The sequence below is a fragment of the Bifidobacterium sp. M3-N-101 genome (assembly GCF_023656805.1).
GTDB lineage: Bacteria > Actinomycetota > Actinomycetes > Actinomycetales > Bifidobacteriaceae > Bifidobacterium > Bifidobacterium breve.
In genome coordinates this window covers 113,357-171,027 of sequence record NZ_JAMOKQ010000006.1, presented here as the reverse complement: position 1 = coordinate 171,027, position 57,671 = coordinate 113,357, and the positions used below count along the sequence as shown (strand labels likewise).

Here is a 57,671-nt window from a genome sequence, read left to right as displayed (position 1 = left end):
TCGGTCGAGATGAGCGACCTGCCCCGCCGCGAGCACGTGAGCCACTCCGGACAGTCCGTCCAGCGCCGTCAGCGCGCCTTCGGCTACACCGAAGAGGATCTGAAGCTGCTGCTCACCCCGATGGCCAACACCGGTAAGGAACCGCTCGGCTCCATGGGTAACGACACCCCGATGCCGGCCTTGTCCAGCCGCAGCCGCATGCTGTTCGACTACTTCACCCAGAAGTTCGCGCAGGTCACCAACCCGCCGCTGGATTGGGAGCGTGAGGAAATCGTCACCTCGCTTGAATCCGCCATCGGCCCTGAACCGAACCTGCTGTCCGATTCCGAACTGCACGCCAAGAAGATTCTGATTCCGCTGCCCGTGGTCAACTCTGATGAGATGGCCCAGCTCAAGCGACTTGACAAGGCCCGTATCCTCGGCGGCTACTACCGTCCGTACGTGGTCAAGGGCCTGTACCAGGTCGCCGGCGGGGGCAAGGCCCTCCAGGAGCGTCTTGACGAGATCTTCGCCGAAATCGACGAGGCCATTGATAACGGCAAGAACTTCATCGTCCTGTCCGATCGTGAATCCAACCACACCTGGGGCCCGATTCCGTCCCTGCTGCTGACCTCCGCCGTGCAGCACCACCTGTTGCGCCGCCACACCCGTACGCAGATCTCTATGGCCGTCGAGGCCGGCGACGTGCGCGAGATTCACCATGTCGCGCTGCTCATCGCCTACGGTGCCGCCTGCGTGAACCCGTACCTGGCATTCGAATCCGTGGAAGACCTGGCCCGCAACGGCTACCTCAAGGTCGACGCGGACACCGCCGTCAAGAACCTCACCAAGGCCCTGTCCACCGGCGTGCTCAAGATCATGTCCAAGATGGGCGTCTCCACCATCATGAGCTACCGTGGCGCACAGCTGTTCGAAGCCGTGGGCCTGAGCAAGGAAGTCATCGACGAATACTTCACCGGCACCACCTCCCGTGTGGGTGGCGTGGGCCTTGACGAGATCGCCGAAGAAGTGGCCATTCGTCACCGCGTGGCCTACCCGAACCAGTGGAGCGCATCCCCGCACCGCAACCTGCGCACTGGCGGCGACTACAAGTGGCGTCGTACCGGCGAGGACCACCTGAACGATCCCGAGGCCATCTTCCTGCTCCAGCAGTCGACCCACCGTGGCGACTACCAGATGTTCAAGAAGTATTCGCACCACATCAACGACACGTCGAACCGACTCATGACCCTGCGTGGCCTGATGAAGTTCAACAACAACCGCAAGCCCATCGACATCTCCGAAGTCGAGCCGGCCACCGAAATCGTCAAGCGCTTCTCCACCGGTGCCATGAGCTACGGTTCCATCTCGCAGGAAGCCCACGAGACGCTCGCCATCGCCATGAACTCGATTGGCGCACGCTCCAACTCCGGCGAGGGCGGCGAATCCGACGACCGTATCAACGATCCGCAGCGTTACAGCCGCATCAAGCAGATCGCATCCGCACGTTTCGGCGTCACCTCTGATTACCTGGTACACGCCACCGATTTGCAGATCAAGCTCGCCCAGGGCGCCAAGCCTGGTGAGGGCGGCCACCTACCCGGAGCCAAGGTTCCGCCGTGGATTGCCAAGGTTCGCCACGCCACCCCGGGCGTGGAACTCATCTCCCCGCCGCCGCACCACGACATCTACTCCATCGAGGATCTGAAGCAGCTGATCAACGATGCGAAGATGGCCAACCCGAAGGCACGTATCCACGTCAAGCTCGTTTCCGAGTTCGGCGTCGGCACCATCGCCGCAGGTGTGGCCAAGTGCCATGCCGACGTGGTGCTTATCTCCGGCTATGACGGCGGTACGGGTGCAGCCCCGCTCAACGCCATCAAGCACGCCGGCACCCCGTGGGAGATCGGCCTGTCCGAAACCCAGCAGACGCTGATCCTGAACGGCCTGCGCTCCCGCATCGTCGTCCAGTGCGATGGCGAGCTCAAGACCGGTCGTGACGTGGTCATCGCCGCCCTGCTTGGTGCCGAGGAATTCGGCTTCGCTACCGCAGCCCTGATCGTGGAAGGCTGCGTCATGATGCGCGCCTGCCAGAAGAACACCTGCCCGCAGGGCATTGCCACCCAGGATCCTGAGCTGCGCGCTCGTTTCCGTGGCAAGCCTGAGCATGTGGTCAACTTCTTCATGTTCATCGCTGAGGAAGTGCGCGAGATTCTCGCCCAGCTCGGCTTCAGGACTCTTGAGGAGGCCATCGGCCACGTTGAATGCCTCGATCAGAACGAAGCCATCAAGCGTTGGAAGTCTGACGGCATCGATCTGAGCAACGTGCTGAAGCAGGCAGGTCCGGTTCCGGGCACCATCCTGCACCAGACCATCGAGCAGAATCACGAGCTCGAGAAGGCTCTCGACAATGAGCTCATCAAGCTCGCCGAGCCGGCGCTTGAGCGCAAGGAGCCCGTGCGCATCGAAATGCCGATTCGCAACGTCAACCGTACTGTCGGCACCATGGTCGGCTACGAGATCACCCGCCGCTACGGCGAGGAAGGTCTGCCGGACGACACCATCGACATGACCCTGCACGGTTCCGGAGGCCAGTCCATCGGTGCCTTCATTCCGCGTGGCGAGACCTTGCGCATCTACGGCGAAGTCAACGACTACGCCGGCAAGGGCCTGTCCGGCGGTCGCATGATCGTGCGTTCCGAGGAAGGCGTCACCTTCGACAAGCACGAGAACGTCATCGCCGGCAACGTCACCGGTTTCGGTGCCACCTCCGGCCAGATGTTCGTGGCAGGTCGTGCAGGCGAACGCTTCGCCGTGCGTAACTCCGGTGCCACATTCGTGGTGGAAGGCGTGGGCGACCACGGCTGCGAATACATGACTGGCGGCACTGTAGTAGTGCTCGGCCCAACCGGCCGCAACTTCGGCGCAGGCTTCTCCGGTGGCAACACCTACGTGCTTGACCTCGACATGAAGAAGGTCAACCCGGGCGCCATCAAATCCGGCAGCCTCCTGTTCAAATCGCTGAACGCCGAAACCGCCAAGCTGGTACACGATCTCGTCAAGCAGCACGCAGAAGAGACCGGCTCCCAGTTCGCAGCAGCCCTGCTTGAGGACTGGAATGAAACGGTCAAGCGCTTCACTCATGTGGTGCCGAAGCAGTACTTGGCCATGACCAAGGCTATGGAAGAAGCCAAGGCCAACAACATCGATTTCAATTCGCCCGGAGCCTGGGAAGAGGTTTACGAGCACGTCACGGAAGGAGTGCGCTGACATGGGCGACCCAAGAGGATTCCTGAAAGTCCGTACCCGCCGCGAGCTGGCTGAACGCCCCATCGAGGAACGTATCAAGGACTGGTTCGACGTGCACGCCGAATCCGGTCTGCAGCCGTGGACTCGCGAACAGGCCGCACGTTGCATGGATTGCGGCACCCCGTTCTGTATGACCGGCTGCCCGCTCGGCAATGTGATTCCTGAATGGAATGATCTGGTCCGCCAGGGCAAGTGGGAGGACGCTTACAACCGTCTTTCTCAGACCTCCAACTTCCCGGAGTTCACCGGCCGTATCTGCCCGGCACTGTGTGAGCAGGCTTGCGTGCTTGGCATTCACCAGCCGCCGACCATGATTAAGAATGATGAGGTCACCATCATCGATCAGGCATGGGGGCTCGGCTATGTCAAGCCTCTACCGCCGCAGCGCCTGACCGATCAGACCGTGGCCGTAGTCGGCTCCGGCCCTGCGGGTCTTGCTGTGGCACAGCAGCTGACCCGCGCCGGCCACACCGTGGTTGTCTACGAAAAGGATGATGCTCTCGGTGGCCTGATGCGTTACGGCATTCCGAACTTTAAGCTCGAAAAGGGTCTGATTGACCGCCGTATCGAGCAGATGGAAGCCGAAGGCACCCGCTTCCGCACCAATGTGGAAATCGGCCAGGACATCTCTTGGGATGAGCTGCGCGATCGTTACGATGCTGTGGTTGTGGCTATTGGCTCCCGCGTGCCTCGCGATATGAAGATTCCGGGCCGCGAGCTCGATGGCATCCACTTTGCTCTCGACTTCCTGCCAGATGCTACTCGCCGCGTCTTCGGCGTCAAGCCCGTCAACGACATCACCGCAAAGGACAAGCATGTGGTGGTCATCGGCGGTGGCGACACAGGCTCCGACTGCCTTGGTACTTCCATCCGTCAGGGTGCCAAGTCCGTCACCGTGCTGCAGATCATGCCGAAGGAACCGACCTCCCGTCCGGATAATCAGCCGTGGCCTACCTTCGCTCGTCTCTACCAGAAGACCACGTCGATGGCCGAAGGCGGCGAATATCTGTACAACACCGATTCCGTGAACTTCGTCGGTTCTGAAGAGGAACAGTCCAAGGTCACCATTGAGGACTCCGCTACTGCGGAAGGCTTCGTGGCTGATGAGCGTGGCCATGTGACCGGCTTGAAGATTGTGAACGTGGCTCCCGGCGAGAACGGACCGTTCACCCGCCAGCCCGGCACCGAGCGCGTGATTCCGGCCGATCTGGTGCTTATCTCTGTGGGCTTCCTGCACCCGGATACCACCACGCTGGTCGACCAGCTGCCGGTCGAGCTCGACAAGCGCGGCAACATCGCCCGCAACGATAACTTCGCCACTTCTCAGGATGGCGTGTTCGTTTGCGGTGATGCCGGCCGTGGCCAGAGCCTCGTGGTCTGGGCCATTGCGGAAGGCCGCTCCTGCGCCTCCGCTGTGGACGAGTACCTCATCAAGGAAAAGAGCGAGCTGCCGGCCCCCATCAAGGCCAGCCAGCGCCCTATGATGCTGCCTCGCTGAATACTTTCCTAACAAAAGTATGAAAATCCCCTCTTTGGAGGGGATTTTCGCGTTTCTGGGATTCAATATTGCCTTAATTCTTAAGTAATGTCTATATTTCGAGAATATTGCATACATGGTTAATATGAAGCTCCTATGGTGGCTTTCGTCGCTACAACGCGATAACAACACTGTGGGAGAGAATTATGAAAACACGCCACATCACCTCATTGGTTGCGGCCGGAGCGGCTATCGTCATGCTGCTCAGCGGTTGCGGATCGACTGGTTCATTCAGCAATGCCAGCAGCACGTCAGGCTCCAATATCATTTCCGTCTACGGCAGCGAACCGGCACACCCGCTGTTCCCAGGCGCTGTGACCGAGGCAGGCGGCGGCAAGGTCGTCGATCAGCTGTTTGCAGGCTTGGTTACTTATGATGTCAAGGGCGGCATTCACAACGAGGTGGCTGAGAGCATCACCTCCAGCGACAATGCCACGCATTATGTCATCAAGATTAAGAAGGGATGGAAGTTCACCGACGGCACGCCGGTCACCGCTCATTCATTCGTTGATGCCTGGAACTACACCGCCAACAGTGCCAACAAGCAGGGTAGCGCCAGCTTCTTCAGCACCATTCAGGGTTATGACGATTTGCAGAAGTCGGATGTTGACCCGAGCGCAACGCTCTCCGGTCTGAAGGTTGTGGACGATTACACCATCGATGTGAAGCTCAACCAGCCTGATTCCGCATTCCCGGTCAAGTCCGGCAGCCACGCGTACATGCCGCTTCCGGAATCCGCGTTCAAGGATCCGAAGAAGTTCGGTGAGAACCCTGTTGGCAACGGCCCGTACAAGTTTGTTTCCTGGAGCCATAACCGCAGCATCAAGATGGTCAAGAACCCTGACTACAAGGGCAATCGCGTGGCCAAGAATGATGGCCTTGACTTCATGATTTACACATCTCCGGACTCCGCCTACGCTGATTTGCGCGGCGGCAACCTGGACTTCACTCACGCCATCCCATCCACCGCACTGAAGACCTTCCAGTCCGATAAGTCAATCAAGGCTTACAATCAGCCCGGTGGCAACACCCTCACCTTCACCATTCCGGAATGGCTTGACCACTTTGGCCAGAATGAGGAAGGCAATCTGCGTCGTCAGGCCATTTCCATGTCCATCGATCGCAAAACCATCGCCGAGAAGATCTTCAACAACACGTCCACGCCGGCCGTTGACTTCATTGCAGCGCCAATCAGCGCCTACTCCAAGAACCTTAAGGGCAATGAAGTGCTGAAGTACAACCCGAAGAAGGCTAAGGAACTGTGGGCCAAAGCCAACGCCATCTCCCCGTGGAGCGGTGAGTTCGGCATTGCATACAATGCTGATGGCACTGCGAAGAACTGGGTTGAGGCAATCTGCAACTACATCAAGAACACGCTGGATATCGATGCCAAGAGCATCCCGATGTCCACTTCCGACGAATTCCTGTCCAATGTGGATTCGGGCAAGATGACCTCCGCATACCGCAGTGGTTGGGGCCCTGATTATCCATCCGCGGACAACTATCTGGTACAGCTGTACGATTCCAGTTCGGCCGACGGCAAGGGCGGCAACAGCGGCAACTACAAGAACCCCGAGTTCGATGCCATGATGGACAAGGCTCTTTCCGCCCCGTCCACCGAGGAAGCCGACAAGTATTATCAGCAAGGTGAGGAGATTCTGCTGCAGGACCTTCCGGCTATCCCGTTGTGGAACCAGAATGCCACCGCAGCCAGCACCTCCGCGGTCTCCGGCGTTGAATTCGATTACGGTGGCGGCCCAGTGTTCACCGCACTGACCAAGAAGTAGTAAGTAATAAACAGACAGCGCTAGCCCCCCGCTGGCGGGGGCTGTCGGCAAAGCCGACTGGGGTGGTCTCAAAACAGCAGACCACCCCTAATCTTGTTATATGGGCGCGCTCCCGTAAGCGGGAGCAATCGAGAACATACAGGAGCACTTTAACTATGGAATTCACCGTATCCGGCACTACCGTGCGATTCGATGAACGAACGATGCAGTTCGCTTTTACGCGCGACGGTGCCGAATGGAATACCTGCGCTGATTTCAAGCCGACCCTGCAATGCACGCAAGGCACCTTCGCGTTCGCCGATGCCACTTCCATCACCCACGAACAACGCGAAACCGGCACGGGAACCGGCATTCGCAGCATCTTCACCGGCTTTGGGCACAGCGCATACTCCTTTGAAACCTATGTATGGGTGGAGCGCGCCTCCGGCGATGTGCTCTTCGAATGGATTCCGCTCAATGAGCAAGGGCTGACCGTCACCGGTGTGACGTGGCCTGCGGCAATCGCCTTCGACCGTGACGACTCCCACGACGTGACGCTTATTACCCACGAACAGGGCGTGATGATTCCCAACACATGGCCTACCGCCGTGAGCACCAAAGATATCACCTTCGACGGCCGCTTCGAAACGGCTGGCGGTTACATGCCGTGGTTCGCGCAGCTTCGCGCAGACGGACACGGGTATATCGCCATCTGCGAAACTCCATGGAATGCCGGTTACGGCATCGACCATCCCAGCAATGGCCCGTACACCCATATCAATACTTGGTTTGAGCCAAGCCTCGGCACAATGAATTATCGCCGCGTGGTACGCTACCAGTTCCTCGACCACGCCGACCACACGGCGGTATGCAAATCCTACCGCTCGTATGTCAATGAACGCGGCCGCCTGCGTACGCTCGCCGAAAAGGCGGCGCGCAATCCCTCCGTGCGCGACCTGATTGGTCGTTCATGGGTGCACGTCGGCATCAAAACCAAAGTGCAGCCCGACTCGTTCTACTATGACAAGGACCACCCCGAAAAGAACGATTCATTGGTCACCTTTGCGCAGCGCGAAAAGCAAATGCGAACATTGCACAGCATGGGTGCAGGCCGACTGTACATGCACTTGGATGGTTGGGCACAGCCCGGATACGACAACGCACACCCCGACTATTTGCCGGCTTGTCAGGAGGCAGGCGGCTGGGAAGGCATGAAGTCGCTGGTCGACGCCTGCCATGAGCAAGGCGATATTTTCGGCACGCATGACCAGTACCGCGATTACTACTTCACCGCGCAAACCTTTGATGCCAACAATGCGATTCGGCTGGCAGACGGTACGATGCCCGAACACGCACGCTGGGCGGGCGGCCACCAGACCTACCTGTGCGCCGAGCTCGCACCGGACTACGTACGCCGCAATTTCACCCAGATTGCCGCGCATGGCATCAAGCTCGACTGTGCATACTTGGATGTTTTCACCTGCAACGAAGGCGACGAATGCTCGAACCCCGAACACCGCATGACCCGCCGCGAATGCTTTGACCGCCGCACCGAATGCTTCGAATATCTGCTCTCGCACGGCATCCTCTCCTCGTCCGAAGAGGTATCGGACTGGGCAGTGCCAAGCCTGATATTCTGCCATTACGCGCCATACGACTTCCAGATGCGCTCACCCAACGAGCCGCGCCAAGGTGTGCCGGTGCCGCTGTATAACCTCGTCTACCATGATTGCGTTATCGAACCATGGATGATGGAGCGTGTGGTGAACGGCGACGATTACATGCTGTACGCCTTGCTCAACGGCGGAGCTCCATACCTGATTCGCGATGCCGCATACATCGGCGTTGACGGCGACATGGACGACGAACAGCGCGCTCGCACGGAAAACGACATCGAACGCTGCCATACGGTCGCTGCATTCCATGAGCGGGTCGGCATGCAGGAACTGGTTCGTCACGAGTTCGTGGATGATGATCCGCTGGTGCAGCGTTCGGTATTCGCGGACGGCACTGCGGTCACTTGCGACTTCCATACGCAAACCTATCGCATCACCGATTGACCGCATCACTGACTGAAAAAACAATGACACCCAGTGGGTTCCGATGGACTGGTGGCAAATTGCCGCCGATAAGCGGGTAATATAGCCAACAGTGTCACCGTCGAAACAGGAGTAGTGAAATGCCGAATCGTGCAGAACGCCGTGCCCAAGCCAAAGCAGGCCGCAGGGGAGTGCCGTCGCAGTATGACCAGACCCGTGGCCGTGGCCGTTCGGGAATGATTGACGAATATCAGCTGCAGCAGAAGTCCCAGCGTCTGCAGGACGGCACCGACGGCACCGAATGGAAGCCCAGCGGCGGTACGATTGCGGACACCGAAACCCTGCTGACCACTAACCCGAACTACACGAATCCGAAGATGTTCAAGGCACCGCATTCGCTGCGTCAGTGGTTCCGCGTGGGCAGCTGGACGCTGATCGCCATCGCGATTATCGCGTTCTTCGTGGTTATGTGGCTGCCAAGCCATCCGATGTGGCTGATCATCACCGTTTCCGCGGTGTTCATTGTGGGTGTGCTGAGCCTGTTCTTTACGGCTGGCGATTCCAAGCATAATCCGAATTTGGATCAGAACGGCACGGCCGTCTGATCTTTTGCCTGGTAAATCCGGCTTGAGAAGCAAAACGCACGACGGAAGTTGTGCGTTTTCTTGTATGCGGTGCCCTAAAGTAAGAAGTGCTTGAGTTTCTTTCTGACGCACGAAGGAGAGGCAGTCCGATGAAAGTTGATATTCTAACCCGCGAATACCCGCCGCATGTGTATGGCGGTGCCGGCGTACACGCCGAGGAGCTGTCCAAGGTTTTGGCCGAGCGCATTGACGTGACCGTGCGTGCGTTTGATGGCAAGCGCACCGAGGCTGATATCCCCGCGATTCCCAATGCCGCTAATGCCAAGGGCAATCTGAAGGTTGTCGGATACGATACGCCGTCCGAGCTTGCCGATGCCAATCCGGCATTGAAGACCTTCGGCGTGGATCTGCAGATTGCCAACGACGTTGACGCCGATATCATCCACGCACACACATGGTACGCCTGCCTGGCCGGCTACCTGGCCAAGATGCTGCACGGTACGCCGCTGGTCATCACCGCCCACTCCTTGGAACCGTTCCGCCCATGGAAGCGCGAACAGCTCGGCGGCGGTTACAACCTGAGCTCCTGGGGCGAAAAGGAAGCCTACGAGAACGCCGACCGTGTAATCGCCGTGTCCGGCGGTATGCGCAAGGATATTCTGACTGCTTACCCGAACCTCGATCCGAACAAGGTGGTTGTGGTGTACAACGGCATCACCATGGCCGACTTCGCTACCCCGGCACCAGACGATCCGGGTTGGAAGGTGTTCGAGCGTTACCACATCGACCGCTCGAAGCCCACCCTGCTGTTCGTAGGCCGCATCACCCGTCAGAAGGGTCTGCCATACCTGCTCAAGGCCCTACATCTGATTTCCAAGGACATTCAGGTGGTGCTGTGCGCGGGAGCGCCCGACACCCCGGAAATCGCCGAAGAGGTCAAGACTGCGTTCGCCAAGCTGGATGAGGAGCGCGGCAACATCGTCTGGATTGAAGAAATGCTGCCGAAGCCTGAGCTGAATGCTTTGGAACACGGCTGTGATGCTTTCATCTGCCCGAGTATCTATGAGCCGCTCGGCATCGTGAACCTTGAGGCCATGGCCTGCGGTCTGCCGGTCGTCGCATCCGCCACCGGCGGTATTCCGGAGGTTGTGGTCGACGGTGAAACCGGCTATCTGGTTCCGATTGACCAGTTGCACGACGGCACCGGCACTCCCACCGATCCGGACAAGTTTGTACACGATATGGCCGCCGCTATCGACAAGATCATGGCTGACCCCGAACTCGCCAAGAAGATGGGCCAGGCCGGCTACGAACGCGCCCGCGACGTGTTCAGCTGGGAGACCATCGCCGACAAGACCGTGGAAGTCTACCAGTCCGTGCTCGACGAGCAGAAGAAGTAAGTAGCGCTGCAACGAGTGCTCCCCTCAGTCCGGCGCAGGTGACTGAGGGGAGTTCTCAGACCGCGAATCATAGTTAGTATTTCACTCATGACAAACACCGTCCTCCAACTCGACAACGTCGAATTCCGGCGCAACCGTCGCGTCATCATCACCGACGTGAACCTCACCATCAACGCGGGGGAGCGTTGGGTGCTGTTCGGTCCGAACGGCATCGGCAAATCCACCGCGGTCGGCATGCTGGCTACCCGCACCTTCCCCTCAGAGGGCCGCGTATTCATCCTCGGCCATCAACTCGGCAAATACGACGTATTCAAACTGCGCACCCGCATCGGTCTCGCCTCTGCCGACCTGGGCCGGCAGTTCCCCGAGTTCGAGGACCCGCTGGACGCCGTGGTCACCGGCCTGTCCGCCGTGACCGGGCGCTGGCGCGACACCTACACGCAAGAGGAATACGCCCACGCCCGCCAGCTGCTGCGTGATTTCCACGTCTCCTATCTGGAAGGCAAGGAGATGTGGCGACTGTCCGAAGGCGAACGCACCCGCGTATTGATCGCCCGTGCGCTGATGGGAGATCCCGAGCTGCTCATCATGGATGAACCGACCACCGGCCTTGACCTGGGCGGCCGCGAGCAGGTGATGCGCACACTGAGCCGAATCGGCGAAGAGAACTCCGAGCGTGCCGTGGTGCTGGTCACCCATCGCTTGGAGGAGATTCCGGCTGGTTTCGACCACATCGCCATTATGGGACGCAAGCCGATTCCTGCTGAGGATGCCACCGAAGCGGGCGTGGACTCAATGGGTAATCCCGGTGCTGGCACCATCGTCTACACCGGTTCGTTGGAGAATGGCCTGACCGACGAACGCTTGTCGGAATTGTTCGGTATGCCCATCGAAGTCCAGCACACCCACGGCCGCTGGGCCGCCTACGCCGTGTGATGCTTGTAGGTTTTTTTAGGCGGGATTTTCTTCGCCCTCTCTGGAGGGGCTGTCAGCGTAAGCTGACTGGGGGAGGTCCAACCAGTCACGAAGGTAACCATGACAACCAATAGCAAACTCGTATTCATCGATATCGACGGCACCCTAGCCGACGAAAACCACGTCGTACCCGAATCTGCCAAAATCGCTTGCAAACAAGCCCAGGCCAACGGCCACAAGCTCTTCATCTGCACCGGGCGTTCCGTGCCAAAAATCGAACGCAGCATCCTCGACCTCGGTTTCGATGGCGTGGTTTCCGTGGCGGGCGCTCAGGCGAATATCGGAGACAGGCTGCTGTTCCAGCATCTCGTTCCTCCTGAAGCGGTCGATGCGGCGATGACGTATTTTGCCAAGCATCATATCGAGAGCTACCAATGGCAAGGTGCGGATGGCATGTACATCTCGGAAGGCTACCGTCAACATCTGGAATCGAAAGGCAAGACCTGGAATCGTGGTGAGTTTGCGCGGTTCTGGCATCTGCTGGACGAGGTCGAGGTTCCGGCCGGCTCCACGTTGGGACATACGATTCATGTGAGCAAGGGGTCATACTTCACCTCGCCGAATCCTGACGTGACTTTCGAGGAGACTCAACGTGATTTGAGCCCATGGTTCGAACTCGTGCACGGCTCATACGACAAGATCTCGCCGAATAACGGCGAACTGCTCATCAACGGCATCGACAAAGGTACCGCTGTGCGCGACGTGGCTTCTTTGCTGGGCTATGCCATTGCCGACACCATCACCATCGGCGACTCCGACAACGACACCGCCATGCTCAAAGCCGCCGGCACATCCGTAGCCATGGGCAACGCCATTCATGGCATCCAAGCCTTCTGCGACTTCACCACCACCGACATTCACGAGGACGGCCTGGCCAACGCCTTCAAAACGTTGGGACTGGTGTGAGGCTATGTCGTTTGCTCTCAGACGAAGGATCCTTTCGTGCTGTAGTATTGCGACGCGGCACAACGTATGCTGCGCCGAGCATAGAGAATTGTGAATTCAAAATGGTTTGTTCATCATGCGAAAATAGTGGTCATCTGTCCGTCGCGGTTGCGCAATTTACGGTGGCGGAGGAGCCGGAACGGAATCTGGAGATCATCGACGGATTCGCGCGTGATGCTGCGGTGGGCGATAGGGAAGCCGATCTCATTACTGCTGAGCTGAGTCGTGAGTGCCTTGATTCCGCGCGTTGAACATTGCCGGTGTTGCAGAATCGCCGTTTTGCCGATCCGCAGTTGTGTGACTGACCTCTGGATAACTTTACTAGCGCTGTTGATAAGGGTTCTATGATGGGAATCATGACCACTACTGTTGATAGCTCTGATTCAATGCCGGAACGTCTGCAAGAGGGGAGCGTGGCGCCCGATTTCACTCTGCCGGCGGTTATACCTGGGTTTACAGAGAGCGGATCAATCAACCTGTCTGACGTGCTCGATGCCGGCCGCAGGGTTGTACTGTACTTCTACCCGGCCGCGATGACGCCCGGATGCACCACTGAGGCTTGTGATTTTCGAGATAATCTTGCTCGGCTGGAATCGCAGAATGTTGTGGTGCTAGGTGTGTCCAAGGATTCGCTCGATAAGCTGCGCAAGTTTGCCGAGCGTGATCATCTCACGTTCCCGCTGCTGTCTGATCCCGACCTGACCGTGCACAAGCTGTACGGCGCATACGGCGAAAAGAAGCTCTACGGCAAGATGCACGTAGGTGTGATCCGCTCGACGCTCGTCATCAATCCCGATGGCTCCGTGGCGATTGCGCGCTACAACGTGCGTGCCAAAGGACATGTCGATTCGCTGTTAAAGGCACTGGAGAAGTTGGAGAAGCTGGAGAAGCTGGAGAAGCTGGAGAAGTAGCGCGTTCTCGTTGTTCGGACACAGTGGTTCGTGCATAGCAGTTTCGTGCGGCATGTGCCGTATGAACCACTGCCGTATGAACCACCGGTTGACTTCTCGGACTCACCGGTAAATAGTGAGACCATGGGCGCGCAGTACGTCTATGGCTAGCATGTAATTGAGCGATGTTGCGGTGGGATTGAGCATCAGTTCGCGGATGGCGGCGGATGCTGAGGACTCGCTTGTCTTCGAGGATTCTGCGGCCGGGAAGAGAGCGTCGGCGATTAGGGAGATGATACGGGAACGGGCATCGCCGGCATCGGCATTGTTGCTGCTGTTGCCAGCGTCGGTAGTGGCGGAGTTGCCAATAGTAGCGGAGCTGTTTTGTAGAGTCGTATCCAACGCTGTGACAAGCGGCTCCAGGTTGTTCTTTGTCGCCTCGGCAATGTCATCGAGCTGATCGAATAAGGCGAACAGCCATGCACGACTTTGCTCCTCATCGTTGCCGGTCGCAAGCCTTTCATCGGTGACGCGCACGAGTTCGTCAATCGGCACTGCTGGCGTCTTTGCCGGATCGCGATGCTCACGGTTGTCTTCGATATCGCCCATAAGATGCTGGATTTCGCACTCGTCCTGCAATACGGTGGTTTCGGCAAATGCGGTGGCGATGGCGTCCGCGTCGATGAACTTGCCACCTTCGGACTGGAAGCGCACGCGCTTGGGCTCACTGTAATAATGCGACATGCCGAATGTGATGTACTGAGGCATCTCATCCTGCAATTGCTTGACTGCATCCGCCACCTTGCGCATGTCAGCAAGCTGCTGATGCACCACGATAAAGGCCAACACTGCTTTGGCATCGGCGAGAGTGAGCGGTTGCCCGATGCCACCTCCATGATGGTGTTCGTGATGCGCGAACATGTTCTTCAGCGAATCAAACAATCCCATAATGTCCTCCTTCGGACCGGGCACAATCGGCTACATCTGCCGTTTACTGTAGTCCCGAATATGAGGGAATGGTTCGTGGAACGCCGAGAGAGAATATTGGCGTGCGTGTGCTGAGTTCTTTTGACTTAGATGATTGGAGGAATAACCGAGGAAATGAATAACCTCCCAGCGATTTTAAAAAGCACTTTTGCATGATTAGCGAGGCAAATCCTCTGGTGAATGGAGATTTTGGCTCACTGATGGGCGGTCAGTGAAGTGTTCTTACGGTTGAGTTGAGCTTTTGCTTCGCTGAGCAGTCTCAGTGGGGCAAATCTTCGGATGGGCCAAGGTATTGCTTTGCTGAGAGGCCGCTAAGCGGGGCTTTTCCTCTACTGGCTCTCTGGGTTGCGCCACTGGTGATGATTCAGCGGGGTGTTCCCTCAGGTTTGTCGAGGTTTCGCTTCGCTGAACAGATCTAGGCGGAACATTCCCTCTAGTCCGTCGAGGTTTTGCCCTGTTGAAGTAGTCCTGAGCGGAGCAAACCATCGATTAGGAAGAGGTTTTGATTCGCTGGTGAGTTCTGAGCGGGTCATTTCTTCGGGCTGATTGAGGTTTAGCTCCTGCTGAGCAGAGCTGGGCGAGGCGAATCTGTGGGCGAGTCGAGAATGTGCTTCGCTGGGCTGCACCTCATCGAAGCGTTTCTTCGAATTGGTCGAGAAAACGCTTTTGGATTCGCTGATTGTCAATGAATGACGAGTCAACACCACAGATATGCGCGGACGTGGGCTTATCGATGATGTGCTTGGGACGGAACTGTTGGCATAAGGCGCTCGCAGTGAGCGAACATTCCTAGTGTTGGGCCGTTACGCTTCGGCTGAGTTGGGAGGCGGCCTTCCAGAAGTAGATGGCCGAGGCGATGGACGTGGCCAGGCCGACGATGAGTAGGAATATGCCCACCACTTTGTTGCCGGGGAAGTTGGCGGGTGACAGGGAAATATCTGTCGGATATATCACCACCATGAGGGTGAGCGTGCCGTTCAGTCCGATTGAGCAGGCTACGGTGAGGGCCGAGCAGAGACGTACGAGTCCCAGCATGGATTTGTATACGGCGAGTGATGCCGCGCGGCCGGTCTGTTCCTTCATGATGCCGTGGGATTCGAGGGTAGCTGTAGTAGTTGTGTTCCGAGGTGTTAGCCAACGTGTCCTTGCGCGCATACACGTTGATGAGCGACGTGCCAGTAATGAAGAGAACAACAAACTTGAATAAAGCTCCGAAAATCCCGCTATAGGGGTCGAAGAGGTCGCAGACAAGGCTCAGCGTTCCAGGAGCATACGCGATGAAAATGGTCAATGCGCTACTCAACGGTGACGCCTCCCATGTTGTTTATTCTTGCCAGTCAGGTAGGGCAAGAATATGCTCAGTGATTCTCCCTGTTCGCGTATTACGGCTTCATATAGATACGGCGCATGACGAATTCGACTATGCGATCCGGTAGGAAACGCTTGAGTTGCATCAGGGCCTTGTAGCTGCCGCCGACGGCGATGCGCACTGGAGGATTGCGTTTGCCGAGCGTCGCGACGATGACTCGGGCCACGCTTTCCGGACCGTCACCGGTCTGCTCGTCATGAGCCATTTGCCCGACCGAACGTTGGCATTCGTCGTAGTACGGTGAATTGGCTGGTTCGGCGAGGATACGCGAGTCGGTGAATCCAGTGGATAGGTCACCCGGTTCGATGATTGTGGCGGTGATGCCATGACGGCGCCCCTCCAACCGCAGCGCCTCCACATACATTTCCAGCGCCGCCTTTGTGGAAGAGTAGTGCGATTGGAACGGCAAACCCAGCCGTCCTCCAATCGAGCCGACAACGATGACTCGTCCCCGCTTACGGTTGCGTGCCGCGGTACGGCGCAGCAACGGCAGTGCGATTTCGTTGACCTGCAACACGCCAAAATAATTCACATCGAACTGCTTGCGAGCGAGCGTCATTGGTGTGCATTCCGCAGAACCAGCGATGCCGAATCCCGCACAATGGACGATGGCATCCAATCGGGGGAGAGCGCTGAGAATGCGCGTGATGTCAGCCGGCTTGGTGACGTCCATCTCGTAGGTAAACAGTTCGCCGCGGCCAATATGCTGAGTCTCGGGAATGCTCTCCTCTGTATCGAGTCCCACCGAAACTACATGCCAGTCCCGCACAGCGAGCACTCGCGCCGTCGCCTGGCCGATACCACTCGTACCTCCGGTGACCAATGCCACCAGCCGTCCATCATCCTTGATTGGTTCCATGTGTACTATTATCGCGCGGTGGCGATGACGGAATCACGGCGTAGTGATGACAGCAGATTTTGATAATGATGAAATCCTTAGTGCAGGCGAAAGCCGCGCATGGAGCTAATGCAGTATTCCTTCCTGGGATGAAGCACATATTTGCTATGTCGTTCAGTCCTGACCATTGTAGTAGATGGACTTTAAGCTTACGCGTGGTTTGGGTCCGTGGTCGGTGACACCCCCGCTGATCCGTTGGGTTCCGCTGAAAGAGTTGGAGCTGATGACGGTGACTGTGGGGGTGTGCTGTTTTTCAGGTAATCGACACCGTACTTGAGGGAATCGTAGATTCTGATGTCCTTGCGTAGGTCGTAGTCGAGCTGTTCTCCCGACTCGATTTTGGCTTTGGCCACGGTCTTCAAGAGGCTTTCAAGCCCAGTGAGATCGATTTCAGATTGGTGTAGCAGAACAAGGTGTTTGTAAGCGTCATTGGGGAATACGCTGATGAGGCCGGCAATACTTTTGTCCTGTAACTTTACTCGTCTGGTCTCGCGAATCCTTCGATCTGTGTTGTTGAGATATGCCTCCATTGTAGTTTTATCGGCGAGCTCCTTTTGAGTTCGCTGACCCAGCGGTCCGTCATAACGTTGCAAATAGTAGTACATGGGAGCGCCGCCCTGCTTCAACATCGCATCCAAGCATTCTCCGATAACCAGTTCCGGTGAGAATTGCTTGTTTTTGAAGAGTGCATCTTCATGAAGTTCAGACAATGTTACTTTGCGGCCGTAGTCCATCACTCCGACGCCAACAATCACATTTTTATTGGGCGGGAGTTCGTCCATATGCGAAAGTTTCACGGCGACTACGCTCTCTGCACCTGTTCCGGTATAAGAAGCTTTGTACAGCTGCCTCAGAATTTGGTTCAGTACTTTCGGCGCATAGCGTTGATTGGTTTGGGCTATGGCTTCATAAATCGGGGCAAAATTTGGCGTGCTGATAGCCGTCATCTCCACGGTTTGGCCGTTGTCTACTTCATAGCTTGCGGCCTTAATGGCGCAGGATTCTGAATACTGTACGAAGATGAAACGTTTAGCGATTTCTCGTGCACGAGCTTCTCCAGCGCAAGATGCAATTGAAGAAATGATTTCCCGTATATCCTGATCATTCAGCGAATATCCGAGGAAAATGATTGGGTATTCACCGAAAATGGTGAGGATCTTCGAGGTCAGGTAATCCTGATGATTTCGGAGTCGCTGGTAATCTCGTTCATTGATAACCATGGAGCTGGGATCCTCTGCGGATCCATGAATCTTGTAGATTTCACCAATGCCCATCAGTGGGGAAAACAGCAAATCCTCTTGTCGGACATATACGTCGTATTTCGGGAACACCGATTCCATAAGTCCGTCATAATTAGTAGTGATTACACCGGCGACATGACGGGTCGCTTTACGTAATATATCCAACTCTTCGGTCATCAATGTTGGTCGAAACGAAGACAGATGCTCGACGACGTACACTTTCATCGGGGAGATTCCGGCTTCAAACTCAGCGCGATGCGTTTCGACCCAATCCGTGAATTTGGGTTGATTGATGGCATCAAGGAAATCTCTTTCCATCAACGAGGCGATGCGAGGGTAGACCGTGTTCTTTTTCCCGTCTCCTTCTGATTCGGCCATCAGTTTGTATTGGAAGTATGGTTTCATTGGGCTTCCGGCATTCTCACATACTCATTTGAGCAAGCCATCCCAGTCTTCGGTACCCATGTAGCGGCTGAAATGCCTGATCCTACGAACAGGAAGGGTACGCGGTTGGCCTCGGTTAATAGGTGCAGTATTGTTTCTCGCACCTGTGTGTTGAAATCTGTGTCCACCATGGATGTCCCCTCTCCATTGTCGGTGCATGTTGGTTCAACACTTTACCGTATGAATGGAATGCTCGGCTCAATCTTTCGAAGGTCGCCATGAGGAGTTCGCATAATTTTGCTGAAAGAAGAATCGCGTTATTCGACAAATCTTGTATGCAGAAGGGCTATTTGCCATTAGCGCAATATCATCCGCAAGATTGTTTATCTCGAAGTCCTATGCCAAGTGTCTGTCATCTGGTAGTTCACATCTATCAGTTCCTGGCGCTGGGGAATCCCCTTTATTACAGTTTTGATTGCTTTTTCGAGATCATCTTCTTTTTTACCCTATCTGGGGTAGACTGAAATATTCTTGTGCCTGAGCGAAGGGAGGATTACATGGCGGGCTCATACGGTGCGGAGTCGACACGAGGGGAGCGGTACAGGCTTTCCTTCACTGTCGGCGGGCTTCTTGCTTTGCAGGGTCGCGCGCTTGCCGAAATGTATCTGGACCATGTGGGTTGCAGTAACGCTGGGTGTTCTTCCCAAGCCGAGGTGGGCGAATCCATTGCCACGATTCGCCAGCAGGCCATCGAGGAAAACGTTCTCGCGATTCGCACAGATTCCGCGAACAGGCGCGTTGTGGCGGAAACTACTAGGCGGCTCAGTGCGCTCACGGTTGGAGAGCTTGCATATTTGGCAGGCCCGGATTCCTCCACATCCGACCGCGAGGCACTTATGTGGATCGCGATGTGCCGTTATTACGCAATCGTCGGGGAATTCGCCGGTGAAGTACTTAAAAAGCATTATCTTACCGGCAATACGCATCTGGACTTTGAGGATTATGATCGGTTCATTGCGGACAAAGCTACATGGCATCCTGAGCTGGAAACCATAAGCGAGGGAACGGCGAAGAAACTCCGGTCCAATCTGTTCAAGGCCATGAGGGAGGCACATCTGTTCGATAAAAATTCCGACATGGTGTTGTCTTTCCTTCCCAGTCCCTCTTTGGCGGATATTCTTAGAAAGAGGGCGGATTCGTTCGGGTATCTTCCGATGCGCGAATCGTCATTATGAGCAGAACGGAGGATAGCATGGCTGATTCCATCGCCAATATTGGATTTGTGGATGAGCGTCGTGACATTGATGCTGATTTCGCTCATTTATATGAGATCATGGAGTCCCGTTCATTCCGGACCAACAGCGGGCTGGCGGGAGAACAGCCGTATTACATCTATGACTATCCGCCCATGCAGGAGCTTGAAGTCGCCGAGCATATCAAGCAGTTGGCGAATCGTCTGCAGACGATGACGCCGAAAGATGATGGCGATTACGCTCCGCAAGTGCTTACGTTGGATTTGTACGACATTGCTTTGGAGATTCTTGAGAAGCGTGGCATTTTGGATCGCATATTCAAAAGGGAGGAAAAACGCCACAAAAAGGTTTCATCGGATGTTCACACGGATAACTTCTTGAGATTGCTCGACAATATACTGGGTGCCGATGCGAATCATCTGCCCGATACCATTCGTGATCATTACGAGCAGGCCAAGAGCGAAGGCGGGGCCGATATCGTGTTCATTACGGGAATCGGCAAGGTTTACCCGTATATTCGTGCGCATACACTGCTCAACGCGTTGCAAGGACGTATCGATGATCGCCCGCTGGTACTGTTTTATCCGGGTACGTTCACAAGAAGCGCTACTTCAGGATCGGTCATGTCGCTGTTCAACTGTTTGCCGGGAGACAATTACTATCGTGCGCAAAATCTGCGTGAGATGAGCGTGCAGCTGGAAGCATAGCGGTTTAAAGGAATGTCCTGTCAGCTGCAACATGACACGAGGCAGGATTTGCAAGTATTCGTTCAAAGAAGAAGGGAACATAAATGAACGGGGAAAGCGGCATCAGCTTCAAGGAGCTGTTCAATAAAGACATTGACCGCAACATCAATGGTGTGATCAAGGCCAATGATGAGAAAAATCTTAACGATGAGGTCAACGAGTATGTGCTGACGGAGGAGATTTGCCGCAATCTGGCCAAATTCCTTGACGCATACAACGACCCGTCGAACCACGAACAGAACGGTGCATGGATTTCCGGTTTCTTCGGTTCCGGTAAATCGCACCTGTTGAAGATGCTGTCGCATATTCTGGGCGAGGTCCCGGCTGAACTCGTTGACAAGGGCAATAAGCCGACCATGAGTCGCGAACAGATTGTTCATGCCTTCATGGGCAAGGCCGAAGCACAGGATGACCAGATGCTTGCAGGTCAGCTTGAAAAGGCTTTGACGATACCAGCCACGTCGATTCTGTTTAACATCGATCAGAAGGCGGATAAATCCAATGCCTCCGACATGCTGCTGTACGCTTTTGTTCGCGTATTCGATGAGGCGCGTGGTTTCTACGGCAAGAATCCATACGTTGCGAAATTCGAACGCGATTTGGCGAGCAATGGTTATTTCGAGGATTTCAAACAAGAGTTCGAACAGGTGGCTGGCAAACCATGGAGCGAAGGCCGTGGTGAGGCCGTGCTATGGGATGATGAGATCTGCGAAGCCTATGCCGCGGTGACAGGCAAACCGGAGCAAGACAGTATCATCCAACGGTACGAGGATACGTACACGATGACGGTCGGCGACTTCGCAGACGACGTGAACGTGTGGCTGTCCCGTCAGGAACCGCACCGCCGCATCCTGTTCCTCGTGGATGAGGTAGGCCAGTTCATCGGTGAGAACAGAGAACTCATGCTGTCACTGCAATCCATCGCCGAGGATCTTGCCGTCAAGACCAACGGGCGTGCGTGGGTAGTGGTCACCTCTCAGGAAGACATGGATACCATTGTTGGCGATCGGACCAAGCAGCAAAGCTATGACTTTTCGAAGATCCAGGGCAGATTCTCCATCAAGCTGAAGCTTAACAGTGCTGACGTGGTGGAGGTCATTCAGAAGCGCTTGCTGACCAAGAAACCGGAATATGAGTCGGTGATGAACGAGCTGTGGGATGAGCAGAACGCGAACCTGCGCACCATGTTCGAATTCACTCGTGAGACTTCGAAATTCAGTAATAGCAAGGCATACAGCAAGGACGATTTCATCGCATCGTACCCGTTCGTGAACTATGAGTTCGAGCTGTTCCAGAACGTGCTGCGGGAAATGAGCCGGTACAACATGTTCTCCGGGCGTCACGCATCCGTGGGTGAACGGTCCATGCTTTCCACCATCAGTAGCACGCTGCGGTCCAGCCAGAATGAGACGGTTGGGGCCCTGATGCCGTTCGACAAACTGTACGACGGCATCGCCGACGCCATCCAATCAACCTCGAACTTCCGTATCAACCAAGCTGAAAAGAGACTTGGCTCCGATATAAAGGAACTGGGCGTGCGCCTGCTGAAGGTGTTGCTGCTGGTCAAGCATGTCGACGGATTCCCCACCACACCGCATAACCTGCGCATTCTGCTGACCGACCAGTTTGACATGGACGTGATGGAACTGGAACGGAACATCAAGTATGTTCTGGGAGAGTTGGAAAAAGACACGTATGTGCAGCGTGTGGGAGATACCTACAATTACCTGACCAACGAAGAGCAGGATATCGAGCAGGAGATCAAGAACACGGACATCGACTCCACCAAGGAGATCGACGAGCTGAAGAAGATCCTGGTCAGTGACGTGCTTGGCAAGATGACAGTGGCATATGGTGAGCAGCGTGCCCAGTTCCGCTATGGTTTGCGCATCGATGGGGTGCAACAGTCCGCGCAGCAGCCCATCTGGTTGAACGTGGTCACTTCGACCAATGCGCAGGACCGTGCCGATGCCATTCGCATGGGCATGGGTATGCGCGACACCATCACTTTGCTGTTGGATATGTCCGACAGAACACTGTTCGATGATCTGCGCATGTACGTGAAAACCTGCACATACCTCATGCGCACCGACAAGAACAGCCAGTCAGAAGTGCGCCAGCAGATTATCTCCCGCAAGAGCGTCGCCAATGAAAGGCTTTATACGGAGCTGCGTACCCGCATCGTCAAAGCCGCGGCCAATGGCGAGTTCGACTATAACGGCGGAAAAGTGGAAGTGAAATCCACCGAGGTGCAGGCGCGTATGGCGGAAGGGCTTGGAACGCTCATCGGCCGGTACTATACGAACTTTTCCCTACTTGGTGGGCAACGATACGAGGAAACGGATCTCGCTCGCATCATCATGAACGCTTCGCAGCACCAGCCTGGCATGCTTGACGGCATGAACGCAGTGCAGGACAAACTCGACGTTCCCGCCGATGATGTGTTCGCCGCGGTCAGTCGTGACAAAGGCAAAGGCATGGTCGCCACCGTCAAGAGCCTTCTTGATGCCTACGGCAGCGTTCCCTATGGTTGGCCGTATGCCGCCACGCTCGCATGCATCGGCCACTTGTATGGTTCCGACAGAATCACGCTGACATTGGATGGCAAGCCGGTGCAGCGCAGCGAGGCCGCCCGTTTGCTTAGAGAAACGAAGAAGCAGGATTCCATCCGAGTGGATCTGCCACGCGTATTCGACACGAGAAAAGTTTCACAGCTGCGTGACTTCGCCAGGGATTTCCTTGGGCTCACCGCCGCGGACTTGCCATCGAACGCGATTGATCTGGCGGAGGCCGTTACCACGCGACTTAAGCGGGAAGCGGAGAGTCTGACCCAGCTGCGCGTGCGCAATGCCCGATTCGGCTTTGTGCAGCAGCTCGACAAGGCCATTGAGAAAATCAACTATGCCTCCGGAATGGGTGAGGACTGGCTGCTTGGCGATTTCACCGCACAAGAAACCGAAAATGGTTCCGAGGAACTGCTCGAGTTTAAAGAAGACGTAATCGACCCGATTGCCGCTTTCCTCAACGGCTCCCAATCCAGGATTCTTGCAGACGGATTGGAATGGCTGAAAAACAACAAGCCGAACATCGACTATGTATCTGGCACTACGGCAAGCCTGTACCAATCCGCGGAACAGCTGGCAAACGACCCTAACATCTTCCGCAAAACCAATAAATTCAAGACTGCCATTGACGATCTGCGTGAGGCAACAGACGCAACCATCCAAACCGAACGCGCCAACGCGCTTAAGGACGTGGAAGATATTCGCGCCAGAATCCACGATTCCACCGAATATCAGCACGCAACACAAGCCGCGCAAACCAAGGTCGAGACAGAACTGGACCAAGTGGCGGAATGCATGCAGCACATACCGTTCATCTACAAAATGCGCGAAAGCGTACACGAACTGAGCGAACGCACTTACCCGCAACTCATCAACGCACTAGCAGCCTCCGCGCCGAGGCCGAAGACCGCGCTCGCAGGAGAGGCGCAGGCTGCTACAGCTACTACGCCGATGGATGCGAACATTCCTGAATCGCAACAAAAGGAAGCCCCGCGCGTGGCCGTGTCGTTCGCTACCATCAGCAGGCCTCACACCAAGGATGCTTTGGAAACCAAGGATGATGTGGATGACTTCCTTGATGCCTACCGCCGTGAGCTTATCGCCGCCATTGAGAATGGAAAGAAGATCTTGCTATGAACACGTCGAAACTGCAAGCTTTCGCAACGGATGCGCGCCGCCAGCTTATGAATGCGGTGCAGGTCCGGCTTGACGCCGCATTAGTGCCGAATTCCGACGCCCAGGTTGACGACCCGCGTGCATTCGATTTTCTGCAGCGTGAGATTGGGCAGGCCGGTGGCGGCGTAGAGGGCCGCAGACATGTGGTGGAACGTTATGCGTACCGGTGGTTCAACCGCATCATCGCGTTCCGTTACATGGATGTGCACGGGTTCACCGGCACGCCGGTGGTCTCTCCAGCTGGCCTGACCAGCACGAATGGTCTGCCGGAAGTGCTTGCAGCCGCGAAACGAGGCGAGTATGACAGCAGGGTGTTCTCGTTGCGGGTGAATGATAAGGCCAAAGAGCGCATCGAAGGATTGCTGAGTGGTTCCATCATGACAGATGATCCGCAGGGCCTGGCTTATGGTCTGCTGCTGCAATCCGAATGCCGGTTCTGGAATCGTAACCTGCCGTTCATGTTCGAAAACGTCGGCAAGGAGGCCGGCAGAGTGGATGAACTGCTCATGCCAGCCGATCTGCTCGCCGAGGGTTCCGTGTTGAGGAATGCGGTGGAGGCTATGACTCCGGAGGATTGCGGTGTTGACGATCCGTCCGGCAACGTGGAGATCATCGGCTGGCTGTACCAGTACTACATTTCGGAACGCAAGAACGAGGTGATGGACGGGTTCAAGAAGAACCACAAAGCCGGAGCCAATGAGATTCCCGCCGCCACCCAGCTGTTCACGCCGGATTGGATTGTGCACTACCTCGTGCAGAACACCGTGGGCAGGTTGTGGATGCAGTCGCATCCGGATAGCCAGCTGCACAAAAACTGGGATTATTACATCTGGCCTTCAGAGAATGATTCCGTCGAGAACGAGGATATTCTCGCAATCCGGACTCCGGAAGACCTGACCGTATGCGATCCCGCATGCGGTTCCGGCCACATGCTCACCTACGCGTTCGACCTGCTGTATGAGATCTACGAGGAGGAGGGGTATGCGCCGAGCGATATTCCCAGCCTGATTCTCAAACACAACCTGTACGGCATGGAAATCGATGAACGAGCCGCAAGCCTTGCCGCCTTCGCTCTGACCATGAAGGCTCGCTCCCGTTCCCGTAGATTCTTCAAGAAGCAGGTGGAGCCGAATATTCAGCGCATTGCGCCGATTGCGTTCAAGGAAGACGAAGTCGTAGAACTGAATGACCTATACCAGGTGAATCTGGACTCCACGGTATGGAATACCTATGCGAAGGCGGATGTATATGGTTCGCTGATTCAGCCGCCGCAGGAACTTGTTGAATTGGCGGCATCAGCACCGGAAAGCGCGGATGACATCAATACGTTGTTCGACCCACTTCTGCGTGAACATGCAGAGGACGTATTCGCTCAAACAAGGTATCTCGCTCGCAAATACGCGGCAGTGGTGGCAAACCCGCCATACATGGGCGCAAAGAACATGAGTAGCGAACTCAAACAGTTTGTGCAGGACCATTACGAGGACGGCAAAGCTGATCTCTTCGCTGCATTCATCATGCGTAACCGGCAATTCCTGCGACATAACGCGATGTTAGGCATGATTACGATGCAATCGTGGATGTTTCTTTCCTCGTTTGAAGCGTTAAGAAGGGATATTCTCCAAAAGTGCACTATAACTACTATGGCTCATCTTGGAGCAAGGGCATTTGGCAGCATTGGTGGAGAAGTGGTATCCACTACAGCATTTGTATTACTGAATTCATTTATCTCTCATTATTTCGGAACGTTTATTCGACTTGTAGATGGCGAATCCGAAAAAAAGAAAGAGAACACGCTTAGGACTGCTGCTCTTCAGGAAAGTGATAACCAAAATGACTGATTTTATTCCGGAAAACATCCTTAAGGTCCGTGACGACAGAGAACCAGTTTGTTTTGAGAGAATAAATGACCAAGGCACAGGCAAAAGTGTTGAGTTCGAACTTTATGGCGGAGCATTCCGGCCAAACTGGTTGCAAAATGATGCTGACTTTAACATGCGGACATTGCATGAGCGTATTGAGCCGTGGCTGACAGCATTATTCCAGTCTGAGCATCTTAGTCTGCTGGCCGGTTCGGGACTCAGCACGGCTGTATCGCTAATTGCAACAAGTAAAACCGGTGCTGGAATGGGTACTGTTGAGTTTCCAAAATATGATACAGAAATTAATGCTGCCGCATCGTCTAGCGCTAAGGCAGCAGGTCGGGATGACGTCAATATTGAAGATCAGATTCGCGTTGCGAATGAGCTGATTCGTGGATTAGAAATTCTCGGCAAGAAGGAGGATGCTTCAACTCTGCAAAATGAGTTGGAGAGAGACCTAATACATTTTGCGAATTCTGTGCTTGCCGGAGAAACGGCAATCGCTGAAGCCGATCAAAATAAGCGTGAAGGAGCTTTTAATGCCCTTGTAACTTTCCTAATGAGTTTTGCAAGCAGAACGGGAACAAGAGATCGTGTCAATATTTTTACCACGAACTATGATCGCGTAATTGAGATAGGTGCAGAACTTGCAGGTATGCACTTGCTGGATAGGTTCGTTGGGAGTATTTCTCCGATTTTCCGCTCTTCACGTTTGAATTTGGACATGCACTATAACCCGCCAGGAATGCGTGGAGAACCTCGTTACCTAGAAGGTGTGGCGCGATACACAAAACTTCATGGATCCGTTGATTGGGTGCAAACTGCAGACGGTATACGTCGAATTGGAGTACCATTTGGAGCAAAAAGCGTTGAGCCATTTTTCGATGTAGCGGGCTTTAGTGAATCAACGGCATACAAATTGATGGTTTATCCGAACGCTGCTAAGGATATGGAAACAGCTGGTTATCCCTATGTCGATTTGTTCCGCGACTTTGCTGCTGCCATATGTCGCCCCAATAGTACTTTGGTAACGTATGGGTACAGTTTTGGCGATGATCATATCAACAGAGTAATCAAGGATATGTTGACGATCCCTTCGACGCATCTTGTCATTATTTCTTATGATGACAAGATGGGAAGAATAATGAGGACATTTAATGAGTGGGGAAGATCTGCGCAAACAAGTTTGATGATAGGACCGGCTTTGGCTGATTTTTCAACGTTATCTGCATACTATTTGCCTAAACCGGCTATCGATAAAACGACGTTCCGCATGTCTGAGCTATTACGGCAACGCATGGGAACGAATGATTCGAGCAACCAGAGTGAAAAATCAGAAAAGAAGGCTGGCACGGAGGGGAAATAAGCTATGAGTCTTTCGCCTTTGGCATATGCTGACTCATTGAGAGTCGGCACAATCGATTTTGTATCGCCTGATGAGATTCGCGCTCAACTGGATATCGAAGCGCCTGATCAAGTGGCGCTGAACACGGGTGAACCAAGAGTATTTCCTCGCGTCAATGGCTATGTTCTAATTCCCTGCGATGGAGGCTACTTAGTAGCTCAAGTCGTATGGATTACCATCGAACGGTCCCAATATCCCAAAAGACAGGGGCTAAAAGATTTCGGTTTGATCGATTTGCCTTATCCTCTTCGTAAGATGAGCTTAACTCCTATGGGTGTGTTGTCGCTGAACGATGAGATAACAAGATCTACAACTAGTTATGAGTTTCATCGTGGAGTTGAAGGATATCCTACGGTAGGAGATCCTGTCCTCATTCCTACGCAAGCGCAGCTGCGGGCGATTGTTGAATCCGGTAAGAATCGATATGTTCTGATTGGGCATAGTCCTCTTGCAGCCAATGCCGAGGTAAGGGTAGACCCTAATAGGCTATTTAGCCGTCATCTTGCTGTATTGGGCAATACTGGTAGTGGTAAATCTTGCTCTGTAGCAGGGCTAATTCGTTGGTCTCTTGAGGAGGCTGAGGAGCAACGGGAAGATGCGGATAGTAATAATAACTCCCTGAATGCTCGATTCATCATTTTGGATCCCAATGGTGAATATTCCAATACATTCTGCGACATTGATGGGACACAGATTTTCGCAGTAGAGGGGAGCGATGCTTGTAAACAGCTTAAAGTTCCTTTCTGGCTCTGGAATACAGAAGAGTGGGCTACTTTTGCGAAGGCAAGTAGTAAGACTCAGCGTCCTGTACTTGCTCAGGCGCTGCGTTCTGCGCGTGATGGTGTATTTGATATGTTAGCACTTCCTAGTGCAGATATGAGACGTTATTTAAGATCATTACTTTCAGCGATTCAAGAGGATATTGGTTCAGGGCGGCCGTGGAAGAGTTCCGGAACTATTAAGGGGTTCAGAGATAAGCTCCAAGTTTGGAGAAAAGGTCTAGAGTGTAATAATCAGTTTACTGATTTGGAAAATCAGATTATCTCCCAGCTTGATTCTTATATTGATAAGATTTTAAATTCACATGCCGGTGAATGGCCACAAGCATTTAATCGTAATGAGATAAAAATACTGGAAGAAGGTCTAAGTAAAACATATAGTATTTTTGGTGGGAAAGATAAAGATGGTTTGCCATTAAGTGCTGATTTACCAAGATTTTTTGCTGCTGACTCACTTTTAAGAGGTATTGAAGCTAACGCTTTAATGATGAACGTTTCTGAGCACGTAGAAACTATGACCATGCGTGTGCGTGCAATGCTAGCTAATGATAAAATCAAGCAGGTTTCTGAAGCTGGTGATTCTTTCACTCTGGATCAATGGTTGAACACATATATTGGTGACAACGGTGATAAAAGAGGGCCAGTATCCGTAATTGACCTATCGCTAATTCCAGCTGAAGTTATACAAATTGTTACTGCTGTTATTGCCCGAATGACGTTAGAGGCACTTCAACGATATCGCAAGTTAAATGATGGCAAGGTTCTTCCGACTGTACTGGTTATGGAAGAGGCGCATACGTTCATTAAGCGATATTCACAAGACTCAGATGATCAATCTGCTTCACGTCTTTGCACTGAAATTTTTGAGAAAATTGCACGTGAAGGGCGGAAATTTGGACTTGGCCTTGTGCTTTCCTCGCAGAGGCCAAGCGAGCTATCTCCGACGGTGCTTTCCCAATGCAACAGTTTTCTGCTTCATCGTATCAGCAACGATAAAGATCAGGAACTAGTTCATCGCCTTGTTCCCGATAACATGCATGGACTTATGAAAGACCTTTCCGTTCTACCTGCGCGGCAGGCCATACTGATGGGCTGGGCTTCTGAGTTGCCAGTGCTTGTGGAGATGAACAAGTTGCCTGAAAATCAGCAGCCGAAGTCTTCGGATCCCGATTTTTGGGAAGTCTGGACTGGTAAAGAATCAAGGTCTGTGAATTGGAAGGCTGTAGCTGACGATTGGCAGCAAGTAAATAGTTCTGTTGAAGGAGATGACAGTAGCCATGCCTAATGCTATCTTTCATGTTTCTGCTCAGGAATTCGCGCAAATTCCCGGCGTGCCAATCGTTTACTGGCTTAGTAAACCCATGCTAGATACTTTTGCCAAGAACAAAGCACTCGAGGAAATTGCAGGGCCAAAAGTAGGTCTTCAAACGGGAGACAATGCTCGATTCGTACGTGAATGGTGGGAAGTTTCGCAATCCAAATTGAAGCTCACGTCTGATAACGCAAAGGACAGAAAAACTTCGGCTTGCGATAAATGGTTTCCCTATAACAAAGGTGGCGAATATCGTAAATGGTATGGAAACCAAGATTATGTGATTAATTGGGAAAATGCTGGTCAAGAATTGTATGATTTCAAGCCAAAATCAGTTATTAGGAATCCACAGTTCTATTTTCAGTCCTCAGTATCGTGGTCCAATGTGTCTTCTGGGACTCCTTCATTCCGGTATTATCCGGAAGGTTTCATTTTCAGCCATGTTGGTGATTGTCTTTTCCCTAAAGACGAACTGGATAGAGATAAGCTTATTGCAATTTGCAATGCTTCGGTAACAGGTCAGCTGTTGGCTGCAATGGCTCCAACTCTGCATTTTGAAGTTGGACAAGTTGCGAAGTTGCCGATTGCCAATCTTCTTCCGGGAAATTGGACTTTAAAAGTTGATAATTTGATTCAGAATGCTAAAGATGATTGGAACACTCAAGAAATTTCATGGAATTTCAGTAAGCCGATATTGTTTGATGAGGAACAGACAGACTTTTCATCTGGCATTATAGAAGAGCTTGTTAAGAATGTTCGCTCGTATTGGGCAATGATTGCTTCGGAACAGCAGCAGCTTGAGATTGATAACAACATAGCTGTGGCGGACGCATATGGCGTGCGTGATGATGCGCCATGTGACGTGCCATTGGAACGCGTGTCGTTGAAGCGTAACGTCGCGTTCGCATATCCGAAGGATACTCCGGAAGTGCGCAACGAGAAATTCGCGCAAGATGTGGTTAAGGAGCTCATTTCGTATGCGGTGGGCTGCATGTTCGGCAGGTATTCGCTCGATAAGCCTGGTTTGATTCTCGCTTCGCAGGGTGAAACACTTGATGACTACCATGCACAGATTCCGAACCCGTCATTCGGACCGGACGCGGACAATGTCATTCCTGTTACGGAGACGGACTGCTTCGAAGATGATATCGTGACACGGTTCCGCAGGTTCCTCACCGTGGCGTTCGGCAAGGAGAATCTGGCTGCGAACATCGCCTACATCGAACAGGTGCTGGGCGAGAGTATCCGCAAGTATTTCGTGAATGATTTCTACAACGACCACGTGAAGATGTACTCGAATCGTCCGATCTATTGGCAGTACTCCAGCCAAACCAACAACAAGGGCTCGTTCAAGGCGCTCGTGTACCTGCACCGGTATACGCCGAAAACCACGAACGTGGTACTCAACTATCTGCGTGACTATGCCAACAAAATCGCCGACATCGCCGATAGCTTGGAACATTCGAATCGTGCCGCGGACCAGAAGCAGGCCACCAAACTCCGCAAGGCCGTTCTCGAGTGCAAGGATTACGAGGACCAGACCATGTACCCATTAGCTACCCGCAACCTGGAAATGGATCTGGACGACGGCGTGCTGGTGAACTACCTACGCATGGGCAAAGCCCTTCGCGCCATTCCCTCCATCGAGCGAAAGCGAAAAGAAGTCTCCACCTGGACCTGGCCCGTTCATCCGTTGGGCAAGGAGTAGTTGTCAGCTTATGTGGATCACGGCAGATGTAAATATTCCTCAACAGTTACTCGACGCCGCCACGAAGGATGAAGTGGTTTTCTTTGTCGGCGCGGGAGTTTCATTTAATCCTCCCTCCAATCTGCCTTCTTATGAGCAGTTAGCTACAAAGCTTGCTGAAGAGGCAGATGAGCCTCTCCCTCATAATGGTGAGCAGTTGGATCGTTTTATTGGGATGCTGCCTGATAATTTTAATGCTCACAAGCGAACTAAAGATCTCATGCGTGGTGATGATATTCATTGCAATTCCACGCACGAAGCTATCGTCAGACTCGCTAGTAGCGTAAAAACTCCGCGCATTGTGACAACAAATTACGATCTTCTCCTTGAGGAAGCTGCGCAAAAGCAGAATTGTGATTTAGGCAGAAGCTATTATGGACCGGCTGTCCCCATCGGCAGCGATTTCTCAGGATTGTTGTACTTGCATGGTTCAGTGGATAGCCCTGATCGCGAAATAGTCCTTGACGATAGGGATTTTGCTCGGGCTTACCTTTCAGAGGGCTGGGCGGCACGTTTTCTACTTAAGCTATTTGAGACATACACGGTTGTATTCATTGGCTACAGCTTTGGCGATGTCATTATGCGATATCTTGCATTGGGCATTTCGTCCCACGCCAGACCTCGGTACATTTTCCTCTCTGAGGAGGATATGGACGGAAGAGATAATGAATGGCAACATAATGGAATTATTCCAATTCCCTATCCTGCTGCTAATGGGCATCATGCGTTAGTTGAAGCGCTAACCGCTTGGACTGATTATATATCCTCGGACTACAATGCCTACAAAAAACGTTTACCGGGCATTATCGAAAATGGCGTTCCGAAGGATGCTGTTGATCTTGACTATGTTAGGGCTGCGTTATCTACAGATGAAGGAGCGCAATGTTTTGTTGACATTATTGAAAGGGAAGAAGGTCAGAAAAAAGCAGATAAATCGAAGATAAAGAGGGAATGGCTGTCTTGGGTGATGAGTCCGGATGTTCTCCGGGAAATTTTTACGGAAAGAGATCCAAAAACTCAGAATGAAATAATCTTACTGAATTGGTTTATTACCAGTTTTGTGCAAAGGCCGGAAGAACTGGATTTCGTACTACATGTGCTTTGCAAACTGCAGTCATCAATGTCTAACTGGCTATTCGAACGATTGCATGAGTGTGTCAGCTATTGTATCAGTCAGAATGGTAGACGCGATTTAGTTCCAGCTTTTACGGTTTTAATGACTTCCATGCAGGGCCATTCCGCTCCATGTGCTCTTGATGAATTTGATTTCTCATCCATTTACAATTCAGATGTCTCTCCTCAAATATTGTCTCTCGCTATTCGTCCTTATCTGAAGCTGGCGATGCCTTTTTGGGGGAATGGTATAAGGCCTAATGCAGAGATTGTATGGTCTTGCGACAAGGTAGAGAAAAATAATAGTGAGTTTAGTTTGGAAACGGAGGAATTCGTATCTTTTGCCGAGTCTGGTTTGCAAAGGGCAAGCGCTTTATTGCAGGCTTATCAGGGTGGAGATGAATACTCTCATTTGAGTAGGCCATCGATAGAACCTAGCGATCAGAACATGCATGTATCTGATTTGCAATCAATGTTTATTGATATTCTCCGTAATTATGCACATGCTCATAAAGATCAGCAGGATGAACTGATACATCGGTGGTGGAACAGCGGATCTGCACTTCTCAAACGTTTGGCGATCAATACTATTGCTTTTTCGGATTGGGATGCGGATCGTAAAGTCAATTGGATCCTCGATCAAGACTATCTGTTTGATGTAGACGCCCATCATGAAGTCTATACGGTTCTTGAAGTATCTGCTCCCGGCTTGGGAGAGAACTCAAAGATAAAAATACTGGAATATTTGAGGAATAAATTCAATTTTCTTAAGGAAAGATATTCTGACGAACGAACGGCGCTTTATGGGCAGTTCGATGTTCTTCAATGGCTTCTTAGGAATATGAATGGTGATATGGATAGTTGGCCTGAAGCTTGGCAATGGGCAAACGAGCTTGCCCAGAAACATGGTTTTTCGCCGCGCGAACATGCTGATTATTATGCTTATGCTGAAAGTGCTCATATCGTAACTACCGGAATCAGCAATGAACGCTTTATTGATCTTCTGACACATGAGCCCTCGATAATTGAAGAGAAGATGTTTGCTGGGCAAAATAAGATAGGCGAATTTGGTTTTACAAGCATAGAGTTGTTTAATCAGCAAATTCGTGAAGTTGTTGCGCATAATCCTCAAGTGGGATTAACACTCTGGGAACTTGTTAACCGGCATGAAGAGCATGCCTCGGTGCAGTATCGTTGCTCTATTATTCGTGGCTGGGGCATGGCGTTACTTGATGATTGTCGAGATTCAATTCTTGATTTGTTGAGGAATCTATTGCCGAAAGTGAATCAAGATGAAGTGAATGCAATATCAACTTTTCTGAACATGCAAATGGATCAGGGGAAGACTACAATCACTGAGAAAATGTTGCAAGTGATGAGTGACTTTGCATTGCAACTTTGGAACGAACATAGTGGAGCATTTACTTTAAGCAATGGTCAGCAATGGGAAAATGATCCTGTTACATGCTCTTTAAATTGTTGGCCTGGCGAACTTGCATATTTCTGGATAGAAAGAATACGTTGGCGGTATATTCATGATCCTGGTTCTTGGAATGGATTTGATGCTGATGAAAAAGATGCGATTCATCATTTCATCGAAGATGAAGGTGATTTTTCGCGCCCTGTTTGGACGGCATTACTTGTAAATATCAATATGCTTCACTCTCTTGATAATGAAGATGTGGAGAGTTGGCTATTTGATCTGATGGGAAAAGCAGGTACAGAATTTATTTGGAATTCGATACTTCCCAATCCGAATTTTAATATTCGACTTATTGATATTGTTTTCTATAAAAGTTGTATTGATGAGTTCGAATACTTATCCCATCTGAGCGAGTATAAAAGACAGAGTTTCCTTTTGCAAGTATTTAGGATGATAACCTATGGCGAGCTAAAAGAGAAGCAAAGAACCAGGCTTCTGTCCAAAGTCGTGACGGTTGAGAATGGCGCTTATGCGGCTTTGTTTATGGATCAGGTTGCTTGGGCTTTTGAATTCCGATTAGATTCCAAAGACAGAGATATGGTATGGGATCTGTGGCTTCATCAATTTATTGAAGATCGTCATGCCGGCAAAGGGCGGAATTGGGGTGAAGAAGAGCGAGTTGCTTTTGCTAAGCTGGTTCCCCTCTTGGGTGCGCATCTTAAGGAAGGAGCGGAGTATCTTTCTGACAGTTTCCCGAAGGTTACGGGATATGATCTCAATGAAATTATCATGCTTGACAATATTGACTGCATTCCGCAAGAGTGCGCAGAAGCTTTTATAGCATTTTACATGCGTTTATTTATGCAGCCTGGTGTTTTCCATGTGTGGAAAGCAGGAGAATTATTGCAGAAACTGGCTAATAAATTCGGAATGGACAAAGTCAGTTCTTTAGCATCTTTAGCAAAAGAAAAGCGTATCATTCCAGATACTTGGAATTTTTCTCCAAAGAAAGAAATACATAGCGATGGCAAGGAGGGCGAAGCATGAGCATTGAGACATTGTTGAATGGCGAATCCAAGAATGTGGAGTACAAACTCACGCCTCCCTCCAGGAGTATTAACTACACCAAAACCGCGGTGGCGTTTGCCAATGGGCAGGGTGGTTGCTTGGTGTTCGGCGTCGAAGACCAGACGCTTCGCGTGGTGGGCATTGCCGAAGACAAAGTGTTTACGGTGATGGATTCCATTTCGGACGCCATCGTCAATAGCTGCGAGCCGCTGATTATTCCCGACATCACCATGCATGATGTGAACGGCAAGACGGTTATTGTGGCCGAGATCGCTCCCGGCTTGCAGCGTCCGTACCATATCAAGTCGCTCGGCCAGGAACAGGGAACATTCGTTCGCGTAGCTGGCACCACGCGTCAAGCAGACCAGCCCACCATTCGGGAGCTGACCATTGAAGGCAGCAATCGGAGCTTCGACCAAGTACAATGCCTCGGATTGTCCGTAACGGAAAAAGACATTGAAGCACTGTGCGCAAGTCTGACAAAAACCGCGAAGAACAACGCCGAAGACCCCGCAAAAGTCAAAACGGTTACGGAGAAACAGTTGCTGCAGTGGGGTGTGCTGGCAGAGCAAGACGGGCAATTGGTGCCTACCAACGCCTATGCGATTCTCACTGGTAATACGGCCGTCCGGTCCGTGGTGCAATGCGGAGTGTTCAAGGGAACCACCAAAGCTGTGTTTGTGGATCGGCGTGAGTTCACGGGCACTCCGCAGGAGCTTATTGAGGAGTCCTACCAGTATGTGCTGCGTAACATCCATATGGGCGCCCGATTCAAGGGCGTGTACCGGCAGGACGTGTACGAGATTCCGCCGGATGCCATTCGAGAGCTGATCGTCAACGCGATAGTGCATCGCAGCTATATCGACCATTCAAGCATTCAGATCGCAATCTACGATGATCGATTGGAAATCACTTCGCCCGGGCGCTTGCCGCTGGGACAGACCATTGAACGCATGAAGCAAGGTTATTCGAAGATCCGCAACGAAGCATTGGCCTCTGCTTTTGAATACATGGGCTATATCGAACATTGGGGGAGCGGCATCCTGCGCGTTCTGCAGGAGGTACGTGATGCCGGATTGCCTGAACCGGAATTCCTTGGCGGCGATACGGATCTGCGCATCAATATCTATCGCAATGGCTCAGAGACAGGTTCTGATGACGGGATTGTGACGGGATTACGACGGGATTCGCTTTCTGATGACGGGATTGTGACGGGATTACGACGGGATTCGCTTTCTGATGACGGGATTGCGGAAGAAACAACTTCCAAAACGAATGCTGCTCCGAATGCCACTATTACAGTGCTTCCATCCCAGAAAGAGCGTATTCTTGATGCGCTGCGTAAGAATGTGAGTATTTCTATCTCTGACGCCATGCGGATACTGGGTGTGCAGGAAAGGCAGGCTCAACGAATATTGAAGAGCCTAATAGAGGAAGGCAGTGCAGTGAAAATTGGTGCTGCTCGTGCTACTCGATACGCTGAAGCGAAGAAAAGGACAGAACCGCATGAGTGAGGATAGCCAAGTAACAAGACTGCTCGCTAAACGTTTCAGCCAGCCGGGCGAACGCGGGCGCATCGTATTTTGGCGCGACGATAAGAAGCAGTACGTGGATGATGTGGCAACATTGGTAGGCGAGTGCGCCACCGATGAGATACTGCGTGAGGTTGAACTCATCACTCCGGAAATCGGCGATGAGAACGACAGACGGTACATTCCGTTCACGGTGCGCTACCGCATGTTCCACGAGCAGCCAAATCAAAAATTCCTCGTATATCTGACGGAGCCGGCCCCGGCAGATCAGGACAACTGGCTGTTGGATTTGGAATTGGCGTACGGTCCCACGTTCACCATGGACAAACTCGCCGTGACGCTCACGGAAACACTGCCGGAAGCTTCCGCCGACACGCGAAACGTGTGGTTGGAAGTGATGAAGCGTGTGCCGAAGTTCTTCGACAGTGAAGAACGCGCCAAGCGCTTCGCGAAACGTCTTAACGCACATGACGACGCTACCGATTTCCAAGCGAAGATGATCGCCACGTTGCTGCAACTGAAAGATGATCGGCACAGCATGCAAGACATCTGGGCTGAGCTACTTACGCAATATTCGCAGGGTGACGATTCTGGCATCACCGCGATTGAACGCATGGGATTAAGCACGTTCCATTGGACTGGTACACGACGCATTTATCGTTTTGATGTGGATGCCGATGCCGGCAGCGAACCGACGGTGAAGGACTTCGTGCTATGGCTGTTCCAGCTGGCATGGAATGGATTCTCCGATGGCAGGAACGCCGTCTCCACTTATGCGAACATTATTCGCGACTGGGACGACTGGTATAAGAACATCGACATGCGCACGGTACTGCAGAATCTTTCCGAGGACGCCGTGGAAGAATTGCAACTGTCCACTCGAATCGCCGATATGAGTGTGGAGGAGCTTGCCGACCGGGACCTGTTCCGCGACGTGGACGAGATGATCGTCAACAAGCTGTTCGAACGGTTGGGTTCGCAGTCCATTACAGACGACCAAGTGCAACGGATCATCAATGGGCGCAAGCAAAAGCTCTGGTATGCAGAATATACCGACCAATATGAGTGCATTGCCGCAGCAAGCAGGCTCCGTGCCGTTCTGGCTGAATGCGGTGAACTCATCAGCACCATCAGCTCACCGGAACAAGGGATGAAGCTGTATGCCGAAAAGCTGTACAAGGCCGACGGCGCATACAGAAGATATGTGCTCGCATGGCATCGCGCCAACCCGGATGCGGTGAGCGTGGACGATGATTTGCAAAGCGCCTACGAGGCATATCAGCAGGATCTGGGTCAGGCATGGCAAAAACAAGTCGATACGCTTAGCCAATGGAAGTTCATAGACATGGACGCGCAAACCAATTTCTATGAACGTGAAATCGCGCCGACCTTGAAGGCCGGCAGAAAAATCGCCGTGATCATTTCCGATGCGCTACGTTACGAGGTTGCGCAGGAACTGTCCGAACGCATCGACAGGGAAAGCCGTTTCAGTACGAAACTGAACATGCAATACAGCGTTCTGCCATCCTATACACAACTTGGCATGGCGGCGTTGCTGCCGCACGGCTCGCTCGAGTTCGACGGCAAAGACCGTTTGTATGTTCTGGCTGATGGACGCAGCACCAAAGGAATTGAAGCGCGCACCGCCATTCTTTCGGCCGTAGGCGGCAAAGCGATTAGATATGACGATTTGACAAAGCTGAAAGTCAGCGAAATCAAAGAACTATATAAATCCTGCAACGTGTTGTATGTGTATCACAACCATATCGACGCCACCGGTGATACGGAGAAAACGGAATCGGAAACAGTGGACGCATGCGAGAAGGCGTTCAAGGAACTGGGCGAAGTAGTCAAAAAACTTGCCAGCGGTAACGTCCATAACATGATCATCACCGCGGATCACGGATTCCTCTATCAGGACCGAGATTTGGACGGTACGGAATGGTTGAGCGAACAGCCCAAGGGCGATGCGGTATGGGTGAGAAAGCGGCGATTCTCCATCGGATCCAATCTTGCTCCGGGTCGCGCGTTCGTGACATTCAATGCCACGCAGATAGGAATGGACGATGCTCGGAATGAAGGCATAAGCGTTCAAGTGCCGAACTCCATCATGCGCTTGCGCATGCAGGGCGCCGGTGTGAAGTATGTGCATGGAGGAGCAGCATTGCAGGAAATCGTCGTTCCTGTGCTGCATGTCAGTAAGGGGCGTTCCGCGGCCGACGATGTGAGGGCTGTGGAATTCACTATTCTGCAACGAACCGACAGGCTTTCCAGCAGACAGTTGACTGTGGAATTCTTCCAGAACGAGCCCGTTGGAGGAAAAATCCGCGCACGTACCGTATTGGCCGGATTGTGGGGGCGCGATACGGCAGGCAATGATGTGCTCATCTCCAATGAGACGCCGGTCGCCTTCGATCTGCTTGGGCAGGAGAAAAGCGAACGCCATGTGACGGCTACTCTCATGCTGACCAGTGACGCGGAACGATTCAATGGAACGAATATCGAACTGCGCCTGCGTGAGAAGACAGATGGGTCAAACGTGCTGGTCATGCTTGACCAGAAGGCACGATACTTCTTCAAACAGGGCGTGGTGGCCGACGATGCCGGATTCTTCGACTGAATTGGATGAGCACAGAGGAAAGCGACCGTAAGGGGTAACACAATGAATGAGCAGGGTATGAGCCAGAACGGTTGGATTGAAAGTCCTGAACACAACACGGATGGGAATTCCCTGACCGCGTTGGACGCTAAGATCACTGATATGTTCCCCGGGGTCACCGTCCGCAAGGATCTGGTGAACAAGGTCAAGGGCAATGCACTGGTGCCTTCATATGTGCTGGAGTTCCTGCTCAGCGCATATGCCACGAACACCGACCAGGCCAGTATCGAGTCGGGTGTGGATCGAGTGCGTGCCATTCTTGCAAACAACTATGTGCATCGCGAGGAAGCCAATCTTATCCAGTCGAAAATCCGTGAGAAAGGCAGCCATAGGATTATCGACCGTGTACAGGTGGCTCTTAACGAGAAGACCGACCTGTACGAGGCGACGTTCTCCAATCTCGGTATCAGCCAGGTGATTGTCGATCCGAGCCTTGTAAAAGCTTATCCGAAACTGCTGGTGACGGGCATCTGGTGCATGTGTCAGATCGGTTACGCATATTCCGGCGACCCGCGCGAAGTACCATGGCAGTTGCTGCAGCTCAAGCCTGTGCAGATGTCGCGTGATGATCGCGAAAACTACATGCAGCAACGTTCGCAATTCACCGATAGCGAATGGATCGATCTGCTGATGCAGTCCATTGGGTTCAATCCCGATCTATTCTCCGACCGGGCGAAACTGCTTCATCTGGTACGCATGGTGCCGTTTGTGGAGCGCAACTACAATCTGGTCGAACTCGGGCCGAAAGGCACCGGCAAATCGCACATCTACTCGGAATTCTCACCGCACGGCATGCTCATATCCGGCGGGGAAGTGACAGTGGCCAAACTGTTCGTGAACAATTCCAATGGACACTTGGGGCTTGTGGGCTATTGGGACACGGTGGCTTTCGACGAGTTCGCGGGCAAGGCCAAGAAGGCCGGCCGGGACTTGGTGGACATCATGAAGAACTACATGGCCAACAAGTCGTTCTCCCGTGGTGTCGAGACGTTCCAAGGCGAGGCGAGCATGGCGTTCGTCGGCAACACCTCGCATAACGTGCCGTACATGCTGAAAAACTCTGACCTGTTCGAAGAGCTGCCGAAGCAATACCATGATCCGGCGTTTCTGGACCGCATCCACTTCTACCTGCCGGGTTGGGAGTTCGAACAGATCCGTTCTGAGATGTTCACCAGCGGATTCGGATTCGTGGTCGACTATCTGGCGGAGATTCTGCACAACCTGCGCGATGCCGATTACAGCGACCGGTTCGAAAAGTATTTCGAACTGTCTTCCACACTGTCCACGCGAGATAAGGACGGCATCAAAAAGACGTTCTCCGGATTGATGAAGCTCATCTACCCGGACGGCAAGGCCACTCCCGAACAGATGGAACCGTTGCTGCGTTGCGCCATCGAGGGCCGCAAGCGTGTCAAGGACCAGCTGTGCCGCATCGACTCCACCATGGAGGAAGTCGAGTTCACTTACAAGCGTGTGAGCGATGGCGAAGTAGTCGCCGTGCAGACGTTGGAGGAGCTTGACTACCCGCAGTTGTATTGGCGTGGGCGTGTAGCTGAGAACTCGGAAGATGAGGGAGAGGCGGAATCGTCTGTTGCTGGTGATGCCGAGGCAATTGCGGGTAATGAAGCCGGTGCTTCTGAGAACGTCAATGCCTTGCCCGTAGCGCGGCAGCAAGAAACAGCTACGATGACTCCAGTCGAGCGTCTTGCGGCAAAGGCCGACGGAAAGCAGTGGGAACTGGTCGAAAACCAACGTGGAATCACGTATTACAAATTGTTCGGGCCATATTTGGCTGGTGCGAAGAAAATTGTTGTAGAGGATGCGTATGTGCGTAAGCCTTATCAGCTGCGTAATCTGGCCGAGTTCTTGGAAATGCTGCTCAGATGCAAAAATCCCGATGAGGATGTGGCCGTTCATCTGGTGACCGGACATAATGATCCTGAATTCGTGGATGCGCAGGTAAATGGTTTGGACGAACTGGTATCGACGTTTTCGCAGTTGGGCGTGAACCTTACCTACGAATTCAGAGACACTTTGCACGACCGTTCCATTACTTCGGATACCGGTTGGCAGATTCTTCCCGGCCGCGGGCTTGACATCTTCCAGAAGTTCATTGATGGAGACTGGCTTAACCCATTGTTGCGCCACCAGCAGCTTCGCCGCGTTAAGGAATGCAAGGTCACGTATAGGCGAATTGATGAGAAATGAGTTGATTTAGGTCTCAGGAGGTAAGAAGAAAGACAATGATGAATTGGACGGATGCGGTTCAGGCGATTTGTGCCATTATAAGTACAATTGGCGGCATTGGTGCACTTGGCGTTAGTGCATGGCAAATTTGGTTGTTTTCCTCAATGATTCGGATCGGCGCATTGACAATCAGCTAATAACCGCTTTGGAAAAGTACAATGCGTATCCCATTAAGTGGAGTGAGCGGGAATTTAAGGAGAACTTGTACAAGCTTGCTTCGTGAGTGGTGCTTGTGGCTTTGGTCGGGAGCGAGGTTTCTGCTGTTTGCCGTGTCGACCTCCCCTCAGTCGCCTACGGCGACAGCTCCCCTCGGGGAGGGGAGTTGAGGAAGCGCTTAACGAGCATAGGGCTTCAGCCGCTCCCAATACGCCCGAATCGCGCCGAACGAATACACCGCGATCGCGACCCAAATCACCATGAACGCCGCATAGCCCTGCGCGCGCATCGGCTCGTGCAGCAGGAGCACGGCCACACAGAACTGGATCAGCGGGTTGAGATATTGGATGAAACTCACGGTCAGGTAATGGCTGTGCTGCACGCCGTAGGAGAACGTGGCCAGCGGAATCGCGGTGGGCAGGCCGGAGAACGCCACCAACAGCGCGACCATGGCCGCCAACGTGGCGACCAAACGATACGCGAGCACGCTGATGGCATTCATACTGGACAGCGTGCGCCAGTACAGCGGCAGCACGCCCCAGCCGATATTGGACACGAGCGGCGCGGCTATCCCCATTCGCGTCTGCTCGACGGTACGAACCGAAGTCACGTCTCACCACCATAGCGACTGATCACATGAGTGTCCCGCACCTGGTCACATGGCATATTGGACTTGCTGATGATGAACAGTACCGGTTATTGTTAGAGTCTCTTCCACAGGACACGGAGATTGAACAGATGATTCGGCCTTTTCTGAGGGCGCGAATCAGATTCGTAACGCAGTGGTTTGCCCCAGACTCTGTTACGGTGATAATAACTTCATCGTTGATAAGGGAGTCTTCATGGCAGGCAATGGCAACACGGCATTTCGTTTCCGAGTCACTTTGCACCTTGACGGGCGTGAATGCTGGCGGGAGATTCTGGTGCCGGCATCATTGACGTTCTTCGATTTGCATGCGGTATTGCAGGAATGCTTTATGTGGTACGGCGAGCATCTGTTCTGCTTCTGCGCCACATTTCCGAATGGGAAGCAGGTGCAAGTGGAAGAATTGTGGGGAGAAGAGCCCTCATACCATGAGGCGAAATACGAACAATATATGCCGGTGGAGCCGTTGCCGGAAGTTCGCATTGCTTCGGAAACCGAGCTGGGCGACGTGTTTCCCAAGGCGCGTACCGCTCGCTATTACTACGATTATGGTGACGATTGGATCCATGATATTAAGCTGCTGCGTACCTACCGCAGCGTGCACGTTGCGGATCCTCAGCTTTGGGATGGGGCGGGGGATGCGCCTCCGGAGGATGTCGGCGGGGCGTATGGGTTCGAGCGGTTCCTTGATACCTTGGGCAATCCCGAAGATGAAGAACATGATGGCACGGTTGAGTGGGCCGAGGACCAGATGTGGGATCGTTTCACGCTGAACCGCCATCGTGAGCGTCTGTTCCGTTGGCACAAGCACCGTGACATGATGTTGCATGGGTGATGCTGAACAGATGATAGCCGAACTGCATTAGGCTACTACGTCCCACACCGTAATGTATGACCAATCATTAGGAGGCCCGTCATGACTGCCCATTTCGACGAGTTCGAAGAGGAGATGACCTCCCGCAGCCTGGAACGAGCATATGATTACGTGGACGAGCATAGGATCGGTGGGTTAGAGGAAGTGTCGGCCGGACTATTCCACGCCGAAGTGCACGGTTCTGAACTCTACGATGTCGATATTCGACTTCGTGACAACGATATCGTGTTCGCATCCTGCACCTGCCCCTACGACCATGACGGATACTGCAAGCATATTGGTGCGGTGCTCTTGACGTTGCGTGATTACAAACACGGCGGTAATCATCAGCAGAACGTGACACACGATGCGATGATTGCAAAGCAGGACGACTCTCGGCCAGACATACCCGTAGCAGCAAATCCTCTCGCATCGAAACCTGAAGTGTTCAATCGAGTGCTGCAACATATTCGAGAACGAGTGGGACTGCGCAAATCAGAACGGTGGACGCCCGCTCAGCATTTCTATCTGGTTTGGAATCAGGACAAAATCAATGCCATCGTGACTGCGAATCCGGCAATCGCGAGCGGCATGGAACCATTGATGCCCGAAAGCACCGTGGATCGCGTCATGGAATCTCCCATGCGGCGACATCTCGGCAAGGACTACGGCTGGAAATTCGAATGGGGAGATGCCGCCATAAACGGCGTGATGGCCGTATTCGAGGAAGCAGAACAATCGAACGACTATCCGCTGGCCATGAGACGCATGTGCGCGGCTTTGCGAAAAACAGTGTGGTTCGCGAGACAAGTCGATGATGAAGAGGGTGCGCTACAGACATATATCGAACACCTCAATGAGCGGATCCTCGCTTATACGTATGCCGCGGCACCAATCGTTACAGGCGAGCAAGCGCAGCAGATGCTGATTGCAGCGTTGAGATTCATACGTGATACCCCTATGGTCGAGATGCTGTTTTGGCCGCACACGCCGCTGGAATGCGTCATCCCATTCGCGGATATTCACGCACGAGGTACGGCGGACGTAGAACAGATGGAGCATCAGCCCCGCGAGATCGGCACGACCTCGTTCATGTGCCGCACCTATGCGCAGTCCACATTGAATGTTGCCCGGCAATTCCTTCATGACAAGAAGGGGGATTCCATTGACGGCCATCGAACGAACCTGACCGATTACGATTGGGATGCCGCGCAAAAGCATGCGGGGTATTGGGAGCTCACCGTTCAACTGCCGCATGGCGAGCTTACCATGCTGGAGGCCTGCTATGAACGACTGAACGATGAGAACGGCATCAAACAATTATATGAGTACTACGTCGCTCACAGTGATTCAGTGGCGGACGAACGTTGCATTCCCATCCTCAAATCGATGGTCGACAAATCGGGCTGGCCTCAAAGCGTTCAGAACATCCTGCGCAACTATCATGAGCATGATTTCGGTGGGAAAGTCCTTGCACGACTCATGACTGAAGAGCGCCTATCCGATGAGGCCTTGACCTTAGCCGGGCAGCGGCCGGAACTTCTGCGTGACTTGCTCAAGCCCATCAGCCTCAATCACAGCGCGGAAGCAGAACGACTGATCAGAAAGCAGCTGCCGCTGGATCGCGATCCGTAACAGGGAAATCGCAACGAATAACGATTCGTTGCCATGTGGATCGAGCAATATCGCAACGTTTTCGGACTCGACCAAGCCAAGGCTCTCGCCAAGGAGATCATGGCAAAGTACCCGAGACGGTATGCACTCAAAGAGGAAATCGGCCGCGTGCATAAGTAACTTACTTATGCCAAAACATTCTAACACTACTCCGACGATGCTCGCCACCGCGGCCACAAGAATGCACGCAATACCGAATACGCGCAGCGCGCCGCCTTTGACCTGCGCATTCGGGCGGAAGAAAATACACCACCAAATCAGATACAGTGCATGACCCCACATCAGCTGCCGCGAACGGCTAAATCTGCCGAGTTCACCGAGTTCACCGGCCCTATTAAGTCCCTCAACTCCATCAATCGCCGTCTGACCCATCACATCACGCTTCATACACATTGCCGATTGACAGTCCTAGAACACAGTCTAGAACTGTCATGGTATGTTCGCGCAGATAGGGGCTCCAACAAAATTGGCTAAAAGAGAACTCGGCAACCTATAAAAAGGACGCGCCCGTGTGCCTTTACCGTTCAGCTCCTCTCACGAATGAAATCGAAAATCACGTCGAAGACCTGCTGGCTCCAGAAATCGTACTCATGTTCGGCGCCGTCGACCAGGACCAGTTGTGCGTCCACGTCGTGCTCGACCAGTCGGTCGCGCATCTTGACGGACTGATGGTAGGGGACCACGGTGTCGGCGGTGCCGTGCAACAGGAGCATCGGTGGATACTGCCGGCCGTCCCGCACCTGCAGGTAGGGACTCATGTCAGCCGCACGCTGACGGACCTCGGCATTGATGCCGGTCTCATGGGTCGCGCCCACCACGGCCGCGAACGGGCCGAAATAATACAGCCGGAATGGATTGGTCTCATCGTCGAATGCGTCGACAGCTTCAAGCATGTCGGTGGGCGGGAAGCAACTGACCACGTACTTCACCGCATCGCTCTCATCGGTATTGGTGCCGTCCTCATACCGCGGATCGTCGGCGGTCAGCCCCACCAACAGTGACGTGTTGCCGCCGGACGACGTGCCCCAGATGCCGAGGCGGTCGGGGTCCACGTGCCATTGACGCGCGTTTGCCCTGAGATAGCGGATGGCTGCTTTGACGTCCTCGAGATATGCGGGGAACACGTCGTGGGGATCGCTCGAGGCATCGCGATGATTCACCGTGGCCACCACAAAGCCTTCGCGGGCCAAAGCCGAGAGCTGCGGGATCTCGTAGTCGCGATGCGGCGTGGTCCAGGCGCTGCCTTGCACGAATACCACGGTGGGGTAGCGGCGGTTATCGTCATCGCCGGTGGATTGCGGGGCGATGATATCCATTACCAGATCATCGGCCCCGGTCTTGTACGCCACGTTGCGGGTCAGCGAGGCCAGCCCGGCAAGCGTGGGATTAGATGGAATATGGATGGCACCGTCCGAACCAGTGACGTTTTCGGCGGCTTTGGATGAGTCGATGGTCTGCATGGAATCCCCCTGGTTCTGTTGCAATACAGGACATCATACAGATGATACGAGGCCGATCGCTGATGATCGCTCGACTACCGATACAACGCCAGAAATACGGAACAATCGGAGTCTCCTACGCCCTGCTCGGACTGTCCGCCTGAATGATTGCGATTGTTGGTGGCGAGAAACGCGTGTATCTCATCCCTAGCTACCGCGAGCGCTGCATCCCGCGGATAGCCGTAAATCCCGGCGGAAATCAGCGGGAATGCGATGCTTCCGCAGCCGAGCGACACAGCAAGCTCCATCGAATTGCGATAACAGGCGCGCAGCAGTTGTTCCTCACCGGCATCACCGCCCTGCCAAATCGGGCCGGCGGTGTGAATCACGTATCGGGCGGACAATGCGAAGCCTGGTGTCGCTACCGCGCAACCGGTGAGAATAGGGGAAAGTCGGTCACAGGCCTCCTGCATATCCCGAGCTCCCGCCGCACGGAAAATCGCGCCGCACACGCCGCCGCCCATCAATAACCGCGTGTTCGCCGCGTTAACAATCGCATCCACCTGCATGGTGGTGATGTCCTGATGCACAATTCGCAGTGGCATGACTGCTATCCCTTTATTCTTTAGAACGACGGCATATCAAGCGACGGTGCTTGACCTGTCGGGCTAGCCGATGCGCTGCCATCGTCATGTTCGCGGAACCAATCGATAACCTGCGCCTCGCTCACCGGCATCAAGTCCCATGCATCCAATCCGACGTTCAGAGCCTCCGGACGGGCCCCATCGGGCGAAAGCTGATGCGTGTGACCATACAGCAGCTTGCGACCGTCAAACGGCAGGGCCTTACCGCTGAACTTTGCCACATCGTCGGGCCAGCTGTACGACAAATCCTCCCGATATGGGAAGTGGGACAGATTCACTATGCCAAGTCCCTCGATTTCGACCGTATCGTTCGGCTCAAGGCTCTCGAACAGGTTGAGTGCGGGCCGATCTTCAAGCCACCAATCATCGTGATTGCCGATCACACCATGCAAATGCTTGCAATTGAGCGCGCGTAGACAGTTCTTCAAATGCGTCAGTGACGTGCGAAAACCGATGTCGCCCAGAATCCACAACTCATCGTCCGGCCCGACCATCGCATTGATATTGTCCACGATCGCTTTGTCGTGAGCATCCGTATCGGCTGCCGTGCGGAACGTCGGCCCCGAGTCCAGCGTCGTCTCCTTGGCCCAATCCTCAGCGGCTTTGCGACCATGCGCGCGCAGTATTTCCTCATAGCTTGAGCGCGTTGGATCGAATGTCGTAAAACCTCGTAGCACGGTGACCAGCGGATGCCCGAAATGCGTATCGGTGGTGAAATACTTCATTGACGGTCCTCCTGCGGTGCTGTCCTTGCCGCAACCGGTGCAAGGACATTACGAATGACTCCATCCTAAGTCCATAAGCGCCATGTGAGGAGTCGCAAGGATGGCCATCAGCCCGTGTCTGTTCGTGTTGCCATAATAAGGCGCATTGCAGGGGAACCCGTGAACCAAGCCGATACCAGCCGAGCCGGTACGGGGCCATTCGTGCCGAGACCGAATCAATCGCCGACATGCGGGTTGAGAAAAGGCATAAGGCCTGACCCTTGGAGCCTGTTGGCCAACACCATCGGAGGGAGCAAATGATGACTTTTGACGCCACCGCGTTCGGCCCGATCACCTTGGACCATCTGCCGCCGTTCGCGCAACGACTGCGCGAGGCCGCCAACTTGGTCTGGGAGGAGGGATACCGGCAGCCGTTCCTGCGCGAGCTGGGCAACGGGACGCTCGATCGCGAGCGCTTCGCATTCTATCTGCTGCAGGACTACCGTTACCTAAACGACTACGCCAAGGTCCACGCTCTGGCCCTCACCAAAACCCAGGATCCCGAAGTCATGCGGTTCATGGCCGACGTGCAGAACGGTATCTTCAATGTGGAGTCCGCGATGCACCGCAAATACATGGCAAGCTACGGCATCAGCGAGCAGGAAATGAACTCGGTTCGTCAGTCCGCGTTCGCCCGCGCCTACACATCGAACATCCTTTCGATCGCATATGGCAATCCTTTAGTCGATGTTCTCGTGGCCGTGCTGCCCTGCGCATGGGTGTACGCCGACTACGGGCAGCGTCTCGCCGCCGAATTCACGGACACGCTTGATTCCAACCCGTACAAGAGCTGGGTGGACATGTACAAAACCGAGGAGTTCTGGAGCAGCTCCGCATGGCTGATCGAACATATCGAGCAGTTGACCGAACACCTGAGCGCAGAACGCAAGGACGAACTCGTGGACGTCTTCGTGACCGGCGTGCAGAACGAATACATGTTCTGGTCGAGTGCCTACGACATGCAGTACACATGGAAGCCGGAATGGGATGTGTGAGGAACACGATGGATGAGCGGTGGGCGCGTGCCCTGCGTGCCAAAGGCATCAATGTCGGAGAGGGCAGTCAACACGGCTCCAGCGATAAGACGGAAACAGGGAAATTCCTCGAATCCAAAATCGTTGCGGCTAAGGGCAAGTCCCGACAGGCAGCGGCGAATACCGTATCTCGCGCCACACCATTCAAAGCCACCGGACATAAGGACGGCATCAGTCGGCAGGGGAATTGACCCTGTTGCGGGACTGTTTCGAGATGGATGGGCTCGAGATGGGTGCAGCCAATGGGCTACTCCAGCTTCAAGGGGCTGATTGCGTGCTTTCCGGAGGTCTATCTCCGTTTCAAGGGGCTGATGCCCAAGTAGATGGAGGGCAAAAACGGCGGAATGACGTGGGCATGAGGATGTTATTATGCTTCGTCCGGAGGATGACCAGCCCCTTGAAACGGAAGTAGACCTCCGGAACGGTTCAGATCAGCCCCTCGAAACGTGTGTTGCAAATTAAAACGCCGGTAACTCGGTTCAGAGAGGTACATTCGGCGCTTTGCAGAATGGTAACTGCCTTCGAAGAGGTACTTTGTTCGCGAAACCATGAGTATAATCGGTCAGACACCAACGCCATTCCGCCGTCTCTGAGCTGCTTCCACTTGGCTCGGTACCCCTTTGAACGGAGATATCCAATATCGGGCTATGCCGACATCATATTGCGCGCAGAAAATCACGAATATCAGCAATTTCCTCGTCGCAAATGGCGTGAGCCATGTCGGGATACTCTCGATAGGTCAGAAGCCCGGCCCGTTCAAGGACCTGATGGGCCGTCTGCTGGTCGGGCGCGGGGATTGTGCGGTCATACGCGCCATAGGCCAGAAAAAATCGGGTAAGGGAGTCAAGCGCCGCCTGCTCCTCGCCCATGAACGAAGGGCTGAGCAGAATCGCCGAATCGAACACGGTCGGATACGCCTTGACCAGACGGTACGACAGGTAGCCGCCTTGGGAGAACCCGATAAGAATCTTCTTACGATTTGCAAACGCTGAGGCGTCCAGCAACGAGGTCACCGCTTCGCCGACCGCCGCGCATTCCCGTTGCCGTTCCTCCACGCCGCAGCCGTCCGGATACCAGTAATTGCCGCCCATGTAAGGCCTTGGATAGGTGGCGCGGAATGAGATGTAACTCGGCCCGGTCTCACCATGTGCGGATTCAGCGTGATTGACTGAGTAGTCGGAATCAGCGAAATCAGAGGAACCAACGGGAGCGGACGAAAGTGATAAATCCGTATGGAACCGTGCCGGCGCATATACAGCGTCGAGAATCCGTACCATTTCGCTCTCATCGTTGCCATACCCGTGAAACATCAAGAAAATCGGGTCGTCGCCGCCGGCATTGATTCGGCTCGTCATCTGCAGTCGCATCGTCATCACCTCACTCAACGAGCTTACATGCATTAGACTTGTATCGTTTGACCGACCAAGAACACGCAAGGAGCAATCATGGGGCCGAGGCGCGGGGCGCTGACCGCAGGCGAGAAGGTGCAGTTCACCGACCGCAAGGGTAAGAAGATCACCGATCAGCTGGTTGCCGGCGGCTCCACACAAACCGAGCATGGCTTGATTCTGCACGATGATGTGATCGGCAGGATCGAAGGCACGGTCATCCTCACCGTACACGCCAAACGAGAGGCGCAGGTCAATCAGGTCTACCCCGAAAAGGACAGGAACAAGCCGTGGAAGTCCTCGCGCGCTATCGGCGGCTGGGAGTATGCGGTGATGCGCCCACGTCTGGCCGACTACGTGCTCTCCATGCCGCGTGGCGCGCAGATCATGTATCCGAAAGACATCGCCCAGGTCATCCAGCTTGGCGACATTCGCTCCGGCATGCGCGTGCTGGAATCCGGCGCCGGCTCGGGGGCGATGAGCGTCAACCTGCTGGACGCCGTAGGACAGGATGGCCACCTGACCACCATCGAGCTGCGCCCCGAATTCGCCAAGGTGGCCCAGGCCAATGCCACGCTGTACTATGGCGAGCATCCGCAATGGTGGGACCTCAAAACCGGCGACTTCGATTCCGTGGCCGCCGAACTGCCCGAACATTGGTTCGACCGTATTATGCTCGACATGCTCGATCCGTGGAACAGGCTCGAACAGGCCTATCGCGTGATCGCCCCCGGCGGCGTGCTGGTCAGCTACGTAACCACCACCACGCAGATGAACCGACTGGCCGAAGCCCTGCGCACGGCCGGCTGCTGGACCGAACCGCAGATCCAGGAAACCCTCGAACGCACATGGAAGGCCCAAGGCCTCGCCGTACGCCCCGACCACCAGATGATCGGGCACACTGGTTTCCTTGTCATTTCGCGCGCCATGGCCCCCGGCTTCGAGGCACTGCGCAAACGCGACCGCGTGACCAAGGACACGTCCACCGACATCGACTCCCTCACCGAAGAGCAGCGCGAAGCCCAGATCGAAGAGCTGGAACTGCGTGATATCTCCGATCACAAACTACGTAAGGTGCTGCGCGATCTCGACCGCCAGGTCGGCCAGCTCGCCGACACCGACGAATAAGCGCCGAATGATGGGTCGCCGGCCGTTTCGACGGCCCTATACTGGAAGCAATACAGGGCCGAGCAGCGGTTCGTGAAGGGAGCCACGGATGGGCATCAAGCTGAACAAGGTCGCCAAGGCAGCCAAGGAATATGACCATGTCCTCATCATCATGAGGCATGCCAAGGCTGAGCCGTTCGGAGGCAAGGGCGATGTCGAGCGTGAGCTCACCGAGAAAGGCCTCAAACAGGCCAAAGCCGTGGGCAAGGGTGTCGAAGCGCTGGGATTGGTGCCCGACCGGATTTCCTGCTCGTCCGCCACCCGCACCCGGCAGACGCTGGATCGCATGCTCAAGACGTTCGGTGACAAGCCGATCGTCGATTATCGCATCAGCCTGTATGACGGGGGAGTGCAGGCCGTGTTCGACGAACTCGCCCACGTCAAGGACAAGACCCATGTGTTCATGATCGTCGGCCATGAGCCTACCGTGTCCATCAGCGCGCAATGGCTCGCCTCTGCCGACTCCGATTCGGAACGTCTTGATCTGCTGAATCTGGGTCTTTCGCCGTCCTCCATCGTGATTATGGGCTCAGATAAGCCGTTCGATGAATGGCAGGTGCACAGTGGCGAACTGCTCGCCGTCATCAATGCGAAGGACTTCGACTGATTCCATCGCGTCGGCTGGTTTCCATGGTCCGGTGCCACCGGTGATGATGAGGCAAGTCCGCCAGCAATCTGGCGGACCGTTCGTGTTTTCCGGCATGAGGTGTAGTCTCGGCTTTACGCGATGACGCGAGGCCAGTACATGATGCTATAAGTTCCATCTATAACGACACTCTACGATCATTTATAAGCTGTGAATCCGGGCGTTTTGCTACCCTAAGTCGGGTTACGAACGCTTACATTGGAGGATTCATGTCCACTCTGACTTCCGTCTCCGGCTTTCCCCGCATCGGGCAGAACCGCGAACTGAAGAAGATCATCGAAGGCTACTGGAAGGGCGCCAACGACCTGGCCATCGTCAAGGCCACCGCCGCCGAACTGCGCGCCAAGCACTGGAAGCTGCAGCAGGCCGCCGGCATCGACCTCATTCCCAGCAACGACTTCAGCTACTACGATCAGATGCTGGACACCGCCATCCTCCTCAACGTGATTCCGAAGCGTTACGAGCGTCTCGCCTTCGATAACCAGGAGGACACGCTCTTCGCCATGGCCCGCGGCTACCAGGGCGACAAGGGCGACGTGACCGCACTGCCGATGAAGAAGTGGTTCACCACCAACTACCACTATCTGGTGCCCGAAGTCGAGTCGGCCGCGGAGATCAAGCTCAACTCCACCAAGCCGTTCGACGAGTTCAACGAGGCCAAGGCGCTGGGCATCGACACCAAGCCCGTGTTCATCGGCCCGTACACGTTCCTCAAGCTCGCCCGCACCCCGGAAGCCACCGAACTCGAGCTCGACAAGGGCCTGGTCAACGCCGTGGCCGCCGTCTACGTCGAAGTGCTCGCCAAATTCAACGAACTCGGTGCCGCATGGGTCCAGCTTGATGAGCCGTACCTCGTGCTCGACAAGGAGCCGGGCGATGTTGAACTCTTCAAGACCCTGTACACCAAGATCCTGTCCGCCAAGGGCAACGTCAAGGTGCTGCTCAACACCTACTTCGGCCACATCGCCGACGTGTACGAGACCGTCAACCTGCTCGGCTTCGACGGCATCGGCCTGGACCTCAACGAAGGCCGCGAGGAGAACCTCGAAGCCGTCGCCAAGTACGGCGTGGCCTCCAACACCACCATCTTCGCCGGCGTGATCAACGGCCGCAACATCTGGCGCAACAACTACGCCACCTCCCTCGGCCTGGTCGACGCCCTGAAGCAGGTCACCGCCAACGTGGCCGTCTCCACCGCATCCTCCCTGCTGCACGTGCCGTTCAGCACCGAAGGCGAGACCGGCATCCCGGCCGAAGACCTCAAGCACTTCGCGTTCGCCGTCCAGAAGCTCGACGAGCTCAAGGAAGTCGCCGCCCTGGCCGACGCCACCGAGGACGAGAAGAAAGTCTCCGCCGCCCTCGCCGCCAACCAGGCTCTGTTCGACGGCACCCGCGTGGCCGCCGACCCGGCCGTCGCCGAGCGCATCGGCAAGCTGTCCGACGCCGACTACGTGCGTCAGCCTGCCCGCGAGGAGCGTCAGGCCCTGCAGCGCGAGGCCCTCGGCCTGCCGCTGCTGCCGACCACCACCATCGGCTCCTTCCCCCAGACCAAGGAGATTCGCGCCGAGCGCGCCAAGCTGCGCAAGGGCGAGGTCACCAAGGAAGCCTACGACGAGTTCATCAAGGCCCAGATCGACACCGTCATCAAGAAGCAGGAGGATATCGGCCTCGACGTGCTGGTCCACGGCGAGTTCGAGCGTAACGACATGGTCGAATATTTCGGCCAGAACCTCAACGGCTTCCTGTTCACCAAGAACGCTTGGGTTCAGTCCTACGGCACCCGTTGCGTCAAGCCCCCGATCGTCTGGGGTGACGTGTCCCGCGCCAACCCGATCACCGTGGAATGGTCCGCGTACGCCCAGTCCAAGACCGACCATGTAATGAAGGGCATGCTCACCGGCCCGGTGACCATCCTCAACTGGTCCTGGCCGCGCGAGGACATCACCCACGAGGAGCAGACCAAGCAGCTCGCCCTCGCCATCCGCGACGAAGTGCTCGATCTCGAGGCCGCCGGCATCAAGGTCATCCAGATCGATGAGGCCGCCCTGCGTGAGAAGCTGCCGCTGCGCAAGTCCGACTGGCACGTCAAGTACCTCGACTGGGCCGTTCCGGCCTTCCGTCTGGTGCACTCCGCCGTCAAGCCGACCACCCAGATCCACACCCACATGTGCTACTCCGAGTTCAACGACATCATCCGCGACATCGACGCGATGGATGCCGACGTGATCTCCTTCGAAGCCTCCCGTGGCGATCTGGTGGTGCTCGACGCCATTCACGACGCGCACTTTGAGACCGAGGCCGGCCCGGGCGTCTACGACATCCACTCCCCGCGTATTCCTTCCGAGAAGGAGATCGAGGATCGTGTCTACGAGATCCTTGACAAGATGGATGTCAGGAAGGTGTGGATCAACCCCGACTGCGGTCTGAAGACCCGTGGCAACGCCGAAACCTGGCCGAGCCTTGAACATCTGGTCGCCGCCGCCAAGGCCGTGCGCGCCAAGCTCGAGAAGTAGGACCTTATGAGGCCCCCGCTGGCGGGGGCTGTCGCCACAGGCGACTGGAGGTGGTAATGACGCAATTCCAACCACCCCCAGTCCGGCATCCGCCGGACAGCCCCGCCAGCGGGGGCAACTTCATACGTGTAGTAAGGAACTCAATATGCATTCCCCGATGTTCACTCTCGAGGTATTCCCGCCCAAGCGCAACGCGCCGGTCGGCACCATCTACGACACCCTCGACGGGCTCGAGGGCCTGAACCCCGACTTCATTTCCGTGACCTACGGCCATGGCACCCACTCCGACCGCACCGCCACCGCACGCATCGCCCATACGATCAGCAAGGAATACGGCATACCAGCAGTCGCCCACCTCACCGCTCTGTACTCCGACAAGGCCAAGATCGACGAAGCGCTTGACATGTTCGAAGAAGCCGGCGTGAGCGCCGTGCTCGCCCTGCGCGGCGATTACATCGACGGTGAGCAGGCGGTCGGCGAATTCAACCACGCCAGCGACCTCGTATCCTACATCCGCTCCGTGAAGCCGGATCTCAAGGTGTTCGGCGCCTGCTACCCAGAAGGCCATTACCAGGCCGACACCATCGACCAGGATATCGAGAACCTCAAGATTAAGGTCGATGCCGGAGCCACCCATCTGATTTCCCAATTGTTCTACGACAATGAGGACTTCTACCGTTTCCTCGACAAGGCGCGCGTCGCCGGCATCACCGTGCCGATCGAGGCGGGCATCATGCCGGTGCGTGGCGCCAAGTCCGTGCGTCGCATGGCCGAGCGCAACGCCTCGCGCATCCCGGACAAGCTCAACACCCTGCTGAACAAGTGGGAGGACGACATCCAGTCCCTGCGTACCGCCGGCATCCTCTACGCTTCCGAGCAGATCGCCGACCTCGTGGCCCACGGCGTGGACGGCGTCCACCTGTATTCGATGAACCACCCCGCCACCACGCGCCGTATCTGGCGCAATACGGAACCGTTGTTCCTCGGTACGCAAGGTTGACGCATATCGCGGCGCGGCGCATCTCAATGCGTCGCGCCGCGACGTTAATCCGCTGGCGAAACCCAGAGTTCCCCCAGCGGCCGATGGGTATCATGAACGTGCAAGCCAACCAAAGCGATGGAAGGAAGTCCGTTATGTGCACTGGTGTCCGTTTCTCCGATGATGAGGGCAACACCTATTTCGGCCGTAATCTCGACTGGAGTTTCTCATATGGGGAGACCATCCTGGTCACTCCGCGCGGCTACCACTATGACACGGTGTTCGGTGCGGGCGGCAAGGCGAAGCCGAACGCGGTGATCGGCGTGGGCGTGGTCATGGCCGATAGGCCGATGTATTTCGACTGCGCCAATGAACATGGTCTGGCCATCGCCGGCTTGAATTTCCCCGGCTACGCCTCGTTCGTCCACGAACCGGTCGAAGGCACGGAAAACGTCGCCACGTTCGAATTTCCGCTGTGGGTGGCACGCAATTTCGACTCCGTCGACGAGGTCGAGGAGGCGCTCAGGAACGTGACGCTCGTCTCCCAGATCGTGCCGGGACAGCAGGAGTCTCTGCTGCACTGGTTCATCGGCGACGGCAAGCGCAGCATCGTCGTCGAGCAGATGGCCGATGGCATGCACGTGCATCATGATGACGTCGATGTGCTGACCAATCAGCCGACGTTCGACTTCCATATGGAAAATCTGCGCAACTACATGTGCGTCAGCAACGAGATGGCTGAACCGACTTCATGGGGCAAGGCCTCCTTGACCGCCTGGGGTGCGGGTGTGGGCATGCATGGCATCCCGGGCGACGTGAGCTCCCCGTCGCGCTTCGTTCGTGTGGCCTACACCAACGCGCATTACCCGCAGCAGAACGATGAAGCCGCCAATGTGTCGCGTCTGTTCCACACCCTCGGCTCCGTGCAGATGGTGGACGGCATGGCGAAGATGGGCAACGGCCAGTTCGAACGCACGCTGTTCACCAGCGGATATTCGTCCAAGACCAACACCTATTACATGAACACCTATGATGACCCCGCCATCCGTTCCTACGCCATGGCCGATTACGATATGGATTCCTCGGAGCTCATCAGCGTCGCTCGATGACTCCTTCCCGGCTCATGCCCCATTCGGAAGGGCATGAGCGTATATAGTGGAATCTTATGGAATCGTCGATGTTCAAACCCAGCTCCATGGACCTCATCAGGGCAGGTCTGCAAGACCTCGACAAGGCCCGCACCTTGTTCGACCAGCTCAAGGCGGACGACATTCCCGATGAGCGATGCGCCGAACTGCTGAGCGTGCTGGCCCACGCCTGCGACCCCGATGTGGCATTGAGCAATTTCGTGGATATCGTCAACGCGATGCAATCCAGCCAGCGCGATCTGAAACACGTCATCCCCGACAACAACGCCCTGAAGCGTCTGGTCACGGTGCTCGGCGTTTCCGACGCGATGGGCAAGTTCATGCGCTTCAAGCCGCAGCTTGTGGAGGCCGCAGCAGTCGACAACTGCAACAGCCATCTGTTCAATCACACGCAACGCCGTGCACGTCTGCTCAAGGCGGTCGGCGCGGACCCGGACGAACCGGCCATGCCCGTCGCCTCCAAGGATCTGGCCGAAGCGGCCACGGCCTTGCGTTCCAGCTACCGGAACCAACTGGCCGCCATCATCGCCCAGGATGCCGTGGCGGACGACCCGACCTCCATCCAACCGACCATCAGCCGCGAACTGTCCGACCTCGCGGACGCGGCGCTCGAAGGCGCGCTGGCCATCGCCCGTCACGAAACCGAGGGCAGCGAGCATGTGCGCTTCACCATCATCGGCATGGGCAAACTCGGCGCACAGGAACTGAACTACGTTTCCGACGTGGACCTCATCTACGTGGTCGAACCGGTCGACAAGGACGTGGACCATCAGACGCTGATTCGCGTGGGCACCAAGATGGGCACCATGCTGCAGCGCATCTGCCAGTCCGCCATCATGGGCGTGGCCGAGCAGCCGCTGTGGCAGATCGACGGCGGCCTGCGCCCGGAAGGCAAGGACGGCGCGCTGGTGCGCGTGCTCTCCTCGCACAAGAACTATTACGAGCAGTGGGCCGAGAACTGGGAGTTCCAAGCGCTGCTCAAGGCCCGCCCGGTGGCCGGCGACCCCGACCTCGGCCAGGCCTACATGGACATGACCCGGCCGTTCGTGTGGAGCGCGTCCAAGCGCAAGAACTTCGTCTACGACTGCCAGAAAATGCGCAAGCGCGTGGAGGATTTGATTCCCGCACCCCTGAAGGACCGCGAGATTAAGCTCGGCCGCGGCGGTTTGCGCGATGTGGAATTCACCGTGCAGATGCTCCAGCTCGTACACGGCCGCACCGACGAATCGCTGCGCACCAGCAACACGCTCGACTCGCTGCAGCGCCTGTCCGAAGGCGGCTATGTATCGCGCAAACAGGCCGTGCGCATGTCCCAGGACTACCGCTTCGAGCGCGTGATGGAACATCGCCAGCAGATCTGGTCCCTGAAGCGCACGCACCTGTTCCCGGACCTCGGCCGGGCCTCGGTCGGAGGCCTCGAAAAGAAGCGCG

General features: G+C 54.7%; 44 protein-coding genes (2 of these 44 running past the window's edge). 34 read left to right on the top strand and 10 right to left on the bottom strand.

The features are described from left to right. The 10 genes from gltB to NBH12_RS06340 form a co-directional block, all read left to right on the top strand. On the top strand, positions 1–3,249 hold the 3' portion of the coding sequence (gltB, locus tag NBH12_RS06380) for a glutamate synthase large subunit (protein WP_250819291.1). It extends 1,323 nt beyond the left edge of the window; the window shows 3,249 of its 4,572 coding nt (coding positions 1,324–4,572); its start codon lies off the left edge, out of view; it ends in the stop codon at positions 3,247–3,249. 1 nt (position 3,250) lies between these two features. After that, positions 3,251–4,786 carry a glutamate synthase subunit beta gene (locus NBH12_RS06375; RefSeq protein WP_025301265.1) on the top strand — a complete coding sequence of 512 codons (1,536 nt, stop codon included), beginning with the start codon at positions 3,251–3,253 and terminating at the stop codon, positions 4,784–4,786. Positions 4,787–4,971: 185 nt separating this feature from the next. Next, complete coding sequence (locus NBH12_RS06370) at positions 4,972–6,612, top strand: peptide ABC transporter substrate-binding protein (protein ID WP_015438771.1); 1,641 nt, start codon at positions 4,972–4,974, stop codon at positions 6,610–6,612. 155 nt (positions 6,613–6,767) lie between these two features. Next, complete coding sequence (locus NBH12_RS06365) at positions 6,768–8,651, top strand: DUF5696 domain-containing protein (protein ID WP_065505520.1); 1,884 nt, start codon at positions 6,768–6,770, stop codon at positions 8,649–8,651. A gap of 119 nt (positions 8,652–8,770) precedes the next feature. Then, positions 8,771–9,235, top strand: coding sequence for a membrane protein (locus NBH12_RS06360; RefSeq protein ID WP_007053345.1), 465 nt, complete (start codon positions 8,771–8,773; stop codon positions 9,233–9,235). 128 nt (positions 9,236–9,363) lie between these two features. Then, positions 9,364–10,614: a glycogen synthase gene (gene glgA / locus NBH12_RS06355; RefSeq protein WP_003829290.1), complete on the top strand. Its 1,251-nt coding sequence runs from the start codon at positions 9,364–9,366 to the stop codon at positions 10,612–10,614. A gap of 87 nt (positions 10,615–10,701) precedes the next feature. Further along, complete coding sequence (locus NBH12_RS06350; protein WP_025262947.1) at positions 10,702–11,550, top strand: ABC transporter ATP-binding protein; 849 nt, start codon at positions 10,702–10,704, stop codon at positions 11,548–11,550. Positions 11,551–11,649: 99 nt separating this feature from the next. Next, a complete protein-coding gene (locus tag NBH12_RS06345) occupies positions 11,650–12,495 on the top strand; it encodes a Cof-type HAD-IIB family hydrolase (RefSeq protein WP_025262948.1) in 846 nt (281 codons plus the stop codon). Positions 12,496–12,656: 161 nt separating this feature from the next. Then, positions 12,657–12,785 carry a hypothetical protein gene (locus NBH12_RS10850; protein WP_256328058.1) on the top strand — a complete coding sequence of 43 codons (129 nt, stop codon included), beginning with the start codon at positions 12,657–12,659 and terminating at the stop codon, positions 12,783–12,785. A gap of 93 nt (positions 12,786–12,878) precedes the next feature. Beyond that, on the top strand, positions 12,879–13,445 hold the full coding sequence (locus NBH12_RS06340; RefSeq protein WP_065505519.1) for a peroxiredoxin: 567 nt from the start codon (positions 12,879–12,881) through the stop codon (positions 13,443–13,445). 102 nt (positions 13,446–13,547) lie between these two features. Here the strand turns inward: NBH12_RS06340 and NBH12_RS06335 are convergent, their stop codons facing one another. The 5 genes from NBH12_RS06335 to NBH12_RS06315 form a co-directional block, all read right to left on the bottom strand. Next, positions 13,548–14,372: a hypothetical protein gene (locus NBH12_RS06335; protein ID WP_250819290.1), complete on the bottom strand. Its 825-nt coding sequence runs from the start codon at positions 14,370–14,372 to the stop codon at positions 13,548–13,550. Between the two features lie 419 nt (positions 14,373–14,791). After that, positions 14,792–15,097, bottom strand: a complete 306-nt coding sequence (locus NBH12_RS06330) for a hypothetical protein (RefSeq protein WP_224743522.1) — start codon at positions 15,095–15,097, stop codon at positions 14,792–14,794. Positions 15,098–15,200: 103 nt separating this feature from the next. Then, complete coding sequence (locus tag NBH12_RS06325; RefSeq protein WP_014483777.1) at positions 15,201–15,494, bottom strand: hypothetical protein; 294 nt, start codon at positions 15,492–15,494, stop codon at positions 15,201–15,203. 299 nt (positions 15,495–15,793) lie between these two features. Continuing rightward, the gene (locus NBH12_RS06320; RefSeq protein WP_052792428.1) at positions 15,794–16,639 is read right to left on the bottom strand and encodes an SDR family NAD(P)-dependent oxidoreductase; all 846 of its coding nucleotides are present in this window, start codon (positions 16,637–16,639) and stop codon (positions 15,794–15,796) included. A gap of 188 nt (positions 16,640–16,827) precedes the next feature. Then, positions 16,828–18,297 carry an SIR2 family NAD-dependent protein deacylase gene (locus NBH12_RS06315; RefSeq protein WP_171842481.1) on the bottom strand — a complete coding sequence of 490 codons (1,470 nt, stop codon included), beginning with the start codon at positions 18,295–18,297 and terminating at the stop codon, positions 16,828–16,830. A gap of 563 nt (positions 18,298–18,860) precedes the next feature. Here NBH12_RS06315 and NBH12_RS06310 point away from each other — a divergent pair. The 13 genes from NBH12_RS06310 (at position 18,861) to NBH12_RS06250 (ending at position 41,412) form a co-directional block, all read left to right on the top strand. Next, on the top strand, positions 18,861–19,538 hold the full coding sequence (locus tag NBH12_RS06310) for a DUF1819 family protein (RefSeq protein ID WP_052792430.1): 678 nt from the start codon (positions 18,861–18,863) through the stop codon (positions 19,536–19,538). 17 nt (positions 19,539–19,555) lie between these two features. Then, on the top strand, positions 19,556–20,263 hold the full coding sequence (locus tag NBH12_RS06305) for a DUF1788 domain-containing protein (RefSeq protein WP_052792431.1): 708 nt from the start codon (positions 19,556–19,558) through the stop codon (positions 20,261–20,263). An 83-nt stretch (positions 20,264–20,346) separates the two neighbouring features. Continuing rightward, complete coding sequence (brxC, locus tag NBH12_RS06300; protein ID WP_052792432.1) at positions 20,347–24,003, top strand: BREX system P-loop protein BrxC; 3,657 nt, start codon at positions 20,347–20,349, stop codon at positions 24,001–24,003. Continuing rightward, positions 24,000–25,883 (top strand): BREX-1 system adenine-specific DNA-methyltransferase PglX, encoded by a 1,884-nt coding sequence (gene pglX / locus NBH12_RS06295; RefSeq protein WP_052792433.1) that lies wholly within the window; start codon positions 24,000–24,002, stop codon positions 25,881–25,883. The genes brxC and pglX (NBH12_RS06295) overlap by 4 nt, the downstream gene beginning before the upstream one ends. Next, a complete protein-coding gene (locus tag NBH12_RS06290) occupies positions 25,876–27,270 on the top strand; it encodes an SIR2 family protein (protein ID WP_052792434.1) in 1,395 nt (464 codons plus the stop codon). The genes pglX (NBH12_RS06295) and NBH12_RS06290 overlap by 8 nt, the downstream gene beginning before the upstream one ends. A gap of 3 nt (positions 27,271–27,273) precedes the next feature. Next, entirely contained in the window at positions 27,274–29,373 is a 2,100-nt protein-coding gene (locus NBH12_RS06285) for an ATP-binding protein (RefSeq protein WP_250819289.1), read from the top strand. Then, positions 29,366–31,108, top strand: coding sequence for a BREX-1 system adenine-specific DNA-methyltransferase PglX (pglX, locus tag NBH12_RS06280; RefSeq protein WP_232781801.1), 1,743 nt, complete (start codon positions 29,366–29,368; stop codon positions 31,106–31,108). The genes NBH12_RS06285 and pglX (NBH12_RS06280) overlap by 8 nt, the downstream gene beginning before the upstream one ends. A gap of 10 nt (positions 31,109–31,118) precedes the next feature. Next, complete coding sequence (locus NBH12_RS06275; RefSeq protein WP_250819288.1) at positions 31,119–34,730, top strand: SIR2 family protein; 3,612 nt, start codon at positions 31,119–31,121, stop codon at positions 34,728–34,730. Then, the gene (locus NBH12_RS06270; RefSeq protein WP_250819287.1) at positions 34,727–36,265 is read left to right on the top strand and encodes an ATP-binding protein; all 1,539 of its coding nucleotides are present in this window, start codon (positions 34,727–34,729) and stop codon (positions 36,263–36,265) included. Before NBH12_RS06275 ends, NBH12_RS06270 begins: the two co-directional genes overlap by 4 nt. After that, complete coding sequence (gene pglZ / locus NBH12_RS06265) at positions 36,258–38,903, top strand: BREX-1 system phosphatase PglZ type A (RefSeq protein ID WP_065452545.1); 2,646 nt, start codon at positions 36,258–36,260, stop codon at positions 38,901–38,903. Before NBH12_RS06270 ends, pglZ begins: the two co-directional genes overlap by 8 nt. Before the next feature lie 42 nt (positions 38,904–38,945). Beyond that, a complete protein-coding gene (gene brxL, locus NBH12_RS06260; protein WP_106628755.1) occupies positions 38,946–41,150 on the top strand; it encodes a BREX system Lon protease-like protein BrxL in 2,205 nt (734 codons plus the stop codon). Between the two features lie 35 nt (positions 41,151–41,185). Beyond that, entirely contained in the window at positions 41,186–41,326 is a 141-nt protein-coding gene (locus NBH12_RS06255) for a hypothetical protein (RefSeq protein WP_250819299.1), read from the top strand. Further along, complete coding sequence (locus tag NBH12_RS06250) at positions 41,269–41,412, top strand: DUF1829 domain-containing protein (RefSeq protein ID WP_236715760.1); 144 nt, start codon at positions 41,269–41,271, stop codon at positions 41,410–41,412. The genes NBH12_RS06255 and NBH12_RS06250 overlap by 58 nt, the downstream gene beginning before the upstream one ends. Before the next feature lie 111 nt (positions 41,413–41,523). Here NBH12_RS06250 and NBH12_RS06245 read toward each other — a convergent pair whose 3' ends face one another. Then, positions 41,524–41,955 carry an EamA family transporter gene (locus NBH12_RS06245; protein WP_232781804.1) on the bottom strand — a complete coding sequence of 144 codons (432 nt, stop codon included), beginning with the start codon at positions 41,953–41,955 and terminating at the stop codon, positions 41,524–41,526. Positions 41,956–42,187: 232 nt separating this feature from the next. Between NBH12_RS06245 and NBH12_RS06240 the strand changes: the two genes are divergently transcribed. From NBH12_RS06240 to NBH12_RS10845, 3 genes are all read left to right on the top strand, one after another. Beyond that, positions 42,188–42,826, top strand: coding sequence for a plasmid pRiA4b ORF-3 family protein (locus NBH12_RS06240; protein ID WP_052792442.1), 639 nt, complete (start codon positions 42,188–42,190; stop codon positions 42,824–42,826). Between the two features lie 81 nt (positions 42,827–42,907). Further along, on the top strand, positions 42,908–44,479 hold the full coding sequence (locus tag NBH12_RS06235; RefSeq protein ID WP_250819286.1) for an SWIM zinc finger family protein: 1,572 nt from the start codon (positions 42,908–42,910) through the stop codon (positions 44,477–44,479). 33 nt (positions 44,480–44,512) lie between these two features. Continuing rightward, positions 44,513–44,638, top strand: coding sequence for a hypothetical protein (locus NBH12_RS10845; RefSeq protein WP_260678482.1), 126 nt, complete (start codon positions 44,513–44,515; stop codon positions 44,636–44,638). Positions 44,639–45,042: 404 nt separating this feature from the next. On the opposite strand, the gene NBH12_RS06230 is transcribed toward NBH12_RS10845, so the two are convergent. The 3 genes from NBH12_RS06230 to NBH12_RS06220 form a co-directional block, all read right to left on the bottom strand. Further along, positions 45,043–45,978, bottom strand: coding sequence for an alpha/beta hydrolase (locus tag NBH12_RS06230; protein WP_052790794.1), 936 nt, complete (start codon positions 45,976–45,978; stop codon positions 45,043–45,045). 74 nt (positions 45,979–46,052) lie between these two features. Next, the gene (locus NBH12_RS06225; RefSeq protein WP_003829298.1) at positions 46,053–46,562 is read right to left on the bottom strand and encodes a macro domain-containing protein; all 510 of its coding nucleotides are present in this window, start codon (positions 46,560–46,562) and stop codon (positions 46,053–46,055) included. A gap of 20 nt (positions 46,563–46,582) precedes the next feature. Beyond that, positions 46,583–47,326, bottom strand: a complete 744-nt coding sequence (locus NBH12_RS06220; protein ID WP_014483769.1) for a metallophosphoesterase family protein — start codon at positions 47,324–47,326, stop codon at positions 46,583–46,585. A gap of 299 nt (positions 47,327–47,625) precedes the next feature. On the opposite strand from NBH12_RS06220, the gene tenA reads away from it, so the two are divergent. Both tenA and NBH12_RS06210 read left to right on the top strand, forming a co-directional pair. Next, complete coding sequence (gene tenA, locus NBH12_RS06215) at positions 47,626–48,360, top strand: thiaminase II (RefSeq protein ID WP_164463578.1); 735 nt, start codon at positions 47,626–47,628, stop codon at positions 48,358–48,360. Positions 48,361–48,368: 8 nt separating this feature from the next. Further along, positions 48,369–48,590, top strand: a complete 222-nt coding sequence (locus NBH12_RS06210; RefSeq protein ID WP_014483767.1) for a hypothetical protein — start codon at positions 48,369–48,371, stop codon at positions 48,588–48,590. Between the two features lie 465 nt (positions 48,591–49,055). On the opposite strand, the gene NBH12_RS06205 is transcribed toward NBH12_RS06210, so the two are convergent. Then, entirely contained in the window at positions 49,056–49,760 is a 705-nt protein-coding gene (locus tag NBH12_RS06205) for an alpha/beta hydrolase (protein ID WP_032734810.1), read from the bottom strand. 84 nt (positions 49,761–49,844) lie between these two features. On the opposite strand from NBH12_RS06205, the gene NBH12_RS06200 reads away from it, so the two are divergent. The 6 genes from NBH12_RS06200 to NBH12_RS06175 all read left to right on the top strand — a co-directional run. Beyond that, entirely contained in the window at positions 49,845–50,915 is a 1,071-nt protein-coding gene (locus NBH12_RS06200; protein ID WP_052828900.1) for a tRNA (adenine-N1)-methyltransferase, read from the top strand. A gap of 88 nt (positions 50,916–51,003) precedes the next feature. Then, positions 51,004–51,561, top strand: coding sequence for a SixA phosphatase family protein (locus NBH12_RS06195; protein WP_003833304.1), 558 nt, complete (start codon positions 51,004–51,006; stop codon positions 51,559–51,561). A gap of 248 nt (positions 51,562–51,809) precedes the next feature. Continuing rightward, on the top strand, positions 51,810–54,113 hold the full coding sequence (metE, locus tag NBH12_RS06190; RefSeq protein ID WP_003833305.1) for a 5-methyltetrahydropteroyltriglutamate--homocysteine S-methyltransferase: 2,304 nt from the start codon (positions 51,810–51,812) through the stop codon (positions 54,111–54,113). A 145-nt stretch (positions 54,114–54,258) separates the two neighbouring features. Then, a complete protein-coding gene (gene metF / locus NBH12_RS06185) occupies positions 54,259–55,113 on the top strand; it encodes a methylenetetrahydrofolate reductase [NAD(P)H] (protein ID WP_052828901.1) in 855 nt (284 codons plus the stop codon). Positions 55,114–55,247: 134 nt separating this feature from the next. After that, entirely contained in the window at positions 55,248–56,201 is a 954-nt protein-coding gene (gene bsh, locus NBH12_RS06180; protein WP_014483762.1) for a choloylglycine hydrolase, read from the top strand. 56 nt (positions 56,202–56,257) lie between these two features. Further along, positions 56,258–57,671 carry the beginning of a bifunctional [glutamine synthetase] adenylyltransferase/[glutamine synthetase]-adenylyl-L-tyrosine phosphorylase gene (locus tag NBH12_RS06175; protein ID WP_250819285.1) on the top strand. It continues 1,769 nt past the right edge of the window, so only the first 1,414 of its 3,183 coding nucleotides appear in the window; it begins with the start codon at positions 56,258–56,260; the stop codon falls past the right edge of the window.

Excerpts from the sequence above, each read along its gene's own strand:
- NBH12_RS06375 (WP_025301265.1), top strand. The coding sequence starts at position 3,251 with ATGGGCGACCCAAGAGGATTCCTGAAAGTCCGTACCCGCCGCGAGCTG.
- NBH12_RS06370 (WP_015438771.1), top strand. The coding sequence starts at position 4,972 with ATGAAAACACGCCACATCACCTCATTGGTTGCGGCCGGAGCGGCTATC.
- NBH12_RS06365 (WP_065505520.1), top strand. The coding sequence starts at position 6,768 with ATGGAATTCACCGTATCCGGCACTACCGTGCGATTCGATGAACGAACG.
- NBH12_RS06360 (WP_007053345.1), top strand. The coding sequence starts at position 8,771 with ATGCCGAATCGTGCAGAACGCCGTGCCCAAGCCAAAGCAGGCCGCAGG.
- glgA (WP_003829290.1), top strand. The coding sequence starts at position 9,364 with ATGAAAGTTGATATTCTAACCCGCGAATACCCGCCGCATGTGTATGGC.
- NBH12_RS06350 (WP_025262947.1), top strand. The coding sequence starts at position 10,702 with ATGACAAACACCGTCCTCCAACTCGACAACGTCGAATTCCGGCGCAAC.
- NBH12_RS06345 (WP_025262948.1), top strand. The coding sequence starts at position 11,650 with ATGACAACCAATAGCAAACTCGTATTCATCGATATCGACGGCACCCTA.
- NBH12_RS06340 (WP_065505519.1), top strand. The coding sequence starts at position 12,879 with ATGATGGGAATCATGACCACTACTGTTGATAGCTCTGATTCAATGCCG.
- NBH12_RS06335 (WP_250819290.1), bottom strand. The coding sequence starts at position 14,372 with ATGGGATTGTTTGATTCGCTGAAGAACATGTTCGCGCATCACGAACAC.
- NBH12_RS06325 (WP_014483777.1), bottom strand. The coding sequence starts at position 15,494 with ATGAAGGAACAGACCGGCCGCGCGGCATCACTCGCCGTATACAAATCC.
- NBH12_RS06320 (WP_052792428.1), bottom strand. The coding sequence starts at position 16,639 with ATGGAACCAATCAAGGATGATGGACGGCTGGTGGCATTGGTCACCGGA.
- NBH12_RS06315 (WP_171842481.1), bottom strand. The coding sequence starts at position 18,297 with ATGGCCGAATCAGAAGGAGACGGGAAAAAGAACACGGTCTACCCTCGC.
- NBH12_RS06310 (WP_052792430.1), top strand. The coding sequence starts at position 18,861 with ATGGCGGGCTCATACGGTGCGGAGTCGACACGAGGGGAGCGGTACAGG.
- NBH12_RS06305 (WP_052792431.1), top strand. The coding sequence starts at position 19,556 with ATGGCTGATTCCATCGCCAATATTGGATTTGTGGATGAGCGTCGTGAC.
- brxC (WP_052792432.1), top strand. The coding sequence starts at position 20,347 with ATGAACGGGGAAAGCGGCATCAGCTTCAAGGAGCTGTTCAATAAAGAC.
- pglX (WP_052792433.1), top strand. The coding sequence starts at position 24,000 with ATGAACACGTCGAAACTGCAAGCTTTCGCAACGGATGCGCGCCGCCAG.
- NBH12_RS06290 (WP_052792434.1), top strand. The coding sequence starts at position 25,876 with ATGACTGATTTTATTCCGGAAAACATCCTTAAGGTCCGTGACGACAGA.
- NBH12_RS06285 (WP_250819289.1), top strand. The coding sequence starts at position 27,274 with ATGAGTCTTTCGCCTTTGGCATATGCTGACTCATTGAGAGTCGGCACA.
- pglX (WP_232781801.1), top strand. The coding sequence starts at position 29,366 with ATGCCTAATGCTATCTTTCATGTTTCTGCTCAGGAATTCGCGCAAATT.
- NBH12_RS06275 (WP_250819288.1), top strand. The coding sequence starts at position 31,119 with ATGTGGATCACGGCAGATGTAAATATTCCTCAACAGTTACTCGACGCC.
- NBH12_RS06270 (WP_250819287.1), top strand. The coding sequence starts at position 34,727 with ATGAGCATTGAGACATTGTTGAATGGCGAATCCAAGAATGTGGAGTAC.
- pglZ (WP_065452545.1), top strand. The coding sequence starts at position 36,258 with ATGAGTGAGGATAGCCAAGTAACAAGACTGCTCGCTAAACGTTTCAGC.
- brxL (WP_106628755.1), top strand. The coding sequence starts at position 38,946 with ATGAATGAGCAGGGTATGAGCCAGAACGGTTGGATTGAAAGTCCTGAA.
- NBH12_RS06255 (WP_250819299.1), top strand. The coding sequence starts at position 41,186 with ATGATGAATTGGACGGATGCGGTTCAGGCGATTTGTGCCATTATAAGT.
- NBH12_RS06250 (WP_236715760.1), top strand. The coding sequence starts at position 41,269 with ATGGCAAATTTGGTTGTTTTCCTCAATGATTCGGATCGGCGCATTGAC.
- NBH12_RS06240 (WP_052792442.1), top strand. The coding sequence starts at position 42,188 with ATGGCAGGCAATGGCAACACGGCATTTCGTTTCCGAGTCACTTTGCAC.
- NBH12_RS06235 (WP_250819286.1), top strand. The coding sequence starts at position 42,908 with ATGACTGCCCATTTCGACGAGTTCGAAGAGGAGATGACCTCCCGCAGC.
- NBH12_RS10845 (WP_260678482.1), top strand. The coding sequence starts at position 44,513 with ATGTGGATCGAGCAATATCGCAACGTTTTCGGACTCGACCAAGCCAAG.
- NBH12_RS06230 (WP_052790794.1), bottom strand. The coding sequence starts at position 45,978 with ATGCAGACCATCGACTCATCCAAAGCCGCCGAAAACGTCACTGGTTCG.
- NBH12_RS06225 (WP_003829298.1), bottom strand. The coding sequence starts at position 46,562 with ATGCCACTGCGAATTGTGCATCAGGACATCACCACCATGCAGGTGGAT.
- NBH12_RS06220 (WP_014483769.1), bottom strand. The coding sequence starts at position 47,326 with ATGAAGTATTTCACCACCGATACGCATTTCGGGCATCCGCTGGTCACC.
- tenA (WP_164463578.1), top strand. The coding sequence starts at position 47,626 with ATGACTTTTGACGCCACCGCGTTCGGCCCGATCACCTTGGACCATCTG.
- NBH12_RS06210 (WP_014483767.1), top strand. The coding sequence starts at position 48,369 with ATGGATGAGCGGTGGGCGCGTGCCCTGCGTGCCAAAGGCATCAATGTC.
- NBH12_RS06200 (WP_052828900.1), top strand. The coding sequence starts at position 49,845 with ATGGGGCCGAGGCGCGGGGCGCTGACCGCAGGCGAGAAGGTGCAGTTC.
- NBH12_RS06195 (WP_003833304.1), top strand. The coding sequence starts at position 51,004 with ATGGGCATCAAGCTGAACAAGGTCGCCAAGGCAGCCAAGGAATATGAC.
- metE (WP_003833305.1), top strand. The coding sequence starts at position 51,810 with ATGTCCACTCTGACTTCCGTCTCCGGCTTTCCCCGCATCGGGCAGAAC.
- metF (WP_052828901.1), top strand. The coding sequence starts at position 54,259 with ATGCATTCCCCGATGTTCACTCTCGAGGTATTCCCGCCCAAGCGCAAC.
- bsh (WP_014483762.1), top strand. The coding sequence starts at position 55,248 with ATGTGCACTGGTGTCCGTTTCTCCGATGATGAGGGCAACACCTATTTC.